This window comes from Mycobacterium sp. 852002-51163_SCH5372311 (genome assembly GCF_001667115.1).
Taxonomy (GTDB): Bacteria; Actinomycetota; Actinomycetes; order Mycobacteriales; family Mycobacteriaceae; genus Mycobacterium.
This window is the reverse complement of the sequence record NZ_LZIJ01000011.1, coordinates 1-56535: the sequence shown is the minus strand read 5'-3', so window position 1 is coordinate 56535 and position 56535 is coordinate 1. Positions and strand designations below refer to the sequence as shown.

Sequence of the window (56535 nt, the reverse complement as noted above, 5' to 3'; positions counted from 1 at the left end):
CCGCACACCCGCCGAAGAACTCGACCGGCTACTGTCAGACCCGTCCACGTTTGTTGCGGCCACCGCTTGAATCCGCCCGGCTCGATCCCGCCCTAGCTTCACACCGAAAGCCGTCAGTTCACACCGAAAGCCGTCAGTTCACACCGGAACCCGTCGTCTGCTCGCCAAAACTAATGCCGCCAGCCCTCGGCGGCCTGTTCGTCGAAAGTGCGGTCGATGCGCTCGAACCTGCGGCGGATCGACGCCCTGGACGCCTCGTGCGGAAGGACGTAGAGCCGGTTGGCAAGTATCGCATCGGCGATCAGACGGGCAACGTCGTCGATGCCGAGGGTGTCGTCTTGCTGGGGGAGTGACCCAAGCGATCCGGTGACGTCGGGCGTCGAAGCCAGCCCATAGTCCGCGCCGCGGATTCGTTCCGAGTTGGCCAGCAAGTTGGTTTCGATGACCATCGGGCACAGCACCGACACCCCGATGCCGTTGTCCCTGACCTCACGGGCCAGCGTTTCCGCGAGCGCGACGACACCGTACTTGGCGACGCCGTACGTCCCGAGTCCGGCGTTGGGCACCAGGCCGGCGAAGGACGCCGTAAACGCGATGTGGCCACCGGTGCCCTGCTCGAGCAACCGGGGCAGGAAGGCTTCGACGGTATGAATCGACCCCCACAGGTCGATGTCGATCACCCACCGCCAGTCCTCGTGCGTCATCTCCGCGATGGGCCCCGCCACGCAAATACCGGCATTGCTGAATACCACATCCACCTGGCCGAGCAGCCGGAATGACTCGTCGGCGAGTGCGGTGACCTCGTCGAGATGACGGACGTCGCACATCACTCCGTGCGCGTCGAACCCGTCGCGACGCAGGTGCGTCACCGCCATTTCCAGCCGGGGCTTGTCGATGTCTGCGAGGACAACCTTGGCTCCGCGGCGGGCGAACTCGGTGGCCGCCGCTAACCCGATGCCGCTCGCGCCACCGGTGATGACCGCTCCACGTCCGTCAAACCCGGCAAGTCCATTCACAGACCGGATGCTACTTAAGGCAGCTACCCGCGTCGACAGGCAGGGTGACGCCGGTGATATACCGGGACTCGTCGGAGGCGAAGAACAACACCGCGTTGCTGATGTCTTGCGCCTCGACCCACGGTATCGGCAGCGTGTGGAACATCTGACAGATCGGGGCCATGTCGTCGGGGCCTGGATTCTCCAGATCCGGCCGGAACAACTTCCAGGTTCCCTCGTTCATGATCATCGGGGTGCTGACGTGCGTCGGGTTGACGGTGTTCACGCGAATCATGTGCTGCCCCAATTCCACTGCGAAGGAGCGCATGATTCCGACCACCCCGTGCTTGGCCGCGACGTAGCTGCCGCAGTGCGGGTAGGCCTTCAGGCCGCCGACCGAGCTCGTCAGAATAATCGAGCCGCCGTTGCCACCCGCGATGATATGCGGCACACCGGCTTTCACCGTTTTCCAGACGCTGGACAGGTTCACGTCGATCATTTCCTGCCAGTCGTATTCGCTGGTCTTGTCCAGGGTGTCGCCGCCGTTGCCGATCCCGGCGTTGGCAACGATGATGTCCAGCCGGCCAAGCTGCTCGACGCCGCTGTCCACTGCGGCTTTGAGTGCGTCGTAGTCACGCACATCGACTTCGGCCGTGACGATCCGGCGGTTGAGACCCTTGACGAGATCGGCGGTCTCGGCCAGATCCTCCGGCGTCGACGCCGGAATGGTGGTGTTTTGCACGATCGGCTTGCAGACGTCGACGGCGATGATATCGGCGCCTTCCTCCGCCAGCCGCACCGCGTGGCTGCGGCCCTGACCGCGCGCCGCTCCGGTGATGAAGGCAACTTTTCCGTCAACGCGCCCTGTCATGTCTTACCTCTTTTCCTAACAAGCTCAGCCGAGAACGGCCGGCATGGTCTCCCAGCCCCGCACGGTCGACGTCGGGGACAGCCTGCACTCGCCAAGGTCGACGTCCCATTCGGGAAAGCGCTTCAAGATCTCCTCGAGCGCGATCCGGCCCTCCAGGCGTGCCAGCGCGGAGCCCAGACAGTAGTGGGTGCCGACACTGAAGGTCAGATGCTGGCGGGGCTCGCGCCGGATATCGAAAACGTCTCCGTCCGGGGGAAATTGGCGGTGGTCGCGGTTGGCGGCGCCGATGAGCATCATCATCACGCTGCCTTCGGGCACCCGTCGGCCGTAGTACTCGACATCGCGGGTGACGTAACGCGCCACGTGTGGGGCCGGCGGCTCGAAGCGCAGTAACTCCTCGATGGCCGCGGGAATCAACGACGAATCCTCGACGAGCGCTCGCCGCTGGTCGGGATGCTCGGCCAGCACCTTGCCGGTCCAGCCGATCAGCCGGGTCGTCGTCTCGTTGCCCGCCCCGGACACCACGCTGACGTAGGTAAGCAGCTCATCGCGGGTGAGTCTGCGAACGGTCCCGGTCTCGTCCACGAACTCCGCGTTGAGCAGTTCGGTCATGATGTCGTCGGAGGGATGCTCGGCGCGCCAGTCGATGTACTGGCCGAAGAACTCGGGATTGACCATGCTTTCGGCGGTGGTCGCCATCGGCTTACCGGCCTCGGTTCGCATCTGCGCATTCGCGAAATCGCGTGCGGCTTCTTGGTCTTCCTCCGGAACGCCCAGCAGCATGCCGATCACCCGCATCGGCATCTGCGCGCCCAGGTCGGCCACGAAGTCGAACCGGTCCGTACCGATCAGCGGATCCAAACTGCGAGCGCAGAATTCGCGGATCTTGGGCTCCAGCTCGTTGATCTTGCGCGGCGTGAACATCCGCGACAACAACTTGCGGTGAATGTCGTGGATCGGCGGATCCTCGAAAATTACTGTCCCGGGCGGGATGTCGATATTCGCCTTGATGATCTCCAGGATCGCGCCCCGAGCCGAGCTGAAGGTCTGGTAGTCGACGATGCCGCGGTCGACGTCGGCGAAGCGGCTCAGTGCGTAGAAGTCGTGTTGTTCGTTGTAGTACAGCGGCGATTCTTCACGCAGTCGCCGGAACATGGGGTACGGATCGGCGTTCAGCTCCACGTCATACGGGTCGAAGTAGACGTCGCTGGCCGCGCTGACTGTCACGGATTATCGCCTCTCGCCGGAACTTGCCGCGCGCGGCGCCCCAGAGCGCGCATCGTGTCGCTTGTGAACTCTGACATCACCCACCAACAAGTGTCAACGACGAATCCGTTTTGGCTACTTCTTGTTCTGAATATTAGAGAATCTGATTCTCGCAAGGCAAACCGCGTGCGGTATTTGCTCACCAGTGCCTATCAGCTACGAGCGAATCCCCGTGAGCAGAAGTCCCACACCTCGTCGGCAGTGATGGGGTGGACGGTCGCGTCGTCGGTGCCGCCGCTGTACTGCGCGATCAACATGACCGTCTGCATAGTTATGGCGGCAACCCGCTTGGGGTTGATCCCGGCGCGCAACTCGCCGGCCTCGGCGGCCGCTTCCATGAGCTCGGTCAGCAACGCTATCAACGGGGCATTGGCGACCTTGACCTCGGCGGGATGCGTGACCAGCAACCGCGGTGCAAAGTCGGTGAACAGTGGCCGCTTGGCCGTTGGATCGGGGCGCGACGCCTCATACAAGAGCTCGACGGCGACCTTGAGGCGCTCGATTGGGTCGGAGTGGCTTTCCGTGGCCGCGCGGATCTGGTCGGCTGAGCGACTCAACGCGTCTTCGAACAGCGCAAGCAGCAGCTCATGCTTGCCGTCAAACTGCAGATAGAAACTGCGCAGCGACTGCCTGGACCGGTCCACGACCTCCTGGACGGTAAAGTCCGTGCTGCCCTTTTCGATGATGATGGCTTGCGCTGCGTCCAAGAATCGCTGAACGCGTTGCGCGGCACGAAGTTTGGCGGTCTTGATGGACCGCTCGACCGCGCGCTGCTTCCAGGCAGGCTCCTCGCCTGGATTGGTCACCGACGGCTCGGGTGATTGCCGCGAGGGGAGAACATGATTGGACTGTACCGGAGAACGCCGTGACATCGGTGCGCTCGACCCCCTCACGGACGACGTGTCGGAGATTGTAACTTTCTCACGACGAGAATACTATTCTCTCACACGTGCGTATGGAAGCGTAAACCGAAAGAACCGACCGCGTTGTGGGTGGAAACCTTCATCCGCTAAGGGTCGCCAACCGCAGGAAGCTCCGGAGAGTGCTGTGCAGCTGACTTTTGACGCGGAGGTCGAGGAGGTTCGAGCCGAGTTCGTGGCGTTCCTCGACACGCAGCTGCCCCGCCTCGCCGAAACCGGCGCCGCGTTCGAACGGTCGCGGTCGAGTTCACACATCCCGGAGTGGGCGCGGCAATGGCAACGGCTGCTATTCGACAACGGCTGGCTGCTACCGGGCAATCCGCCGGAGTTCGGCGGTCGCAACGCCACGCTGTTACAGCGCTACGTGCACGCCCAGGAGTTGTCGCGACGACGGATCTATCCGAGTTTCAACCCGCAAGGCATCGGCATCATCGCGGCGTCTCTGTTGTCGTTTGGAACGGAGGAACAAAAGCAGCGATGGGCGGTGCCGATTCTGCGCGCAGAGATCACCGCGTCGCTGGGCATGAGCGAACCCGGGGCGGGCTCGGATCTGGCGTCGCTGAAAACACGTGCGGTACTTGACGGCGACCATTTCGTGGTCAACGGCCAGAAGGTCTGGACGTCGGGTGCCCATGACGCCGATGTGTTGTTGACGTTCGTGCGCACCGATCCGAATGCGCCGAAACACAAGGGAATCAGCGTGTTGTTGATCCCTACCGATACCCCAGGTGTAGTGTGCCGTCCATTCGCGTCCGTGTGCGATATTGACGAAGTCGACTTCAATGAGGTGTTTTTCACCGACGTACGGGTGCCGGCCGGCAACTTGGTGGGTGAGCTGGACGGGGGCTGGCGAGTGGCAACCGGCTCGCTGGGTCACGAACGCGCAATGCTGTGGATGGATTACGTCAACCTGTTGCATGCGATGGCACTCGATTTCGAGCCGTCGGGCACGCTGCAACGCGATCACTACGCCACCCTGGTGATGGATGCCCAGGCGCTGCAGTTGCTCGGCTCGGCGGCGATAGCGAAGGCGGCTCGCGGCGAAGAGGATGTACCGGCGCAGTCAGTGCTCAAACTGCTTGGCTCGGAAGCCCTGCAGCGCGCAACCGAGGACGCGTTGAACGCCACCGGATCCGATGGTCTTCTGCTGCATGGGATTACCGCGCCCTTTGCCCCGCTCGACCTCGACAGTCACTATCGCAGCCGGTTCGACAGGTACGTGCGTACCTTCGCCGCCACCATTGCCGGCGGCACCTCGGAAATTCAGCGGAACATCATCGCCGAGCGGATACTGGGCCTCCCGCGCAATTAGCCAGTGCGGCTGCACATCTCATAATCAGGATCAGCAGCGCCGGTAAGTGTCGAAATCCTTGCAGTGGTGCTCGACGGGCTGAGCATGTAGCCAGAGGTAGCAGACCACGGCTACCAATGCGACCACGATCGACACCACACCTAACGCGATGCCGATCGTCGCTGCCCGCGAGCCCGGCGCCGCGCTGCGGTTGGCCCGCGACCGCCCCATCCAGCCGGTCACGATCGCCGCGACACCGAACAACATCCCGATCAGTACCCAGGACGTGATCAGCGCGACCACACCGAGGATTACCGAGACCACAGCCAATTTGTCTTGAGGTGGGCCGGGCTGACTCATGGGCACCGATTCTAGGCGACTTCGAGGCGGCCCCCCTTCACGAGGCTATAGCTGAGCAAGCCGCGGCGCGGACCCCTTGGCCCGCAGTATTGTTCCGGCCTCCCGGGTCAATTCGCGTGTGCTGCCCAGCAATCCGTCCAGGACCAACGACCGCTTGACATGACGGTGCAGGTGGTGTTCGGCAGTGAAACCTATTCCGCCGAGCACTTGTTGGCAATGACGTGCGGCGGTCAGCGCAGCCTGGCCGGCCGCGGCTTTGGCCAGCAAGCAGGCCAAAGCGTGTGAACCGTCGTGGTCTTCCGGTATGTCACCGGCGGCTAGCAGGGTCGCCGCTGCGCCGTCGATCGCCACCAGCGTCTCGGCCAGCCGGTGCCGGATCGCCTGGAAGGAACTGATATGCCGGCCGAACTGGACGCGGTCCACGGCATGCTGGCGCGCCAGGTTCAGCATCGCCCTGCAGGTGCCGACCAACCACCAGCCAAGTGCCAGGCGCCCGGCGGCCAGTGCTGTCGTCGATGCTGAATCGCTTTGGGCTACACGATGAATCGGCAGCTCATCGTCCAGCGCTGAACTGGCGCCGTCGGTGCGGTCCCAGACTACCCAGGAACCGCCGGCGTACGGCAGTGGCACAGTGCCGCCGGGCTCCCGCCCGATCGCATGCAGTACTACGTCATTCAGCACCGCCGCGTGTGCACCAGTTTCGCCGAGCAGCCGAAACACCAGAGGTATTGCAATATACGGGATTTCGTCGAGCATATCGAACCAGCCGAGGTCGGCCAAAGCCGCGTCAAGCTTTGCGCCCGAGGCGGCGGTCATCGCGTTCTGCAGCGAATCGGTCAGCAGCTGCAATGACTCGGGATCCGTCGACGGTTCCACCATCAATCCTTCCCGAGGTCAAGCAGCCGGCGGGCGATGATATTGCGCTGGATCTCGGCGGTACCGCCGTAGATGGTCGCGGCCCGCGAGTAGAGGTATTCCGGCCGCCACGGGGTGTCGTCGAGTTCCAGGACCCCGGGCATCAAGTCGCGCACGGTGTCGTAGAGCCGTTGCTCGGCGCCGGCCAGCAGCACCTTGTCAACGGAGGTATCCGGCCCCAGCCGGGCTCCGTCGCGCAGCCGGTGCTGGGTCACACGGGACCGGCAGCGCAGCGTATGCAGAGCGAGATACGCTGCGCCCAAGGCGGACTCGTCCGCTGCCGGCGAGGTCTCCGCTATCAGCGCGTCGAACCGCGAATACAGGTAGGCGATGCGCTGCCAGAAGCAGGTGGAGCGCTCGTAGGGGAGGAGATCCATCGCCAGCCGCCAGCCGTCTCCAGGCCGGCCCAGCATACGGCTGGACGGGATTACCACGTCGTCGTAGTACACCTCGCAGAATTCGTCGACCCCATGCATGGTGCGCAACGGCCGAATGGTGATGCCCGGCGTGTCCAGATCGACGAAGAACGCGGTGATCCCGTCATGACCCGGCGCGGTGCGGGTGAGCAGGACGCACCGGGTGGAGAACTGCGCAAAGCTGGTCCAGACCTTCTGCCCGTTGACAATCCAGTTGTCCCCTTGCTGGACGGCGCGGGTGGACAGCGACGCCAAGTCGCTGCCGGATCCCGGCTCCGAAAAGCCTTGACACCATTGTTCCTCGCCGCTGAGCAGACGCGGCACCATGTCGGCCGCGAGTTCGGCAGGCGCGTAATCGATCATGGTGGGGGCGAGCACCTCGACCATCGAGTAGGGGCCGGGCTCGGCGAGGCGGCGGCCGACGACCTCTTCGCCGACGATCGCCCGCAGCAGCGCCGGCCCACCCAGTCCTCCGACTTCGACCGGCCAGCCGTAGCGCATCCAATCGGCGTCGTACAACGCGCGGTGGACTCGAGCCAGTTGCCGCATCTGGCCTTGCAGCGAGTGGTCGGGGCCGGGCGTCAGGTCGTGGGCATCGAGCCAAGCGCGCAGATCCGCCCGGAATTGCCCGACATTCACGGGGCGGGACGCCCGACCGCATGCGGGCGTCCGGAGTCGTGCACACCGCTACGGCGGATGAAGGTCATGGCCCGCGTTCTCAGCCGCCATCCCTCAGGCGTGCGGGCGTAGGTGTCACGGTAGTAGCCGATCCGCATGTCGTGAGTGGCATGTTCGATGAAGCACAACGGCTGTGTGCCGCTTGCCGTGTCGCCGTCGACATCCACCAATGCGGTCCCGGTGAGAAACAGGCCCTTCGGTGCGGCTTCGACCAACTCCGGGAATCTGTCCAAGCGGTAGGTGTCGCCGAAAGCGCTGTAGGTTCCGTCCGGCGTGAAAACGCCGATCAGCCCGTCGATGTCTCCCTGGGTGATGGTGACCGCGTACCGGGCGAGCAGCTGCTGGATCTCGACGAGGTCGTCAGTCCTGCTTGGCATATACCTTGCCGCCTTTCATGACGAAGCTGACGTTGCGGGTAACGGTGATGTCCTCCAACGGGTTTCCCGGTACCGCGATGATATCGGCGAGCTGGCCGGCGGCCAGCCGCCCGCGGTCGTCTGCGTTGATGAGCTCGGCGGCGGTCACGGTGGCCGCCCGCAGCACCGCCAGCGACGGCAGGCCCCAATCGACAAGGGTGACAAGCTCGTCGGCGTTCTTGCCGTGCGGTATCGCCGGCGCATCGGTGCCGACCGCGATCTTCACTCCGGCTTCGTGCGCGGCCAGTATCGAGGTCCGCGACTTGGGGAACATTTCGGCGGCCTTGGCCTGCAGCTCGGGCGGCGCGTGCGAGACGTCCATCCCCTCGGCCAGGCGCCGCGTGCTCACCAGGAACGTGCCGTGCTCGACCATCATCTCGATCGCCTCGTCGTCGATCAGGAAGCCGTGCTCGATGCAGTCGATCCCGGCTTCGACGGCATGCTTCACCGCCTCAGCGCCGTGCGTGTGTGCGGCCACCCGCAGTCCGCGCCGGTGCGCTTCGTCGACGATCGCCCGCAGCTCTTCGTCCGAATAGTGCTGCGCGCCAGGAGGACCCGTCAACGACATCACGCCGCCCGAGCAACAGACCTTGATCAGTTCGGCGCCGTGCTTGATCTGGTAACGCACCGCCTTGCGGATTTCGTCGATTCCGTTGGCGATGCCTTCCTCGACCGTCAGGTCCAGCACGTGCGGTGCGAACGCTGCGAACATGGTCGGATCCAGATGCCCACCGGTGGGCGTAATCGCATGCCCCGCAGGCACAATCCGGGGCCCGTCGATCCAGCCGGCGTCGATGGCCTTGCCCAGCGCGACATCCAGTAGGTAGCCGCCGGTCTTCACGAACAGGCCCAGGTTGCGCACCGTGGTGAACCCGGCGCGCAGGGTACGGCGGGCATTGCCGACGGCGCGCAGCACCCGGGTCGGCGGGTCGTCCTGCACCTGGGACAGGCCGGGCTTTTCGCCTCGTCCACCCATCAGCAGGTTGACCTCCATGTCCATCAACCCGGGTAACAGGATGTGGTCGCCCAGATCGAGCAGGTCGCCCTCGGGATCGCCACCGACACCGGCGATCCGGTCGCCATCGATCCGCAGGATGCCGGGCCGGACGATCTCGCCGGCATCGATGTCAAGTAGCCCTGCCGCCTTGAGCGTGAGCACCGTTCAGACCACCGGCTCCCGGATCAGCTCCACCCAGGCAGCACCGCTGTCGGGGACGCGCGGCTGCTTCCACGCCTCGATCGGAAACGACACCATGACCAACGATTGCATGATGTGCATGAGAGTCTTAGCGTCCTCGGGTAGGTCGTCCAGCGGGAACTTGTCGCAGTAGGCGATGGCGTCCTCGAGACGGGGGAACGCGGCGTCGTAGAACGTCTGCATCTCGGCCATCGTGGATGCGAGCCGCTTGGCGTACCGCTCCGGTTCGGTGGCCAGGTCCCACTCCAAAAACGGTTCCAGGTCGGCGAATTCAGCGGGCAGCGCCATTGTTGGCCAACTCCTTTTTCCAGCCGGTCACATAGTCGCCGGTCACCTTGTGCAAGTGACGGAGCAGGATCTCCTGGTCGCACAGCGGGAAGTCCCTGACCACCTTGGTGCCGATCATGGTCTGGGTCGCTTCCAGGGTATTGGCATCCTGAAGCGCGTACTCCTTGAACGTCACCGCGGCCAATTCCTGGGCCAAGCGTTCCCGCGCATTCCTGGGCGGGACGAAATACAGTGTGCACTCGAAGATGTGCTTGTCGACCGCGGTCGGCCAGTAATGGTAGGTCAGGTACCAGCCCGGCTCCCAGATCAGCAGCATGAAGTTCGGGTAGAAGTGCCATGAGTCGATGCCCCACTGCGGGACCTTCTTCGGGTTGACACCTGGAGGGAGCTGATCGAGCTTCTCGATGACTTCTGGCTTGTCCCAAGGGCCGAACAGTCCGCTGCGCAGCACGCGGTCCATCGGCTTGACCATGGACAGGTCCGCGGGCGGTGCCTGACCTCCCCAGGTGGAGATCATCCCGTGCGGACTGGCCAGCTCGTAGTACAGCGCTTCGAAGCCGTATTTGATGATCTTGGCGGCTTCTTCCTTGGTGTACTGGCCCTGGTGCAACACCGGCGCGTGGTAGAACTCGGCGAACGCGTCGATGAACAGTTTCCAGTTGCTGCCCACCTCCGCTCGGTAGGAGTAGGCCTCCGTCATCTCGTGGAACGGGTAGCCCTCGATGCCTTTGGCCAGCGGCCCGAGGTAGTCGGCGAGCGGTTTTGCGTGCTGGTCCAAGTTGATGAAAATGAACCCTTCCCACAGCTCACAACGCACCGGCACCAACCCGTACTGGCTCTTGTCGACGTCGAAGAACTCGTCCTCCTGCTGGATGAAGGTCAAGTCACCGTCGAGGCTGTACCGCCAGGCGTGGTACTTGCAGGTGAACTGCCGGCAGGTGCCGGACGTCTCCTCATGTGGAAAGTCGTTCCACACCAGCTTGTTTCCGCGATGGCGGCAGACGTTGTGGAATGCCTTGACCGACCCGTCCTTGGTTTTGACGACGATCACCGACATGCCCCGCCCGGCCGACGGCAACTCCTTGGTGAAATAGCTGCCGGTGCGCGGCAGCCGCTCCACCCGGCCGACGTTGAGCCACGTCCGCTTGAAGATCGCGTCGCGCTCGGCTTCAAAGAATGCCGGATCGATGGAGTCGGTGTAATCGACTGGTGCGGTTCCCAATTCGGGATAATTTTCTGTCCAGCTTCCGGCAGCTGGCTTCGGGAAGTGGGCCAACGTACTTACCTTTCTGTTTGGTCTAGTGGGTCCCGTTCGACCTCGACGCCAAAGGTGTTGAAAGCCATGGCCAGCGTGGTGTAGCAGCCGACGGTGAAGACGTAGTCCATGCGCTGGCGGTCGTCCAGACGCTCACCGAGCGTGGCCCAGGTCTCGTCGGACAAACGGGACTTCTCCTGGAGCTCGTCGACGCCGGCGAGCACGGCGCGCTCGAATTCGTCTGATGCCTCGTTCTGGCGGACCGCGGCGATCTCGTCGTCGGTAAGTCCTTCTCGTTTGGCGATAGCTGCGTGATGAGTCCACTCGTAGCCGCAGTCGCTACGATGCGCCACTCGCAGGATCGCAAGTTCGCGAACGCGTGGCGGCAGGGTGGAACTGAAGAGGTGAACATTGAACCGGAGAAACGCTTTGGTTAGCGCGGGATGGTGAGCAAGCGTCGACAACGCGTTCCCGGCGCCCCGTGGGTTGCGGCGCTCGGGGGGCAGCATGACGGCCAACGACTGCTGGACAGCCTCGTCCCACCGGTCGGCAGGCAGCGGCGGCAAGCGCATCGGGCGGCGTTCCTCTCAATGAAAGAGAATCATATTCTCATTTGTAACCAACAGACTTGCACGATTCGGCCTCTCGGTCAATCCTGACGCCTATGAATCTGCCGCTGCCTGACGCTGTGGGCTGAACCGCTCGGGGTCGGCGTGCGCCAGGCGGTGCCGACACGACGACGTAGCTGAGCTTGACCTGCTCAGAACCGTCTTTTCGGGTGCTGGATTCAATCCTCGGTACTGCGGGATTCGCCCCGCGGTGTGGGGCGCGGAACCGCGGCGCCAGCCGTCTGCGGGTACGTTGGATGTTGATTCTCACTTCGCGAGAAGATAGTTTTCAAACACTAGAGAGCTTGGAGGCAGGTGGCGGCTTGCCTGCGACCGACCGGGCCCGCTCGGTGGCCGCTGAGATCTGTCGCTCGAAAGTTTCAGGGAAGGGTACGAAGCCGTGAACAAAGAAGACATGATCCTGATCAGCGTCGACGACCACACCGTCGAGCCGCCGAACATGTTCCAGAACCACCTGTCGAAGAAGTATCTCGATGACGCGCCGAGGCTGGTACACAACCCTGACGGCTCGGACATGTGGAAGTTCCGCGACACCGTCATCCCGAATGTCGCGCTCAACGCGGTGGCCGGGCGGCCCAAGGAGGAGTACGGGATCGAGCCCACGGGGCTCGACGAGATTCGGCCGGGCTGCTACAACGTCGACGAGCGGGTCAAGGACATGAACGCCGGGGGCATCCTCGCCTCGATCTGCTTCCCGTCCTTCCCCGGTTTCGCAGCGCGGCTGTTCGCCACCGATGATCCCGACTTTTCGGTCGCATTGGTACAGGCCTACAACGACTGGCACATCGAAGAATGGTGTGGGGCGTACCCGGCTCGGTTCATTCCGATGGCGATACCGGTGATCTGGGACGCCGAGGCGTGTGCCGCCGAGGTGCGCCGCGTCGCGAAGAAGGGCGTGCACGCGCTGACCTTCACCGAGAACCCGGCCGCGATGGGCTACCCCAGCTTCCACAACGAGTACTGGAACCCGCTGTGGAAAGCGTTGTGCGACACCAACACCGTGATGAACATTCACATCGGCTCCTCGGGCCGGCTGGCGATCACCGCGCCCGACGCGCCCATGGACGTGATGATCACGCTGCAGCCGATGAACATCGTGCAGGCTGCCGCGGATCTGCTCTGGTCGCGTCCGATCAAGGAGTATCCCGACCTCAAGATCGCGCTGTCGGAGGGCGGCACGGGCTGGATTCCGTACTTCCTCGAGCGCGCCGACCGCACCTACGAGATGCACTCGACCTGGACACACCAGAACTTCGGCGACAAGCTGCCGTCGGACGTGTTCCGCGACCACTTCCTGACCTGCTTCATCAGCGACAAGGTGGGCGTCGCGCTGCGCAACATGATCGGCATCGACAACATCTGCTGGGAGGCCGACTACCCGCACAGCGACTCGATGTGGCCGGGTGCGCCGGAGGAGCTGTGGGACGTGCTGTCGGTCAACAACGTTCCGGATGACGAGATCAAAAAGATGACCTACCAGAACGCCATGAGCTGGTACTCGTTCGACCCGTTCACCCACATCACCCCGGAGCAGGCGACTGTCGGGGCGCTGCGTAAAGCAGCCGAGGGTCACGACGTGTCGGTCCGGGCACTCAGCCACCACAAAGACGCCAGGTCGGGATCGTCGTTCGCGGAGTTTGCAGCAAGCGCGAAAGAGCTGTCCGGCAACCAGGACTGAGCGCCGACGTCCGGTGAGCAGACGCAGAATCGCATTGTTCGGGCGGTAAACGTGCGATTCTGCGTCTGCTCGCGCTGAAGGGGCTCGCGCTGAAGAGGGGTGCTTGACATGGAATTCGAGCTGACCGAGGACCAGGAACTGATTCGCCGGTCGGTCGCCGAGTTGGCCCGGAAGTTCGACGACCACTACTGGATGGAAAAAGACCAGGCCCACGAGTTTCCGACCGAGTTCTACCGGGCCATCGCCGACGGCGGCTGGTTGGGCATGACGATCCCGACCGAATACGGCGGCCACGGCCTCGGCATCACCGAAGCCACGCTGCTGCTCGAGGAGGTCGCCAAGTCCGGCGGCGGTATGAACGCCGCCAGTTCGATCCACCTGTCGATCTTCGGTATGCAGCCGGTGGTGGTGCACGGGTCGGAGGAACTCAAACGCCGCACCCTGCCGCCCGTCGCGACCGGCGATGTACATGTCTGCTTCGGGGTGACCGAACCTGGTGCGGGGCTTGATACTTCGCGGATAACGACTTTTGCCAAACGCGACGGAGACCGCTACGTCATCAACGGCCGCAAGGTGTGGATCTCCAAAGCGATGGAGTCCGACAAGATCCTGCTGCTGACGCGAACCCAGTCATATGACGAGGTCTCGAAGAAGACCGACGGCATGACGCTGTTCCTCACCGATCTCGACCGCAGCCGGGTCGACGTGCGCCCGATCCGCAAGATGGGCCGCAATGCCGTCAGCTCCAACGAATTGTTCATCGACAACCTGGAAGTGCCCGTCGAAGACCGAATTGGCGAAGAGGGCAAGGGGTTTCAATACATCCTGGACGGCCTGAACCCGGAGCGGATGCTGATCGCCGCCGAGGCGCTCGGCATCGGCCGGGTAGCGCTGGAGAAGGCCGTGCGATACGCCAACGAACGGCACGTGTTCGACCGGCCGATCGGCATGAACCAGGGCATCCAATTCCCGTTGGCCGATTCACTGGCTCGGCTGGACGCCGCCGAGCTGATGCTGCGCAAGGCGACCTGGCTCTACGACAACGGCAAACCCTGTGGGCGCGAAGCCAATACCGCCAAGTACCTGTGTGCCGATGCCGGTTTCACCGCCGCCGACCGGGCGTTGCAGACCCACGGCGGCATGGGTTATTCGGAGGAGTACCACGTCGCGCGGTACTTCCGGGAGGCGCGGCTGATGAAGATCGCGCCGATCAGCCAGGAGATGATCCTGAACTTCCTCGGGTCGCATGTGCTGAAATTGCCCAGAAGTTATTGATGTTTTAGTCGTCGAACGTGCACCGACGGCGAGTTTTCTGCGATTTTTTCGCCGTGAGAACACGTTCGGCGGAGCGGTATAGCGATCGGAGCGGACATGCGCGAGACAGTCATCGTCGAAGCCGTGCGCACGGCGGTAGGGAAGCGCAACGGCGGATTGTCCGGTATGCATGCCGCCGACCTGTCCGCGGTCGTCCTCAACGAACTGCTGGAACGCGCGGGAGTTGGTCCGGAGCTGGTCGACGACGTGATCTGGGGCTGCGTATCGCAGGTCGGTGACCAATCCAGCAACATCGGCCGCTACGCGGTCCTGGCGGCAGGCTGGCCCGAGACCATTCCCGGAACCACAGTGAACCGGGCCTGCGGCTCCAGCCAGCAGGCCCTCGACTTCGCCGTGCAGGCGGTGATGTCGGGTCAGCAAGACGTGGTGGTGGCCGGAGGAGTCGAGGTCATGAGCCGTGTCCCGCTCGGTGCGGCCAGAGCAACCGGGATGCCGTATGGCCCGAAAGTCCTTGCCCGCTATGATGACTTCTCGTTCAATCAAGGCCTGTCGGCGGAGATGATCGCCAAAAAGTGGGGCTTCTCCCGCAGCCGGCTTGACGAGTACTCCGCACAGTCCCACGAGCGGGCCGCGGCGGCGCAGGACGCCGGAGCCTTCACCAATCAGATCGTCCCGGTGTTTCCCGGCGACGCCGCGGTCGTCGTCGATGACGAGGGTGTGCGGCGCGGGACCACGGTCGAAAAGCTGGCCGGGCTCAAGCCCGCGTTCGTCGAAGACGGGGTGATCCACGCGGGCAATTCCTCGCAAATCTCCGACGGCGCGGCCGCGCTCTTGGTGACCACGTCCGAGATGGCGCTCGGACTGGGATTGACGCCCATCGTGCGTTACCGCGCGGGCGCAGTCACCGGCGCCGATCCGGTGCTCATGCTCACCGGCCCGATCCCGGCTACCGAAAAGCTGCTCAAGAAGGCGGGCGTCACGCTCGCGGAGGTCGGTGTTTTCGAGGTGAACGAAGCCTTCGCGCCGGTGCCCCTGGCCTGGCTGGCCGAAACCGGCGCCGATCCGGAGCGGATGAACCCGCTGGGGGGCGCGATCGCTCTCGGTCACCCGTTGGGTGCTTCCGGCGCCGTGCTGATGACACGCATGGTGCATCACATGCGCGACAACGGAATTCGCTACGGCCTGCAGACCATGTGCGAGGGCGGCGGCACCGCCAATGCCACCTTGGTTGAGCTCGTGAACTAACCACGCGTCGAACCTGACCCTTGCCAGCTCGGCAAAACCTACCTACTGTGTGTTCAGTTGGTTGGTTTTCGACCGAGGGAGTCCGTTGCCCCGTCCGTACGACACATTGCTCGCCAAGGGTGAGGACCGAAAGCAGCGCATCCTCGACGTCGCTCAGCGGCTCCTGACGCGCAACGGCTGGCGCAACACCACCCTGGCGCAGATCGCCGGGGAAGCCGGGGTGAGCCCCGCTGGGCTGCTGCACCACTTCGAATCCAAGGAACAGCTGCTGCATGCGGTGCTGGACGCGCGCGACCGCGACGACGACGCCCACGCGGACCGTAAAGGCGATCTGATCGCCGAGATCGCTCAGGTCGCCGATCGGTTCGACCGGGCGCCCGAGCTCGTGGGCACCTTCACGGTGCTCCTGGTGGAGAACATCCTTCCGGAAGCCCCGCTACATGATCGCCTGCTGGCCAGGCAGCGGGACGCGCTCGGCATCGTTGCCGACGGTATCCGCCGTGGTCAGGCCGCCGGCCGATATCGCACCGACATAGACCCTGCAGTCAAGGCAGTCGAAATTCTCGCCTTCATCAACGGAATGGAAACCACATGGTTGCTCGATCCATCGATACCGCTGGCCGAGGTGTTCAAGGAGTACGCCGAGGCGCTGGCCCGGGACTTCGCGCCAGCGAGGAAGACGTTGCGCCGAACATGAGGTACCGGCTCGACGTCGTCGCCTCCAGCGTCGTGGACGTCGTGAGGTTCGCCGGGGGCTGGCTTTTCGATCGCGCGGTGGCCGGATGGGATGTCACCGTGCTGATCGCCGATCACCCGGACGATCGGCCTCTGCAGATCCTCGGAGCCCGCACGCTCGACCTTGAAGATGCGCTGGCGTCGGCCGCAACCCGTCCTCGTCCGCAGTCCCTGGCGGCGGCCGCGGACCTCGTCGGATGCGATTCCCGGGTGCGCCAAGGCGTGCTGCTGGCGCTCGACCACGGCGTCACCGAGGTCACGCTGTGGGGGGAGACCTGGCCCGCCGAGCTCGCTGACAACGTCGGCCTGGTGCAACATCGCCTCAGCAGGGCCGCCCACACCTTCAAGGCACAGGCGCTGGCGGCCGCAGCCGCGCCGGAAATCTCGGTCGACGACGCCGAGATCTTCCGCAGCGGGCTGATGGCGTTCCCGTCGGTCGCCGCCGATCTGGTTCCTGCCAGCTGAAACCCCGGGCTCTCGTTGACGGCGGACTGGGCCGTGTGGAAATCTAATACTCATCTCTGAGAGGATGATTCTCTCTAGACGAGATTCGAACGGAGCAAGCGATGGTGAACGATTTCACCGAGATGGATTTCTTCCGCGACAAACAGCTCGTCAAGAATCCGTATCCGTATTACGAGGCGCTGCGGCAGCAATGCCCCGTCACGCGGGAGAGCCACCACAACGTCACCATGGTCACCGGTTGGGACGAGGCGTGCGCGGTGCTCAACGACGCTGAGACGTGGTCCTCGTGCATCTCAGTGACCGGACCGTTCCCCGGCTTTCCGGTCCCGCTCGAAGGTCTCACTGACATCACCGAGCTGATCGAGAAACATCGGGACGAGCTGCCCTTCAGCGACCAGCTACCGACCCTCGACCCGCCGACCCACACCAACCACCGTTCCCTGCTGATGCGGCTGATCACCCCGAAGCGCCTCAAGGAGAATGAGGACGCCATGTGGGCGCTTGCCGACCAAGCACTCGACGAATTTTTGGCGCCCGGCCACGGCGAATGGATCAAGGGCTTCGCCGGCCCGTTCACGCTGCTGGTGATCGCCGACCTACTTGGCGTGCCCATGGAAGATCGCGACAAGTTTGTCAAAGGCATCCGCGAGCATTCGGGCGGCGGGATCGGCGGCACCGGCAAGGAATCGCTGGCCCACAGTCCGCTGGCATTCCTCTACGGTCTTTTCTCCGACTACGTTCGGGACCGCCGGCGTGAACCCCGCGACGATGTGCTGACCGGGCTGGCCACCGCGACCTACCCGGACGGCTCCATTCCCGAGGTCGAAGACGTGGCACGGGTGGCGAGCAACGTGTTCTCGGCCGGCCAGGAAACCACCGTGCGGCTGCTGGGTGCGGCCTTGCAGACCATCGGAGAGCGACCCGACATTCAGGCGCAGCTGCGCAAGGACCGCAGCCTGATCCCGAACTTCATCGAAGAGGCGTTGCGCATCGAGAGCCCGGTCAAGGGTGACTTCCGCCTGAACCGGGTGCCCGTCACCGTCGGTGGGGTCGACCTTCCCGCAGGCACCACGGTGATGATTGTGCAGGCGGCCGCCAACCGTGATCCGCGCCGGTTCGACGACCCCACCACCTTCGACCTGGCCCGCAAGAACGCCCGGCAGCACATCTCGTTCGGGCGAGGCATCCACAGCTGCCCGGGTGCTCCGCTGGCAAGGGCCGAGACCCGGGTAGCGATCGAGCGGCTGCTGGACCGGACCTCTGACATCCGGATCAACGAGCGTGTCCACGGACCGGCGAATGACCGTCGCTACCAATATGTTCCGACCTACATCCTGCGTGGCCTGACCGAGCTGCATCTGGAGTTCACGCCGGCATGAAGGTCTGGGTCGACGATCAGTGCTGTCGCGGTCACGGCATGTGCCTGACGCTGTGTCCCGAGGTGTTCAGCCTGACCGACGACGGCTACTCGGTGGCGATAACCTCTGATGTCCCAGCGGAATTGGAGGCGGCCACCCGTGAGGCCATCGAATGCTGCCCCGAGCAGGCAATCCAGGAACGTTGACGCGTTCACTGCCGCCCATGGCGAGCGCACTCCCGCCCATGGCGAGCGTGCGTGTTTGTACGTGACACGCCGATCAGCGGCGTACAACTATGCACGCTCGCGGTACTGCGTAGACCGCTCACACTTCGCTGGTTTGGCTCTGCGGATCGATGAGGATCTTGGCGTGGGTTTCGGGGTTTCCGAGTGCTCCGAACGCCGCGTCAACCCCCGCCAGTCCTACGCTTCCGGTCACCAGTGCGGTGGCGTCGAGCTTGCCCTCGGCAAGTTGGAACAGGGTGTCGCGGAACTCCAACGGCGTGTAACCGAACACGAAGCGTAAGTCGATCTCCTTACCGATCGCCACCGTGGGCCTGAAGTGGTCTGTGCCCATGCATACGCCGGCCACCACGACACGCGAATTGAACGGCGCCGCAACGAGAATCGAGTCGATCATCCCCGGTGTGCCCACGCATTCGAAGATCACAGGTCGTTTTGGTGCTGCCGCGCCGAGCTTGTCCGCGACGCGGTAGACGTGATTCCAGCCGGGCAATTTGCGTAGCTTCTCCATCGCGCTGATGCCAAGTTCGGACAGATCGGTCACCGAGGTGACCACGCCCTTACGCGCGCACGCGGCTTCGTACGGCGAGCCCTCGGCGGGGTCGACCACGACGCTGGCGCCGCAACGTTGGGCCAGCGCACGTCGTCCCGGTGAGAAGTCGCTGGCGACAATCGTTTCCACACCTTTGGCCTTGAGGTGGCAGATGACGGCAAGGCCGACCGGACCGCACCCGACCACGACAGCCACGTCGCGCCTGCCGATATCGCTGCGCTGCACGGCGTGCAACGCGACTGCCATCGGCTCGGTCAATGCGGCGATGTTGGGATCCAGACCGTTGGGCACGACGAAGCTCATCGCGGCCTCGGCGAGCACCTGTTCGGCGTAGGCCCCGGGGGCCAGCGGAGAGAGCCCCGTGAGGTGGACACCTTGCTGGGCGCGCAGCAACGGGAAAGACACCACGGTGGCGCCCGCTTTGAATTGCTTGGCCACGCCGCGTCCCCGCTCGGCAATCTGACCGCAGAACTCGTGGCCGAACACGACCGGCGTGTCGCTGGTGAGGGAATGTTCGTAGCCCACGGCGTTCATCGCGTCGGCCAACTCGTCGCCATGGTCCTTGGCGTGCAGGTCGGAACCGCAGATACCGCACCGAAGCACGTCGAGTACCAGTTGTCCGGAGGCCGGTTGCGGCGAAGGCAGGTCGACGACCGACAACTTACCGTGTAGACAGCTCACCGCTTTCATCTGTGCTTCCTCTCTTGACTGATTAACGTGCCCAGCATCCACATCATCCACGCTTGGAAATGTTCTCGTATTACGGCACCACAATTTCGTCCTCAGAGCCGAGATCACCGAGCATGGCCGTCGTCATCGGATGCCCGACCCCGGGGGCAACGGCGATGTTGATGCATGCGGCAATCCTGAGGCAAACGCCCTGCCAGAGGGCTCGGGTGGAGGTCGGCGCATCGCGCGTCCCGCCCACCACTCGAGTTTCTGGACAGGGACGAAAGCGTTACTGCGCGTTGAGTGTGAACTGATGGCTTTCACTGTGAACTGACGGCTTTCGCTGTGAACCAACGGCTTTCAGTGTGAATGTAGGGCGGGAATCGACGCGGATTTCCGCCCAGGCTGCACACCGAAAGCCCAGGATTCGCGCCCAAAGCCGAGGATTCACACTGAAGCCCAAGACATTACGACTGTCGCCCTGGGCACATTGACACGAGTACTTTCGTCCGGCCACCACGGACAAATCGCTTGGCGCGCAACAGTTGTCGCTCTGAGGCGAACAAAATGCCACGCTTTGGCGCGCTGTGAATGGTGAGAACTAAGGTGAATGCTGGGCTCAGTCCGCCGTAATGCCAAGCACTCGTGGCCCTACTACTCCCTAATCGAGATGGCCTGCCGGGGACACTGACGCACCGCATCGCGGATCAGCGCTTCGTTCTCCGGCGTGACCTCTGGCTGCAGGACGTGCAGCATGTCGTCGTCGTCCAGATGGAAAACCTCCGGAATGATGCCCATGCATACCCCGTTGCTCTCGCACAGACCGAAATCGACTTCGACTCTCATCGCAGGACTTTCACCGGTACGTTCTGCCAGCCGGCGACGTTCTGCATGTGCACGCGTTTGCAGCCGTCCCAATCCACTTCGTAGCGAGGCATGAAGTCGAGCAGCTTTTCCAGTGCGATCGCGGTCTCCATGCGCGCGAGCGCTGCGCCGAGGCAGCTGTGAATCCCGTAGCCGAATCCCATGTTCTGGGCTTCGGACCGGTCGCGGTCGATGTCGAATTTGTCGGGATCAGTCCAGGCCGCGGGGTCGCGGTTGGCCGCGCCGTTAATCAAGAACACCGGCTTGCCGGCCGGGATTGTGACGCCGTGCAGGTGGACGTCTTTCATTGAGCGACGGACCTGATACTGCGACGGCGCCTCGTAGCGCAACAGCTCTTCGACAGCGGCCGGAATCTTGGTGCGATCGTCGAGCAGCTTTTGCCACTCGCCGGGGAAGCGGGCGAACACCACGGGTGCATTACCGACCAGCTTGGTGACGGTCTCGGCGCCCGCGCCGCCCAATAACGTTGCGAAACCAGTGATTTCGAGATCGTCGAGCTTGGTCTTCTGCCCGTCTTCGCGCTCGATCTCGGCCTCGATCAGCTTGGTGAACAGGTCGTCGCGCGGATCCTCGCGGCGCTGCTTCACCAGGTCGTAGTACAACATCGCGGTATTGACGTTGGCCTGCATGCCCACTTCGTCGACTTCGACCTGGCCGGGCTTGCGCGTCAGCGACACGTCGATCCAGTGACGTATTTGCTGCGCATGCTCTTCCGGCACCCCGAGCATCGTTGTGATCACCTCGACGGGGAACGGACCGGAGAGGTCGCGCACCACGTCGAAGGAGTCGGGATCGGCCGCGCTGAGATATTTGTCGATCTTCTCGATGACCATCTGGCGCTGCGATTGGATGGCGCGCGGCGTGAAGACCTTGTTCAGCAAGCTGCGCATGTGGCGGTGGTCGGGAGGGTCCATGAAGATGATGGACTGCGGCGGTTTTTGCCCGGACCGCACCATCGACAGATCGATGCCGTACGACGACGAGTACGTCTCGAAGTCCTTGAGGCCCGCGGCCACATCCTCGTGGCGGGTCAGCGCGTAGAAGTCGTACTCCTCGTTGTAGTAGACCGGCGCTTCTTCTTGCATCCGCCGGTAGGTATCCCAGGCGCCGTTGAAAAACTCCTCGGAGAACGGATCGAAGACGACTTTCGATTTGGTCATTGCACACTCCTTGCGGACGGGTTGCCGGCCATTACAGCGGAATGCCTGACTGTAACGGTAACGGTAGTGCTTTCGTGGCGGAACGCAAAGGGCGCATACGACGCGCCATCGGCTCGCCCTGGCTGCCCAGCCCGATGAAACCGACCCGCATCATCCCGCCTCTTCGTTCACCGAGGGCGCTGCGGCCACGCATTGGTCCACGAACGCGAAGACCCGGCGGTGATAGTCGGCGGCACTGTGACCGAGGCTGATGTTGTGTCCCGCCTTGGGCTGCCTATTAACGGTGAACCGCGGCGATCCGGAGAACAGCGCGGTGATTTCGGTTAACGCTGAATCGTCTGTCTGCCATACCTTTTCATGCTCGGCAATGCTAAATTCCACCGGCACGCGCACGGCGGGGGCAAGCGCCGGAAAGGTTTGCCGGGCCCAGTCGGAGACCATCTGGTCCTCATACGCAGGGGCGCTCGGCGAGATGGTGGCCCCATTGAGGACCTCGGGTGGATACAGCCGCTCGGGATGCCACAGCAGGTCGTACAGGCCCGCCGGCTTGCGTTCTCTTGTTGCCGTCTTCAAGATTTCGCGGGCCGCGGGATGATAGTGCCGGCCGGTGCCGGCCAATTCGATGCCGAGCAGATCGGCGCCGCGTTCGTCGGCGGCCATCCGCATCGTCAGTTCGCATCCGCCGGAATGGCCCATGACGAACACTCCGGCGCCGCGTGGTCGCTGTCCGAGGATGCGATCCACCGCGCCGTACGCGAGGTTGACCCGCTGCTCCGGAGCGGCCATCGCATCCGGATAGGCCGCGGAGCTGCCATAACCGGGCCGGTCCAGGGCTATTACCGTGAAGCCGGCGGCAGCGCCGGTCCGCAGCAACGAAAGCGATGGATGGCCGGGGCAATCGAAATAGATTGCGGTAGTACCGCCGCCGTGGATGGCGACGATCACGGCCTTCGGGTCGGGGGCTTCGGCGACCATCGCCGACATCGGCACGCCGTCGACGATCACGACCCTCGGGCGGACGCTCATGCGTCCGCCCGCAGCAGAAGCACCCCGCTGGGAGTGAGCCCGCCGCTGCTGACCACGCCAACCCGGGCGTCGGCAACCTGACGTTCGCCCGCCTCGCCGCGCAATTGGCTGACCGCCTCGTGCAGCAGGCCCATGCCGTGGGTCCGGCCGTGCGACAGTTGGCCGCCATGAGTGTTGAGTGGCAGCACGCCGTCGCGGGCGATGTTCTTTCCGCCGTCCAGGAATTCGCGGGCCTCGCCGATACCGCAGAAGCCCAGCGCCTCGATCCACGACAGGCAGTTCATGGTGAACCCGTCGTAGAGTTCGGCGACGTCGACATCGGCCGGCCGTAGCGAGGTCCTTGTCCAGACGTGCGCGGCCTGGCCCAGCACCTGCGGCTCATGGGTCAAAGTGCTTTGGTCCCAATCGATCCGCTCGATGATCTGTGTCCCGACCGCCTCCACCAGGACGGGCGGCTTGGCCAGGTCGCGGGCGGCGTCGACGGCGGAGACGACGACAGCGATGGCTCCGTCGCACGGCACATCGCAGTCGTAGAGACCGAAGGGCGTGGTGATGGGACGGGCGTTCAGATAGTCGTCCATGGTCATCGGCGACCGGTAGACGGCGGTCGGGTTGAGTTCGGCGTTGGCGCGCTGGTTCAACGCGATCCAGCCCAGCGTCTCCTTGGTGGTGCCGTACCGATGGAAGTGCCGCTGCGCGTTGAGGGCGAGCGTGTGTGCCGCCGACGTGGCGCCGAACGGCCACTGCCAACTGTCGGTGCGGCCCATCGAGGGGATGATCTTGCCCTGCTTCATCAGCTCGTTGAAGGTGGCTTCCCATAACGTGCGGAAGCACAGCACGTGACGGGCGAGGCCGCCGGCGACCGCGAGCATCGCGGCGATCACCGAGCCGCCCGGGCCGAACGTCTCGATGCCGCCGTTGTGCCACGTCGGCCGAATGCCAAGGGCGGCTTCCAGTGAGGTCACCCCGCCCTCGCCGAACCCACCGAGATTGCCGCCGCCGGGATAGGTCGACAGGCCGTCGATGTCAGCGATCGTCAGCCCGGCGTCGGCGATGGCCGCCTCGCAGGCGTCGATAGTCAGCGACAGCGGCGGCACCATCAGCCGGCGACCGATTTGTGACATGCCGATCCCGGTGAGGGCGACCTTGTCCTCGAACTTCTCCGTGGTCAGCATGGGCCGGACGTACTCGCCGAAGCGCTCCGGCGCAATCTCGTCGTCAGGCAGGGCCGACGGCTCGGTAGCTGCGGCGGGCTTGAACAGCGGCAGCCACACATCCTCGATCTGCTCGAAGACGACTTCGACCTGCTGACCGAGCTCGAGCTGGTCGGGGTCGCAATCGACGATGTTGGTGGTCAGCCGGACCCGGGGATCCTCAGCGATCGCCACCTGCGCAATGACGTAGGGCGCCGGCATCCCGGGCACGCTGAATCGGTGGTTCACGGTGAAGCCGGCCAGGGTCGCCTTTCCGGAGACGTCCCGCACGCCGATGTCGCGTGACCGGCAGTAGCGGCATACCGGCGCGGGCGGATGGATCAGCGCTTGGCACGCCTGGCATTCCTGAAATCGCAGCGTGCCGTCGGCGCCCGCCTTCCAGAAGAACTCGTTTTGGCCGGTCAGTAGGGGCAGCGGGCGTCCCGGTGCTGCTGACACGTCACCTCCGGAAGCGGACTGTGGTGGTAGGAGCATTATGCAATTCGGAGAATTAGGTTATCACTCGCGAGCAGGTGCTATCCACGCCATATCGCTCGTACGTGAGCGACCGTACGGCGGCCTCAAGCTGTGATTCAGTGCTACACTGGATCACTGTGACGACCAAGAACATCACGCTCTCGATGCCGGAGGAGTTGGTACGACGCGCGAAGGTGCTGGCGGCCCAGCGTGATATGTCGGTGTCGAGTCTGGTTGCCCGATTGCTCGAGCAACTCGTCGGCGATGTGCGCGACTACGACGAGGCATGGGAGCTCGAGCGTCAGAAGATGAGCGCGGGCCTCCTGGAGGTCGGACCGATCACCTGGACCCGCGACGAGATTCACGAACGCTGACCGTGGACTTCGTGGACGCGAACATCTTGCTCTATGCATATGATGTGGCGGCCGGTGAAAAGCACGAAGTGGCCAGCGCGCTTGTCGATCGCCTATGGCGTGAACGCCGTGGAGCATTCAGCGTGCAGGTTCTGCAGGAGTTCTACGTCAGTGCGACGCGCAAGATCGCAAAGACGATGGGTCCCGACGTCGCGGTCGACACGCTCAAGAACCTGGTGCGATGGCGCGTCCACTCGCCGTTGCCCGATGACGTCATCGCCGCAGCGACTTTGTCGAGTCGTCACCGGCTTTCGTTCTGGGACGCCATGATTGTCCGCAGTGCCGCCGAATTACGTTGTGACACTTTATGGACGGAGGAGCTCAACGACGGTCAGGTTATCGAGGGGGTACGTGTAGCGAATCCGTTCGCGCACACATGAATCGAACCCGCAGAGAGAGGCCTCGCTGACTCGACAGCCGAGCTGCCATGTTCGACGCGATGTTGACGGTCAGTGCGGCTGAGACATGAGGCCCAGTTCCTCGAACCGGGCCAATGCCAGCTCGCGCTGGTCTGCGTCGAAGGCCTCGAAACGCGTCACGCGTTCGCTGTCGAAGGCTGTGAGCGTGATAAGCGGAATCTCGATCGCGGCGCCATCGGTCGAGGTGCCCCGCAAGACCACGTAGTTCACAGCTCCCATCGCCGAGTGCGTGAGAACCTCGGCGAGTTCGACCCAATAGTCGGGCACGAGCGACGCCATCATTTGAAACGACGTCATGTTATCGGCGATCGTCTGGACACCTGGCGTGGACAACTGCCGGTGGTTGATGAAAGTGGCGCCGTCGCTCAGTTTGGCGAAAGCATCCCAGTCATGGCGGTTTAGGGTCTCGGTCAGCTTTTGCACCGACACAATGATCTCGGGATGCGCGACCTCTCCGGAGGCGATCCAGCGATCGGTAAGTTCAGCCATTGCGCCGTTGATGTCGTCGGGATCGAAACTCGTGATGACCTGCATGAGGCCTTCGTGGCTGACGCCCGTGACTTGCAAGGACTCGACGATGATCGGTCCATCGGGAAAATCGGTGTCGCGGTAGCAGAATCGGGTCAGCGAAAGTCGAGATCCCCTGATGGCAAGCGGCTCCACCGTCGCCTGCACGCTGGTGGGTGGAGTCTCGAACATCGCCTGCGCAGCCTTCGCGATTGCGGGTCCTTCGACTAGATCCCGCAAGCCTTTCCGCCGGTCCTCATACCGGAAATCCGCAGTGGTGAGGGCAAGGCAACCGTCCACGTCGCGGCGATTGAACGCATCGGTTAGGCGCGCCCAGGTTCGGGTTGCGGCGTTGTCAAGCGGTGGTGCCCGCCGATCGAGCTCGTCGAACCTTGCGAGCGCGGCGGCAATGTCTGCCTCGTCAAAAATCTCGCAGCGGCTGATCAGTTCGCCTTCGACCGTAAAGATGTCCGTCATACGCCACTCGGCGTCGAAACCCTCTTGCGAGGTCCCTGTCGCTACATAGGTGACGACTGCCCCTAGGTCACTCAGCCGATGTACAGCCTCAACGTAGGTCCTAATGCTCACCGTGAGGTCAAAGCTCGCGCGGATGTATGCCTTCAGGTCACCAGACCCGATCGCAGCTACTTGTCGATGGTCGATGTCGGCGAATTCTGCGGTTGTCGCGGGGATTTCGCGTCTGTTGAGGGTGGCGCAAGCCCGCGCGATGACCGACCACGTCTGCGAGTGGACGGCCGCTTCTCCGGCAAGGTATCGCGCATCGAGTTCTTCGAAGGCGGCGTCGATGTCGTCGAGGTCAATCATGACGATCGCGGTGATCTGCTCGTCGGCGTTGAGCTCGATGATGCTGAGGTACTCGGTGATAAATCCGTCGGGCACTTGACCGCGGTGCGAGAAGCGACCACGCAGGAGGACAAGGCGCTCGCCGCGGGTCGCGATGACGGTGGACGTGACGTTCGCGAGCCACAGGTCAGCTGTCGCGCGCATGTTCACGATCCAGCCGTCTCGACCATGTCCGATACCGGCACCCACCACTCGACGGCGATCGTCTCTGAAAAAGTCGTCGGCAAGCATCTCTGCCATGGCGTCCCAGTCGCCTGTCGCGAAGTGCGCCAAGAGGCGCGCGCTCACTTGGCTTGCCGCGTTTTCGAGCTGCCGCACCTGCGGTTGCAACTCGTCGAACCGGGCGAGCGCAGCGTCGAGGTCTTCCTCGTCGAAGATTTCGCAGCGGTTGAGCAGATCACCATCGACCGTGAAAACGTTGACCATCCGCCACTCGGCGTCGAAGCCGTCTGGTGAGGTGCCTTGACCTACGTGCGTGACAACGGCTCCGATTTCGCTCAACTGATGCACGGCCTCAATGTGGACGTGGAGGTCGGGAGCGACGTCCCACACGCTACTAGCACCTACGGTCAGATCAACCGCCTCGTTTATTACCAGCCGCCGATGATCGATGCTCACCGAATCCGTTGTCATTGGCGGTAATTCGTGACGATTGAACCCGGCGTATGCTCCCGCGATCACCGACCACGTGGGCGCGTGGGCGGCCGCCTCGCCGGCCAGGTAGCGGGCTTCGAGTTCCGCCAACGCAGCGTCGATGTCCTCGGGGTCGAACACGACCTGCGCCGCGGCACGGTTGTCCGTGTCGATCTCGATGATGGTGAGTGTTTCGGTGTAAAAGGCTTCGGGCCGCTGGTCTCTGCCCGACATGCGGGCCCGACAGAGGGCGAGGCGCTCACCGCGGGTCGCAATGGTTTTCAGGGCAATGTTTGCGACCCCGAGGTCGGCGATGGCACGCATGTTCGCGATGTCGGCGTCTCGGCCGTGTAGGTTTCCGGCGTTCACCGTCCGACGGCGATCGTCGATGGAGCATTCTTCGGCCAGTAGTTCCGCCCTGGCGGCCCAGTCGCGCGCCGCAAAGTTTGCCCGAAGGCGTTCGGCCACTTGGGTTGCCGCGTTTTCCGGCCGTGGTGCCTCCGACTGGAGTTTCTCGAATCGGGCGAGCGCGGCATCGAGGTCTGCGTCCTCGAATACTTCGCAGCGGTTGATACGGTCACCTTCGACCGTCACGAGTAGGGCTATTCGCCACTCGCCGTCGAAGCCTTCTAACGAGGTCCCATTCGCCTGATAGGTGGCGACCGCTCCGAAATCGCTGAGCCGATGCACCGCCTCGATGTGGATGCCGAAGTCTGGTGTGACGTCCCAAACCCGCAGAGCTGCTTGCGAAAAAGCCTCAATTATGGGCAGCGGCCTGTGGTCGACGGTGATGTAATCCACCGCGGTGAGTTCGTGTCGATTGAACGCGGCGCGTTCCCGCACGATGACCGACCATGTGTGCGCGTGGGCGGCCGCCTCTCCCGCGAGGTACCGGGCATCCAGCTCTTCGTAGGCGGCGTCGATGTCATCAAGGTCGAATACGACGGCCGCGATGATCCGGTGGTCGGCATCGATCTCGGCGATGCCGAGCATCTCAGCACCCAGCTCGCCGGGCAGGAGTCCCCGGTTGACGGAACGGATATGAGCGAGGGCGAGGCGCTCCCCGCGGGTTGCAACGATGCTCGAAAATATGGTCTCTGCGCCGACCTCGACGGCGGCTCGATTGTCTGCGATGTACAGATCTCGGCCCTGTCGAATACCCGCGTTCACAACGCGACGGCGATCGTCCACGACAATGTCGTCTGCCAGCAGCTTCGCCATGGCAGACCAGTCCCGGGCCGAGAAGCACGCGAAGTATCGCTCAACCATTTGGCTTGCCGCGTTTTCGAGTCGTGGCGCCTGCGGCTGCAGCTCCTCAAATCGTGCGAGGGCTGTGTCGACGTCTGCCTCGTCGAATACTTCGCAGCGGCTGATGAGGTCACCTTCGACTTTGAAAACGTCGATCGTTCGCCACTCGGCATCAAAGCCCTCTTGCGATGTCCCTTTCAGGACCTGGGTCACGACGGCTCCGAATTCGCTCAGCTGGTGTACAGCCTCGATGTAGAAGCTGATTTCCGGAGCAAGGTCCCACATCGCACGAAGAGATGCGGCGGCATCAACGGCCTCGATCCGTACGACTGGCCGATGATCGATGTAAACCGAATCTGTTGCCGTGGGGGGAAGTTCGCGCCGGTTGCCCGCTGCCTGGGCCCGCGCGATGACCGACCACGTGCGTGAGTGTGCGGCCGCTTCGCCGGCGAGGTATCGGGCGTCGAGTTCCGCGAAGGCGGCGTCGAGGTCGTCGGTGTCGAATGTGACCATCGCGGCCATCCGTTCGTCAGCGTCGATCTCGCAAATACCAAGCGCCTCGGCGCCGACCTCGCCGGTCATGCCGCGGTTGAAGATACGCACATGAGCGAGGGCAAGCTGCTCCCCGCGGGTCGCGATGACGCTCGAATAGAAGGTCGGGGCGCTGACTTCGACGGTGGCTTGCATGTCCGCGATGTGCAGATCGCGGCCACGTCGAACCCCTGCGTTGACGACATGTCGCCGGTCGTCTGCGACGACGTCGTCGGCCAGCAGCTGTGCGAAGGCGGCCCAATTGCGAGTCGTAAAGCACGCTTGATACCGCTCGATTACTTGGCTTGCCGCATTGTTCAGTCGTGGCGCCTGGTGCTGCAGTTCCTCAAATCGGGCGAGGGCGGCGTCGAGGTTTGACTCGTCGAAGACCTCGCAGCGGTTGATCCGGTCGCCTTCGACAGTCGCAAGTTCAATCATTCGCCACTCGGCGTCGAAGCCTTCTAGCGAGGTCCCATTCGCCTGATAGGTGGCGACCGCTCCGAAATCGCTGAGCCGATGCACCGCCTCGATGTGGACGCCGAAGTCTGGCGTGACGTCCCAAACCCGCACAGCTGCTTGCGAAAGAGCCTCAATTATGGGCAGCGGCCTGTGGTCGACGGTGATGTAATCCACCGCCGTGAGTTCGTGCCGATTGAACGCGGCGCACTCCCGTGCGATGACCGACCACGTGCGTTCGTGCGCGGCAGCTTCGCCGGCAAGGTAGCGGGTGTCTAGTTCCTCGAAGGCGGCATCAATGTCGTCAAGGTCGAATGCAACAATCGCGACGATCCGCTTGCCGACGTCGATTTCGGCGACGGCGAGCCACTCGGCGCCGACCTCGCCAGGCGAAAAGCCACGGTTGAAGGCGCGGGCATGAGTGAGGGCGAGGCGCTCGCCGCGGGTCGCAATGACGCGCGAAGATAGTATCTCTGCGCCGGCCTCGACGGCGGCTCGATTGTCTGCGATGTACAGATCTCGGCCCTGTCGAATACCCGCGTTCACGACCCGGCGGCGATCGTCCAAAATCATGTCGTCGGCCAGCAACTCCGCGAGGGCGGACCAGTCCTGGGCCGAGAAGCACGCGCAGCATCGCTCGGTTATCCGGCTTGCCGCGTTTTCCAATCGCGTTGCCTGCGCATGCAATTCATCGAAGCGAGCGAGCGCGGCGCCGACGTCTTCTTCGTCGAAGAGCTCGCAGCGGCAGACCTGGTCACCTTCGATGGTCAGCACCTGGATCATCCGCCACTCCGCGGCGAAGCCATCTGGCGAGGTGCCATCGGCCGTATGGGTGACCACCGCTCCAAAATCGCTGAGCCGATGCACCGCCTCGATGCGGATGCTGAGGTCTGGTGTTTGGTCCCAGAAGGCGTGGACAGAGGCTGGCAAGTTGCTGGATGCGAACAGTGCACCTGGCCGATGGTCGATGACTACCCAGTCCGGCCGGGAGAGCTCATGTTGGTTGAACGCGGCATACGTGCTTGTAATGACCGACCATGTGTGCGCGTGGGTGGCCGCTTCTCCTGCGAGATACCGGGCGTCGAGCTCTTCGAAGGCGGCATCGACGTCGTCGAGGTCGAACACGATGCACGCTGCGAACCGCTCATCCGCATCGATCTCAACGACCTGATGAACCTCGAGTCGAATCGCCTCGGGGTCGCGGCCCGAGGCTTGCCAGCGGGTGAGAATGAGGTGTTCGCCGCGGGTAGCGATGATGTCCAACGTGACATTGGTGAACCCGACGTCTTGAGCGGCCCGCAGATCTTCGATCGCCGCGTCTCGTCCCTCTCGGAGCCCGGAATTCACGGCCCGGCGGCGATCATCTTGGTAGTAATCCTCGGCGAAATCCTGCGCCATGGCCGCCCAGTCCCGGTTCGCAAAGTGCGCCAAAAAGCGCTGCGACACGGCATTTGTCAACCGCTGAGGCGCCTGCGAATGCAGCTCTTCGAAGCGGGCGAGCGCGGCGTCGAGGTGTGCCTCGTCGAAGAATTCGCTTCGGTTGAGCTGATCGCCTTCGACAGTCAGAACTTCGATCATCCGCCATTCAGCGGCGAAGCCTTCTGTCGAGATCCCATGCGCCGTATAGGTGACGACAGCGCCGAAACCGCTGAGCCGATGTACCGCCTCGATGCGGGCGGTGAGGTCTGGCGTGAGGTCCCAAATGGCGCGTATGGCTGCTTGCAGATCACTTGTGTCCATCGGAGCGACCGGCCGATGGTCGATGGTTACCCAGTCCGCCGGGGGAAGTTCGTGCCGGTTGAATGCGGCGCATTCCCGCACGATGACCGACCATGTCTGCGAGTGTTTGGCCGCTTCGCCGGCGAGGTAGCGCGCCTCCAGCTCGGCGAAGGCGGCATCGAAGTCGTCGGGGTCGAACGCGACGTGCGCGATAAGTCTTCCGTCGTCGTCGATCTCCGCGATGCCGAGCGCTTCGGTATGGAATGCGTCCGGGCGTTGGTCTCGGCCCGACAGCCGGACACGGCTGAGCGCAAGGCGCATGCCGCGGGTCGCGATGACGGTCAGCATTGCGTTCGTCACTCCGATGTCTGCGACGGCCCGCATATTGCCGATGTCGAAGTGCCGACCGTGATGGGTACCGGCGCTCACCACGCGGCGGCGATCCTCAGTGGAAAGGTCATCGGCGAGTAGTTCCGTCATGCCGTCCCAGTCGCGGGCTACGAAGGAACTCCAGAAGCGTTGGGCGACTTGTGTTGCCGCGTTCTGCAGCCGCGGTATCGGCGGCTGCAGTTCTTCGAACCGGGTGATCGCGGTGTCCAGGTCTGTCTCGTCGAATAGCTCGGAGCGGCTGACTAGGTCGCCATCCAGAATCTTCATGCTGATCTCGCGCCACTCGGCGTCGAAGCCGTCTGGCGACGTCCCCTGCGACGCTTGCGTGACCAGCGCTCCGAAGTTGCTCAGCCTGTGCACGGCCTCGATATAGATCCTGGCTTGCGGCACGAGTTCCCATGTGGCGCGGAGGAATGCGGGCAGATCACCGGCCTCGAACGATCGCCCTCGCCGGTGGTCGGTATTGACCCAGTCCGGTGTCGTCGGCGGTATCTCGTGCCGGTTGAGCGCGGCGTACCACCGCGTGATGACCGACCATGTGTGCGCGTGCTCGGCTGCTTCGCCTGCCAGGTATCGGTCATCGAGTTCTTCGAAGGCGGCGTCGATTTGGTTGAGGTCGAATGTCACGACTGCTGCGAACCGCTCGTCGGCGTCGAGCTCCACTATCTGCAGGACATCAGTGAACTGGAACGCCTCGGGTAGCTCGTCGTTGCCCACATGTTCCCGCCTGAGGACGAGGCGCTCCCCCCGGGTGGCGATGACGGTCGACGAGAGTCTCTGGGTTCCGATATCGGCGATAGCTTGCATATTCGCGATTTCGGCATCCCGACCGTGTCGCACACCGGCGTTGACTACCCGCCGACGATCGTCGTCCAATACGTCCTCGGCCATCATTTCGGCCATCGTGTCCCAGTCGCGGGCGGTGAAGCACATCTGGAACCGCTCGATTGCTCGGCTCGCCGCATTTTCCAACCGCGGTGCCGGTCGACTTAGCTGATCGAATTTCGCAATCGCTGCGTCCAGTTCTGTCTCGTCGAATAGCTCGCTGCGATTGACCAAGTCGCCGTCGACCATCGAAAGGCTGACGCCCCGCCACTCGGCGTCAAAGCCCTCGCGCGAACCGCCATGGGCCGCAAAGGTGCAAACCGCGCCGAGACCGCTTAACCGGTGCACAACTTCGACGTAGGTGCGGACGGTCTGGTCGAGTTCGCACCCGGCACGGATGTACGCGTTCAGCTCGCCTGGCGCGAACGCCGTCACCCGACGGTGGTCGATAGTCGTGCAGTAAGGCGTGTGCGCGGGGAGTTCGTTTCGGCTGACCGAGGCGAAGGTCCCACTGACCACCGCCCACGTGCGCGCGTGGTCGGCTGCTTCGCCGGCAAGATACCGCGCATCAAGCTCCGCGAGGGCGGCCTCGAAGTCGTCAGGATCGAAGACGAGGTGCGCAGCGATCCGGTTGTCGGCGTTGCTCTCCAGGACGATGAGTACATCCGTGTGGAATGCCCCCGGCTCTTGATCAGGGCCCGAAAAACGCGCACGCGCCAGGACAAGACGGTTGCCGCGGATCGCAATAACGGACGATGTCAGGTTCGTCATCCCGACGTCGACGATCTCACGCGTGGTAGCAATTACCGCGTCTCGCCCGTGTCCGACTGCGATGCCTACCACTCGACGGCGATCCTCCGTCGAAATGTCATCGGCGAATGTCGCCGCTAGGGCGTCCCAGTCGTGGGCGGCGAAGTACGCGTTACAGCGTTCGTACACTTGGCTTGCGGCGTTCTCCAGCCGTGGTGTCGGCCGACTAAGTTGATCGAACCGCGCGATCGCAGCGTCGAGGTCTGTCTCGTCGAATAGCTCGCAACGGCTGAGCAGGTCGCCGTCGAACGTGAAGAGCCCGACCTCCCGCCATTCGGCCTGGAATCCGTTTTGCGAAGTGCCGTGCGCTCTTTGGGTGACAACCACTCCGAGGTTGCTGATGCGATGGACAGCCTCGATGTAGACGTTGATGTCCGGCGAGTCTCCAAATAAATCGTGGACGAATGCGGTCATGTCGCCGGGCGCGAACGCCGCTCCGCGTCGGTGGTCGATATTCGCCCAGTCCGGCGCCAGCTCGGGGAGTTCGTGTCTGTTGATAGCGGCGAAGGCGCCCGTGGCGAGCGACCACGCGCGCGCGTACGATGCCGCTTCGCCGGCGATGTAGCGGGCGTCGAGTTCTGCCAGGGCAGCCTGCAAGTCGTCGGCGTCGAACACGACGATCGCCGCGATCTGATTGTGGGAGTTGATTTCGACGACGCCCACTACATCATTTAGGAACTCCTCGGACCCGCCATTGCCTCCGGAGGTGCGCGTGAGGATGAGGCGCTCCCCACGGGCTGCGATGACGACGGACGTCATGTATGTAATACCAACGTCGGCGGCCGCTCGCAGGTTTGCAATCTCGGCGTCCCGACCGCTTCGGATCCCCGTGTTCACGACCCGCCGCCGATCGTCGGTAGACATGTCGTCGGCAAGTACCTTCGCGAGCGAATCCCAGTCGCGGGCTGCGAAGTGCGCCATATAGCGCTCAACGGCTTGGCTTGCGGCGTTTTCCAGCCGCAGCGCCTGCGGGCGCAACTCCTCGAAGCGGGCGAGTGCGGCGTCTACGTCATCCTCTTCGTAGACGTCCAACCGTGTCTCGTCCCTGCCTACATACAGGAGAAGCACACGAGGCCACTGCAATTCGTTTCCGTGGACATCGGTGCCTTCGATGACGAATTTGGCGACCATGCCGTGGGTGTCGAGCGCGTACACCGCAGGCGTCCGGTAGCGCGCGTCGGGGATGAGCGCCCACAGCTCCTCGACCGCGCGACCGAAGTCCCCCGGCGCGAACGGAACGTGTCGGTGATCGGTATACACAAGTTCGGCAATCATTCGTCCGGGCTCATGACGGTTGAGTTCGCCGAGCGTTTCCATTCCGATCTGCCAGACACGCGCGTAGGGCGCTGCCTCACCGGCTAGGTACCGCGCCTCCAGCTCTTCGTAAGCGGCCTCTAGGTCGTCCAGATCGAACGCGATCATGGCCACTATCAAGCCGTCGGTGTCGATTTCGGCGATGCGGAGTAGCTCGTTGCGGAAGGCCTCGGGCCGGTCGTCTCGGCCCGAGAACACGGTACGGGTAAGGGCGAGCCGCTCCCCACGGATAGCGAGAACGTGCGACGCCATGGTCTTGACGCCGATGTCCGCGATCGCACGCATATTGGCGAGCTCTGTAGCTCGATCGCCGCCTTGACGACGGAGCCCCCGGCGCCGGTCATCTATCTGGAGGTCGTCGGCGAACAGCTTGTCGAGTTCGTCCCAGCGGTGATCAGTGAAGAGCTCGTTGGCCCGATCATCGGTCCGACTCGCGGCATTCTCGAGCGCCCGCGCCTCTGGCGGCGTTTCTTCGAATCGGGCATGCGCGGCAGCGAGTTCGGCGACAGCGGCGTCGATGTCGTCGATGTCGAAGACCACCTGCAGCGAGATTCGGCCCTCGTTGTCGATGCCGTATAGCTGGAGCGCCTCGTCGTGCGGCGCGCCAGGGCTCTCGTCTTCAGTGAAGAGCTCCAATCGAGTGAGAGCCAAGCGCTCGCCCCGGGTGGCGATAACCCCAATGCGGGCCCGCCGGGGGCCGCTATCGCGAAGACGTCTTGCGTGATCTGCCCATGCGCCAGGCGGAAGATCGTCCCGCGTGAAGCCGATTACCTTGCGCCGACTTTCGAAGAAGACGTCGGGCGCATATATCCTCTCCACCTCTTCCCAGGCATCGCGGTTGGCGGCCGCCTCAGACTCGCGGATTACCCTGACGCACGCGTTGTCCAGTTCGGCGCTCGGATCTTCTTGTGGCGCTCGCGCAATCTGGCGGGCGTGCGCGGCGTCGAGCTCGGCGACGGCGGCGTCCATGTCTTCGACGTCGAACCACAGCAACAGCTCGATGCGGCCATCTTCATCAAGGCCGATGAGGCGAAGCAGCTCGTCCTGCGGCGCGCCCGGGCTGACGTCAGCAGTGCCGACCTCAACTCGAGTGAGAGCCAGTCGATCTCCCCGCACCGCGACCACCGCGTGACGTTGACGCACCATGCCTAGCTGGCGAGCGCGCTGTACCTCGCGTATCCAGCCTCTCGGCGAGAGATCGACGCGCGGGTACCCGACAACCTTTCGGCGACTTTCGACGTGAACGTCGGTAGCGAATTGCTGCTCGACCTCGTCCCACGCCTCGCGGTCGACAGCATCGTCTAAGCGGCCGACCGCTCGCACGCATGCGTTGTCTGGCTCGGCCTGCCGCGGTGGTTCGGGCGGAGCAGGGACGGACGGCCGGCCGGCACCGAGGATCTCGCGCGCCATCTCGGCAAGCGCCGCAGCGCCTTTCCGCTCGTACAGACCGACCGCGCGCTCCGCAGCGGCTCGCGCACCCGCATCATTGCCGGCAGCACCCAAAACCGTTGCCAGCGAGGCACATGCGTCGCCGTGATCGACCAACAAGTCGGTGCGCTCAGCAAGGGCGACGGCAGCTTCGGCCGCCCGCTGGGCCCCGTCGTGGTCATTGCCACGCGACAGCAGATGCGCCCGAAGGCTCCGCCAGGCGATCGATGGCTTCAGCGCGTGGCCGGCGAGACGCTCACTCTCCCTGCACAATTCGTCGGCCTCGTCTGCGCGGTCGAGCGCCAGACAAGTACGGCCCAGCAGCGCAGCGGTCTCAGCGGTGTCGGCGTCCAGGCCCATGCGACGAAAACCATTGTAGGCCTGGCGCAGATGCGCTTCGGCCGCGGCGGGATCGGCGGCGACCAGCTCGACAATGCCGGCGAACTGCTCAACCTCCAATAGTGCATGGCGCAGGCCGAGCTCGGTGACCGTGCGTCGCGCCGAGTCGATCATCCGTCGCGCGGCCTCAGCGCGTCCGCGGAACGCCTCCAACACAGCCTGACACCGCGTCGACGTCGCTTCGACCGCGGGGGAGTCGGTCGTGATTCGCAGTAGCCGCACCACGTCCAGACACCGTCCGCCCGCACGCGGAACCGGGTTGGGCCCCCACAGCGCCGCAAGTGGCGCGTTCGCCAAAACCGCATTCACGCGGCGGTGTTCGCGCGCGCGTCGCGCAGCGGTGAGGGCGTCGTCCAAAGCGATTTCGCAGTCGCCGATTCGACCGAGGCGAGCGAGGCACCCGGCACGGACGGTGTGCGCCATGGCTTCTCCGGCCGCGTCGTCCAGGGCGGACAGCGTGCCGGCGGCCGCGCCCACCGCGGCTTCCACCTCGTCGAGGCGTTCAGGATGGATCAACATCGAGAGTTGTCCGTCGAAGCACGTTGCCCAAGCCGCGAGCCGGGCCGAGTCGCGCGTCGCTTCTTGTAGTTGCGCCACCGCGCTTGCCGCCGAGATGACGTCACCGGCCGCCAACAGTGCCTCGCAGCGGGAGATTGTCAGCGCGGCAACCTGATCGTCACGATCGGGCAGCTCGTCGTCGATCTCCTCAAGCGCGTGCAGCGCCCGGTCGTACAGGTCGGCGGCACCTTCGTAGGCCAGTCGCGCCATCGCCTGGTCCGCCGCGCGCCGGCAGTACTCGACGGCCTTGGCGGCGTTCCCGGCCCACGCACATTCGAAGTAGTGGTAAGCCAGTTCGGCGAGCAGCTCGTCATCGGCGCCGGCCTCGGTCTCCAGCGTCGTGGCGATGCGCTGATGCAACCGCAGGCGGCGCACCGACGGCAGTTCGGCGAGCAGCGACTGTCGGACCAGGGCGTGGTTGAACCGATAGTGACCGCTGGATTCTTCGATGACGATGCCGGCCTTGCAGGCCTCGTCGAACGCGTCGACGAGATCGTCCCCGACCACGCGCTCGACCAGTTCCAATCCGAATCGGCTGCCGACGACCGCGGCTGCCGCGAGCGCCTTGTTCGTCTCCGCCGGAAGCCGGGTAAGTCGGCGGCTCACAGCCTCACGAACCCCTTGCGGCAAGGTGCTGGGATCCCAATGGCCACCACTTTCGTCGACGTGGCGCAGTGCCTCGATGAGGAAGAACGGGTTGCCACCGGTGACCGATGCCAGCGCCCGGGCCAGCTCTTCGTCGTCGAAGCCCGCCTCGGCCACATACTCGGTCACGTCATCCTCGTTCAAACCACCGAGTGCAATGCGGTTGGCTGTTCCCGAATCGACGCTGCGGTGAAGGTCGGCGAGCATTGCCGCGAGGGGGTGTGAGCGATCCAAGTCGGTGCTGCGATACGTGCCGACGATCTGGACGCGGTCACGCTCACCGAAGCGCAGTAGGTGGCGCAGCAACAGCAGCGTGGGTTTGGCCGCCCAGTGCAGGTCATCGAGAATCAGCACGACGGGCGCCCTGGCGGAGGCGATTCCCAGCAGCGCAACAACCGCGTCGAAAAGTGCGTAGCGTTCGGTGTCCGGGTCCGCGCGGGTAGGCGCGGCTAAATCAGGTAGGACATCGGTCAGCCCGGGTACCAGCGCAAGCAGTGCCTCCACACCGCGCAGCCCGCGCAGCCCATTGGCGCCAAGGCAGGGGACCAGCGAGCGCAGGGCTTCGGCGAACGGCTGGTACGGCGCACCGAGGTCCTCGTCGCAACGGCCGTAAATCACAAGAGCGCCTTGGTCATACGCCTGCCTGGACCACTCACCGGCCAGGCGCGTCTTGCCGACACCCGGTTCGCCCGCAATCAGCACCGCATTCGTGCCACCGGCGAGCGCGCGCTGCCACGCGGAAAAAAGTCCCTCAAGCTCGGGCCCGCGCCCGACGAAAGGCCCGGGGCCGCCTAGCACCGCGGGCAGGTCGGGACGGTCGATGGGCGCATCGTTTGCCGGTACCGGCGGACTGAGTTCGGCGGTAGCCAGTCGGAGTTCGAAAACATGCTCGGGTCGTGCGAGATTTTTCAGCTGGCGCATCCCGAGGTCGGCGAGCTCGACATCGTCGGCAAGTGAGTCGATGACTAGCTCGGCGGTCGCACCCGAGCACAGGATTTGGCCACCCTCAGCCAATGAGCGTAGGCGCGCGGCGCGGTTGACCGCCCGACCGAAGTAGTCGCCGTCGCGAAGCTCGGCCTCCCCGGTGTGCAGCGCGACGCGGATACGCATGGGCTCGCGCAGCGCCCATGGCTCGTGGACGATCGCTTCTTGCAGTTCGATAGCCGCGGCGGCAGCCGTCGACGGCCGCTCGAAGACCGAGAACGTGGCATCGCCTTCGCCGCGCGTCTTGATCAGCCGTCCGCCACGTGACGTGACGACCTGTTCGACGAGCTCGTCGTGTCGTGCGAGCGCCGCGGCCATGGCGCCGGCGTCTGCCTCCCAGGCGGCCGTAGAGCCCTCGATGTCGGTCAGCAGGAAGGTCACGGCCCGAGTCACCGTCGAAGGCTGTTGTGCAGCAGGTATTTCCAGCGCGGTGTCTTGCGCGACGATCGCGGCCTCGAGCCGGCGAAGGTCGGGTCCCGGGTCGACGCCCAGCTCGTCGGCGAGTAGCGTCCGGGCTCTTTGGTAAGCGCCGAGTGCTTCGCCTTGTCTGCCGGCGCGGTAGAGGGCGAGCATCAGCTGGCCCCAACGCCTTTCGCGCAGGGGCGCGTCGGCCACGGCGGCTTCCAGCTCGCCAATGATTTCCGCGGCGCGGCCGGTCAAGAGCAGCGCGTCGGCTCGATCCTCCACGAGCGCGGCATGGCCCTCGATCCACTGCGTCTTTTCGGAGGCACCACGCCGGCTGTCGGGCAGTTCGGGGATTCCGCGCCAAAGGGCGAGCGCCTCCTCGAAGCGGGCCACGGCTTGGCCGGTGTCGCCAGCGGCAGCGGCAGCGCGTCCGAGTCGGGCGGCCGCTTTGTAACGCGAGGCGTCAACCTCGCTATCGGCGAGGGTCCAACCCGCACCCTCCGTCAAGACAAAGCCGTCGCCCAGGGTCCGGCGCAGTGTCGAGATGTGGGTCGGCAGGGCTTTGGCCGCGGTGCGCGGCGGATCCTCGCCCCAGAGCAACTCGACGAGGGAGTCGGCCGCTACAACCGAACCGTCGTGCAATGCGAGCATCGTGAGAATGGCACGAGGTTTGGCGCCCGGGATAGTGACGGGCCTTCCGTCTTGCCGGACCTGGAGAGGTCCCAAAACCCCCAGTTCCACCCATGGAAGCGTACTCACATTGACCATCGTCGGTGGGGCGATTAAATGCTTGGTCAAGATCGGGTAAAGGCGCCGCGCGCCGCTAGCGGGCTAATAATGCGCGCGCCGACTCGCAAATCTCCGCGTTTGCGCTGATGTTCGCGGGGTGGCGACGGCTCACGCTGGCTACTATGAGCCAACACGCGGAGATGCCGCCGTTGAACTGGAGCGATCTGGGCGTGAGCGAGTTGCTGCCGACCGGGACGGTGACGTTGCTGCTTGCCGACGTCGAAGGGTCCACGCGGCTGTGGGAATCGCAACCCGAAGACATGACCGCTGCCGTCGCACGGCTGGACCGCGCGCTGGCCGAGGTGGTGGCCGCACATGGTGGCGTTCGGCCGTTGGAGCAGGGCGAGGGCGACAGCTTCGTCATCGCGTTCGGACGGGCCAGCGACGCCATCGCGTGTGCCCTCGACCTGCAGCGGGCGCCGCTCGCGCCGATCCGGCTGCGCATCGGGGTGCACACCGGCGAAGTACAGCTACGCGACGACGCCAATTACATCGGCCCGGCCATCAACCGCACCGCGCGGTTGCGAGAGCTCGCGCACGGAGGACAAACGGTGCTGTCAAGCACGACGAGTGACTTGGTGATCGAGCGGCTCCCCGGCGATGCTTGGCTGACCGATCTAGGCACTCATCAGTTACGTGATCTGCCGCGGCCGGAACGGGTGGTCCAGCTATGCCATCCCGACTTAGCCAACGACTTCCCACCCCTGCGTACCGCGAAAGCCGCTGCGGTTCACAACTTTCCACCGCAGCTGACGGCGTTCGTCGGGCGCAGGGAAGAAATTGATCAGCTGACTGCGACGCTCACTGACGACCGGCTGGTCACATTGACCGGTGCCGGCGGCGTCGGCAAGACGCGCCTGGCAATACACCTTGCAAAGCAGATGGCATCTCAATTCGACGATGGCGCATGGTTCGTCGATCTGGCACCCATCACGGATCCTTCCTTGGTGCCCGTAGCCGCGGCCCGCGCTCTGGGCTTGCGTGACGAGCCGGGCCAAGCCACCGTCGATACGCTGTCGCGGTTCATCGGCAACCGCCATCTGCTCATGGTGCTGGACAACTGCGAGCATGTCTTGGATGCCAGCGCCGAATTGATCAGCGCGCTCTTGGCTGTCTGTCCGCGATTGGCTCTGTTGGCCACCAGCCGAGAACCCATCGCAATGGCCGGCGAGGTGAGTTGGCGAGTCCCATCGTTGTCATTGGGCGACGAGGCGATCGAACTATTCGTTGAGCGTGCTCGCCGGGTGCGGCCGGACTTGCAAGTCGATGACGAAAAAGCGGGCGTGGTTGCCGAAATCTGTCATCGCCTCGACGGTGTCCCGCTGGCAATCGAGTTGGCCGCCGCCCGCGTCCGTTCATTGTCACTGGACGAAATCCTGAATGGTCTGCACGACCGATTCCGCTTGTTGACGGGCGGCGCACGCGCCGCTGTTCGGCGCCAGCAGACACTGCGCGCGTCGGTGGACTGGTCGCACGCGTTGCTCACCGGGCCCGAACGCCTGCTCTTTCGGCGGCTGGCTGTATTCATGGGCGGGTTTGACCTCGGAGCCGCCGAAGCCGTGGCAAGTGGAGGCGAGGTAGAACGCCACCAGGTGCTGGACCTACTGACCTTGCTTGTCGACAAGTCTCTTGTCGTCGCCGAATATGGCGCTGGCCCAACGCGATACCGTCTGCTGGAGACAGTTCGCCAATACGCCCTGGAAAAGCTGGGCGAGTCCGGCGAGGCTCACGAAGTCCGCAGCCGTCATCGTGACCACTACACAGCACTTGCGGCGCTGGTGGACGCGGCCGCGACCGAGCTGGATCGACGCGTTGCGTGGGCCGAAACGGAGATCGACAATCTGCGAGGCGCGTTCACATGGAGTCGCGAATCCTCGGACGTTGAGGCCGCACTTGCGCTGTGCTCGGCCCTGCATCCGCTCTGGATTATCGGCGGCCGGATTCAGGAAGGGATGAGCTGGTTCGACGACGCGCTCTCCGACACAAACCACGAACTGGCACCGGCGATGCGGGCACGCGCGATCGCGGACCGGTCGGCACTCGACACCTATGCCGGGTTGGAGAGACCGGACAGCCTTGAGCTAGCCGAACAGGCATTGGCGATCGCTCGGGACATTGGCGACCCCACGCTGACTGTTCGGGCTTTGACCGCATGCGGAGGTGCGGCGATCTTTTTAACTGAAATTGCCAATCAGTATCTAGATGAAGGCATTGCCCTAGCACGGGAACTGGGCGACGGGTGGAGGTTGAGTCAGCTGCTCGGCTGGCGTGCGTTCGGTGGGAACGCGTCCGGCGAACTGCAACGCCCGCTCATGGCGGCCGAGGAAGGCTGCCTGCACGCAAAAGCGATCGGCGATCACTTCCACGGGCGGATTTTCCGGATGTGGCGCGGCTTGGCACAGGTATGCCTGGGGCAGGTGGTCGACGGCTGCACGGAGATGCGTGGAGTGCTCGCCGAGGCCGAGGCAGCTCACGAGTCGGTGATCGTGGCGCTGTGCTCAATCTGCTACGCCTACGGACTCGCGTATAAAGGTGAGCTTGGCGCGGCGCGAGCCACTGCGGAGCAGGGTGTCGAAGTTGGAGAGATGCTCGGGGGGTTCTATTTGGACCTCGCATATGCAGTGCTGGGAGTGGGCCGGACTTGCCGCGGGTGACGCATCGGCCGCCCGAGACGCCAGTGAAAAGGCCTGGCAGAACAGAATGCCGGTGCCACAGCGAGAACCCCTTGTCATCAGCGTCGCGCCACTTGCCGAGGCCGCGGCGGCATGCGGTGACCTCACCGAGGCCCGCCGCTGGTCCGACGCCGCGGTGTCGAAGACGCGTTACTGGCACTTGATTAATTCCCTCGCGGAACGCGTCCGCGTGGCGATGGCAGAGGGCGAGCCACTGCAGGCTGAGCGTCACGCCTTTGACGCGTTGGCAATGGCCGTCGATATGCACGCGCACCTCCTGACGCCGGACTTGCTGGAGTCCTTGGGGATATTGGCCACCCAAGCCGATAGTCACCGCGAAGCCGCCCGCTTACTCGGTGCCGCCGACGCCATGCGGCGGCGCAACGGCATCGTCCGATTCAAGATCCATGAGCCTGGCTACGAGGCCTGCCTTGTTGAATTGCGTAATGCCATGGCGGAGGGCGATTTTGACGCTGCCTGGGCCGAAGGAGCCAGCTTGTCGACCGAGGAAGCGGTCGCGTACGCGCTACGCGGTCGCGGCGAGCGCAAACGACCTACCAGTGGCTGGGAATCGCTCACCCCGACCGAGCGTGATGTGGTGCGACTGGCCAGTGAAGGGTTGGGCAACAAAGACATCGCCACGCGGCTGTTCATCTCGCACCGGACTGTCCAATCGCACCTGACTCACGTCTACACCAAGCTGGGCCTGTCGTCGCGCGTACAACTCGTGCAGGAGGCTGCCCGCCACGATTGAGGAGGCGAGCAGGCCGCCAAGGTGCTCGGGACAACGTGTGGGGACTGAGAACTGTTCCTAATCGTGTGCGCTCCATAATATTTCGGCCTGCAGAAAAGGCGGCCTTGCGGACCGCCAGAGCAAAAGTCAGGTTCGCTAGCCGCCTCAGCTGGTTCGGCGTTTCAGGCTCGCGCCGCATTCCTCACACGGGAACGACGATAGATCCGGCGGCACCGCCTGCACGTGTTGGCACTTGTAACACCTAACCTTGCTCATCGACTCGACTGGCTTCTGCTGGGGCATCGTGGCCGGCTCAGTCAGCTCTGGTTGAGGACCGTCCCAAATCCGGTGACTTGCTTTGCACTGCCAGCACTCGAACTCGGGTTGTGCCTCCGCGATGTTTTGGACTGCGTTGCACCATGAGCACTTGACCACGCGCATACCCGGCGGCGGCTTGGGCAGCCGGGGCCTCTGCATCAGCACGATGAGCAAACCGATGAGGCCCAAAAATGCGCCAATGACAAACCACCCGCCCGTGGAAAGGTTTTTCTTGCGAGCGATAGCGCCTGTGATGGCCCCGAAGATCAGGCTCATGAGAACGATAAGTCCGAGACGCTCCACCTTCCTACCCCTCACATCTGTTGGACGGACCATCGGCCATGCTGCCAGTGGCGGCTTCGCCGCGAGGCTCATTACAAAGAAGTGGTGCGTAAGTCGGGGGCAGATCCGCGGCTCGCTCGCGAGGGTCAACCAGTTATGGCGGCGTCGCCAGCATGGTCGTCAACTGGCTTCTCCAGCGAAATGTTCTTGGTTTCCCGCATGAGCAACAACGCGAGGATGGTCAGAATCGCCACCACGATCAGGTACACGCCGACCCAGACCACTCCGTGTTTGGTGGCCAGCCACGTAGCGATGAACGGCGCAACCGCGGCGCCCAGAATGCCCGACATGTTGTAGGCGATCCCAGAGCCGGTATAACGCACATTGGTCGGGAACAGTTCGGGCAGCACCGCGCTCATCGGGCCAAAAGACAAGCCCATCAACGTCATTCCGATGATCAGGAACAGCGCCGCGGAAACCTTCGTCGCGCTGCCGGGCGTCAGCATAAGACCGAATGATGCACCGTACCCGATGATCGCCGCCGTAACAACCAGCAACGTGCGGCGTCGGCCGAAGCGGTCGGCGAGCGCGCCGGCTATCGGCACCGTCGCCGCGAAGAACAACACTGCGATCAGCTGAATGTGCAAGAAGTCCACATAGCCGAAGCCCAGGCCCCGCCCACGCGGCGGGCGCCTGGAGGTGCCGTAGCTCAGTGCCCACGTGGTGACGGTGTAGAACAGCGTGTACGTCGCGAGCATGACGAATGTGCCGATGATCAGTTCTTGCCAACTGGTGTGAAACACGACGGTCAGCGGGTTCCGGACTCGCTCGCCGCGCGCGAGTGCCCTTGCGAATACCGGCGTCTCGGTCAGTCGCAGCCGTACATAAAGCCCGACGGCCACCAAGACCACACTCAAGAGGAACGGGATCCGCCATCCCCAAGTCAGGAACGGGCCCGCCGCGTCGGGTTCGAGGTTGCTGTGGCCAAGCCGGCTGATCAGGATGAGGAACAGCCCGTTCGCCAGCAGGAAACCGAACGGCGCGCCCAACTGTGGCCACATCGCCGCGCGCGCTCGCTTGTCGGGTTCGGCGTTTTCAGTGACTAGCAGCGCCGCTCCGCTCCACTCCCCGCCCAACGCGAGGCCCTGGCTGAAGCGCATGATCGCCAGCAGCACCGGCGCCACGACGCCGATCTCCTGGTAAGTCGGCAGCAGCCCGATGACGAAAGTGGCGATCCCCATGGTCAACAGCGAGCCGACCAGCGTGGCCTTTCGACCCGCACGATCGCCGAAATACCCGAACAGTATCGATCCCAGCGGACGCGCCACGAAAGCCAAACCGAACGTCGCGAGCGAGGCCAGCAGCGCGGTGGTGTGGTTGCCCTTGGGGTAGAAGAGGTGCGGGAAGACTGAAACCGCGGCCGTCGCATAGATGTAGAAGTCGAAGAACTCGACCGTGGTGCCCACCATCGAAGCGACGGCGATCCGCCGCCGGGGAACGGGCCCGGCCATCATGTCGTCAACGGTGCTCATGGGCTCGCTTCCTGATCGGGGCAGTCCGAACGTCGCGGCCGAATTCAAGCGGCGATGACCGCGACATCGTAGGCAGAAAACTGGTCGTCCGCGGTGATGATCGTCAAGTCGAGCAGTTGCGCCTGAGCGACGAGGACACGGTCGAACGGATCCCGATGGTGATCCGGAAGCTCAGCGGTCCTCAGTGTGTGCGCATGATCGACCGGCAGCGGCGACGTTCCGGAGCGGCGCATGCGGTCGGGCACATACGAGGCCGGCGGTTCGGGCAATGGTAGTTTGCCGAGCCGATACTTGATTGCGATCTCCCAGGCGCTGGCGGCAGAGAAGAAAATGCTGACGCGGACGTCCTGAACCAGTGCTCGTGTTTCGACGGATAGCCGGTCGGGCTGTGACTGCATCCACAGCCAAACGTGGGTGTCTATCAGGTAGCGCTTCACCGATAGAAGCTCTCAAGGACATCGTCCGGCAGCGAGGCATCGAAATCGTCGGGCACGGTATACACGCCATGGTCTATCCCTAACCGGCGGCGCCCCTGGGTGTGAAACGGCACAAGCTTTGCCACGGGTTCGCCCCCGCGGGCAATCTCAACCTCCTGCCCGCTGTCGACGAGCCGCAACAGCTCCGACAGGCGTGTCTTCGCCTCGTGAACGCCGACTCTCAAGGCTGTGGACTTAGTCATGAACTTAGTTTAGTGCTCCCTGGTGGTTTCGACGTGGCGCCAGCCGCTCTCGGCGGCAAGATCTTAGAAATACATCCGGCGCAGGTCCACCGCGGTCAGCGGGTGAATCCCCACTGAGCTTCGTTCGCTTCGGTATTGACGTGAGCCGCGGGATCGTCTTCGTCATGTAGTTCCGGGTGCGGGACGCTGGGCCTCCGCTGACCGATCTCGGTGATGGCATGCACCGGACAGTCCAGCACCGCCCGCATCACCGCGTGGTGGTCTTCGGCCGCCACAGTGCCGTCCCCGATCAGCGACGCGTATCCCCAGTCGTCCAGGGAGAAGTATCCGGGGGCATGCTTGGCGCAGACGCCGAAGCCGTCGCAAACGGTGCGGTCCAACCGGACTTTCATGGTTGCCTCCAAGCCTCCGCCTCGTAGGGACGGTCGGCGCGGAACGGGTGGTTGCGGCAGTCCGGGCAATCACCGTCGAGATGGCCCGTCACCTCGCGGGGGAACTGGTCCAGCAAGCTCGCCGCCACGTTGCAAGCGGCGTCGAGCGTCGCGCAGGCGCCACGGCCCCGCAGCACCACCGACCAGCGGCGCAATCGGTCGACATCCTCGGTGGTGGCGACGCCGTCGCGCAGCGCGCCGCCGACCGCGGCCATGGCCGCCGTTCCGTTGAAACACGATCCGCACTGACTGGCGTTTTCTCGGTCGAAGTAGGCCAGTACCGAGGCCGCGACTGCAACGGGGCAGTCGTCGGTGATGAGCGTGATCGCGCCGCAACCCAGACCGCTGCCGATGCCTCGCATGGTCTCATGGTCCAAAGTGGTGTCCAGCACCGTCCGGTTGAGCAGACCGGCGAAATAACCGCCCATCAGCGCGCCCCGCACCTGATCTGCCGAAACACCGTGCAGCGCAACCAATTCAGCGAACGGCAACCCATGTGGAAGTTCGTAGAGAACGGGTGACCGCCCGGCTCCGGTGATGGTCGCCAGAAACGTGCCCGGCGAGCCCGACGTACCCTGCGAGCGGAACGCTGCCGAGCCGTGCCGTTGCAGGAACGGCAGATTGGCCAGTGTCTCGACATTGCTCACCAGAGTGGGACGCTCCCCGACGCCCTCTTCATAGGGGCGCGGCGGCTTATCCGTCGGCTTGGCGGGGCCCCCGTTGATGGCGCGGACCGCCGCGGTCTCCTCGCCGGCGACGTACCCGGGCGTCACTGTCCAGAGGTCAACCGGGACGCCGCCGAGGATGCCCGGATCGAGTTCGCTCAGCGCGGTTTCGACGCTGTGCGCCGACTCCTGGTCGGACACATAGACGTAGGCGCGGTCGGCGCCCACGATCGCCGCGGCCAGCCGAAGCCCGTCGAGAACCAGATGCGGCCGATTGCGTAACAACCATCGGTCCTTGATCGAAGCCGGTTCTCCCTCTTCGCCATTCGCGACGACGACTGTGCGGCCGGTGCCACCGTCAGGCTGCCCGTTGTCACGGACCGAACGCAATTTGACCGCAAGCGGAAAGGCGGCGCCGCCACGGCCGAGCAGGCCCCCGGCTTCGACTTCGGCGAGTAGTCCGTCTACGTCAGTCAGCGGCTGGTAGCCGCCTTGTTCCCGATACGTCGCGTAGGATTCGACGCCGGGCACCAGCAGGCGGGGCGGACAACCCGGCCAGAGAGCTGTCGCGACCGCTGCTTGAGTGGTTGCTTGTGTCTTCATGATTCAGCCCGCCATCACTCCCGTTAGGCTAGCCCGCATGCGAACTGCGGTGATACGGGTCAATGTCGATCCGGGCGGTGTGCTTACGCCGGAGCAGTTACGCAAGGGCACGGCTGTGCTCCTCGGGCTGGTGGCCGAGTTGGGCGCTGAGGTGGTGGAAAATGATCTCGCGGCCATGCCGAACGGCCGCCGCGAGGTCGAACTGCTGATCGAAAGCAACGACGTCGACCCAACTAAGAAAGCAGCGATCAACTTGTGTACCAGGGCCTTCGGAACCGACCCGGTGGCCGGTGCGGTTACCTTCATCAGCAGGGGAACCGACGACGACGCCCGCGGAGTGCTGTCGGCGTTCGGGCTCACCGGCGACATCGCCCGTCACGCGGGCGATGAAGGCTTCGACATCATCTATGTCACGTTGCGGGAAGAAGACCTCGAACGCATCCCGGAAAGCCGGATCCACACGGCGCTGGAGGCAACGCTCAACTGCGAGGTCCACATCCGTACCCGGTGAACGCATCACGAGCCCAGAAATTCGAGAATCGGGGGTGCCGCCAGCACCCAGGTGTCAAACATGTTGAAGTGCTTCACCCTACCGGCCGCACGGTCCTCGGAGGCACGCTCCCAGGCATCCTCCGGCCACGGCGGATCGATCAGCTTCGACCCCTTGATCAGACAGCTGACTTCCAGCGACGTCCGTTTGGGATGGTCCCAGTCGTTCTCGCCGCCCCGGATGATCAGCGTGGGAACCGTAATGCGGTCGAACATTTCGTCGTCGACACCGGGAATGGTCTGCCCCGGCTTGGAGACGAACGCATTGAGCCAGCGCAGCATCACCTTGAGGAAATCGTCTTTGTCGAAGTCGAGGAACCGCTGTTTGTTGGCGGGATTCTCCTCGATGCGCTCGCGCCACTCCGACACCTTCACCACCCCGTCCATCCCGGTGCCGCGGGCCGCGAGAATGCTTGGCACGATGTAAAAGGAGCCCAGCACGAACGTGCCGTAGATGCCGCCGACAATGTTCCACACCACCAGCTTGGTGACCATCTCGGGGTAGAGCATCGTCGTCAGCATGGAATCCCTTGCGCCGCCGGAACCCCCGGCCAGGATGCAGCGCTCGAAACCCAGGCCCGTCACCAGCTTGTGCAGAGTTTCCGCGCGCATGTGCGACTCGCTTTGCCCGTAGAACTGGACATCGGACGCACCGCAGTTGGGCCGGTCCCACAGCAGCACGCGATAGCCGCCGTCGACCAGCGCCTCGGCCAGCGGGCGCAGACCCGGAATTTCCTTGCTGAACCGGCCACCTGGCGTCAGGGCAATGAGTTCGCCTGAGTCACCGAGGATTTCGTAGACAACGTTGCCGCCGTTCACCTCGAGAGAAGACACCCAATTCTCCTGTCAGGCCATCACCAAAACGTCATTGCCGACAACACGTACCGGATAGGTCCGGATACTCCACTCCGGCTTGACCGCCGTGGTACCGGTGGCCAACTCGAAACCCCATTGGTGCCAAGGGCAGTAGATGTACTCCAGGTCTCGCACCATGACGGCGTCACCGGCGGCGGTCTCGTCCACGATGGTGCGGCCGCGGGGACGTCCCGAGCACAGCGGGCCGCCCTGGTGTGGGCAGTAGTTCGCGATTGCATAGAAGCTGCCGTTGACGTTGTAGACGCCCACACCGTGCCGTCCGATCGGCACCAGTTTGTGAGTGCCAGGCGGGATCTCGTCCACTGTCGCCACTACATGTTCGCGGCCCTGAGCGAGGCGGGGCTGGGGCCGCCTGGTCGCTTCTTCGGTCAATTCAGAGCACCCGGGTCTGACCCTCGAGGACCGGAACGGTCTCCGGGAGGTGATAGGTCGCGATGCCGTTCTTGTACATGATCGCGTCGCGGGCGCCCTTCGGAAGGTGCTTCACCAACCAGCGCGGATCGTCGAAAGTCCAGTGCGGGTAGTCCGACGAGTACAGCAGGATCTTGTCGCACTCCATCCATTCCAGCGCACGGGTCAGCTCGGTCTTGTCTTCCGGGTAGTCGAGCGGCTGGGTGGTGAATTTGATGTGGTCTTTGACGTATTCCGACGGCTTGCGCTTGATGTCCACCCAAGACTTACGCGCTTCGTAGATTCTGTCCATGCGCCACATCAGCGGCAGGATCCAGGTGAAGGCGTGCTCGACGAACACGATGCGCAGTGTCGGGAAGCGGTCGAAGACACCGTCGAAAATCAAGCTCATCACCTGATTGGCGGCCAGCAACGAGTAGGTGACCATGAAGTCGTGGTTGTAGCTGGGGAAGCCAACCGGCGGTGTCGGCAGCTCGTCGTACTGGCTGCGGGACAGGTGGCAGCTGACGGTGATGTCGTGCTTGGTTGCCGCAGCCCAGATCGGGTCGTATTTCGGGTTGCCCCATGACGGCCGCGGCTCGGCCTTGATCAGGATCTGTGCCATGTATGGGTGTCCCGCCCAGCGCTCGATTTCGCGGACGGTCTCTTCCGGCTCCTCGATGGCGGCGCAGATGGAACCACGCCAGCGCTCGTGCCAGTTGTTGTGGCTATCGAGCCAATGGTTGGCCTGCCAGTCGTTCAAAGCGCACGACATCGCATGCTGCGCTTCGGGTAGGCGAGCCGGGTAGGCACCCGGTTCCAGGATCGCGATGTCGGAACCCGCTTCCATGATCAACTGGCGGAAAGCCATGTCCGGGTCGCTACCGGGAAACTCGCCGTCGCGCGGGAAGGTATCCGTGCGCATCGCGAAGCTGTGCGCGTAATCAGGGGCGTCGTAGTAGATCTGCTCACCCACATTGCGAACGAGGAAATACTTGCTGCGCCACGGCTCAGGGATGTACTGGACAATCTCACCGCGCTTGGGCACTGGATGCACATCCGAGTCGACGCATCGAACGGCGATGCGTTCGGCGGCGGGCTTCCGTTCCTGTGTATGGGTCAGGGTCATCGTGATCTCCCTTGCTTTCTGTCCATTCTGCGACCGCCCCCGGGTCAGCTTCTAGCCAAGTCGGCCGAGATGTCGATCCCGTACAGATTCGCCGCATTGCGCCAGCACACCTTCTCGCGCTGCTCGGCGGACAACGCTGTAGGCAGCTTGCTGACATCAGCGCACTGCCAGTGCGGGTAGCTGGATCCGAACATCACCATGTCGTCCTTCCCGGTGAAGCCGAACCACTCGCCGGCGAACTCGGTGTCGCCGGGACCGTCGAGGCTGCCCTGGACGAAATAGATATGGCCGGGCAGGTAATCGCTGGGGATGCGCGGTGCCCACGGCGTCTGTTCGAGGTGCGGCCGGCCGAACGTGTCCATCCGCCAGATGAACGGGGTCACGAAATCCGCCGCGCCGTCGGCCCAGACGAACTTCAAAGTGGGAAAGCGCTCGAACACACCCTCGGCGATCATGTTCATCAGGTGATACACGTAGTTCAGCGCCATGAAGCTGACGTACTGCTCGTATGTGCGGGTGTTTCCCGACGGCGTCGGCGGAAAGGCGATGCCCGAGCCGACCTCGATGTGCACGGCGACCGGAAGGTTCGCGTCGGCAGCAGCCTCCCAAAGTGGCCAGTACTGGGGTTTGCCGTAGAGTTCGCGGGACTGCAGCGGGATGCCGATCTGGACGACGCGTGAGTGCGAACGCCACTTGTCGACCTCACGCAGTGCGCCCGCGATGTCGTCGGGATTTACCCGGATGGTGCCGCGGAAGCGATCACCGAACTCGTCCGACTCCAGCCAGCGCGCCACCATCATCTCGTTGTGTGCGGCGTGCAGCGCGCTGCCCAGATGCCGGTCCGGCATGATGCCGCGCCCCATGGGATGCAGGACCGCCACGTCCACCCCGCGCTTTGAAAACAGCTCGTTGGCAACTAATTCCGGATCCGAACCCGGATACTGGCGGTCGGGTCCTGTGGTGTTCGGCGCGTACTCTCCTCCGGGCGCCCCGTACCAGTCCATCTCGTAGTCGGGGAAACCTCGGCTCTTGAAAGGCTCGCGTAAGAACGAGCGCAGATCCTTGTTGGATGGAAAGAAGATATGCACGCTTGCGTCGATCACCGGCGTGCGTGTTCCGTCAGCGTGCTCGATCACGAAAGCCAACCTCCGGCTTCGGTCGCCAAATCGGCCCCGTCGGGGGCAGATGATAGCCAATCTAACATTCTTGACCGCCGTCGATCAATGGACTTCCGGTAAGCATTTCGGTTAATCATCGGTGCTGCTAGAGCCGTTATCTGAGCCGTATTCGCAAGGGAGATTCTTCAATAGGTATAATACCATTCTCCGAGTTTCCGGCGGCGCCACTTTGGTTGGTGCGACAGTACGAGCGCCTACTTGCCCACCGTGACGCCGGCGGCTTTCTCCAACGGTTTGATCACCGCCGTGAAGTCCGAATCGGTGCCTTGATCGAGCGCCGTGTGCTCCCAGAGCCGGCATATAGTTTCGGCGATCTCGACCGGCACGCCGAGCGCCTTGGCTTCGTCGAGATAGAGTCGCACGTCCTTGACCATCAACCCGGTGGCGAAGCCGTAGTCGAAAGTGCGGGGCAGGATCGCACGGGGAAACTTGTCGCGGCTTGCGCTCGTCGCGCCCGAACCCGCGTTGAGCACCTCGATCATCACGGCAGGATCCAGGCCGGCCTTGACGCCCATGACGACGACCTCTGCCGTCGCGACCAAGACGTTGGCCGCCAGCATGTTGTTGGCGAGCTTCATGGTCTGCGCCGAGCCGGGCTTGTCTCCGATGTAGAACGGCCGGCCGATCGCATCGAGTACGGTTCGTATGACGTCGAATTCGCCGCGCGGGCCGGACACCATCACGGCCAGGGCGCCCTTCTCGGCTCCGCTCACGCCGCCACTGACCGGGCTGTCGAGCGCGACGATGTTCCGTTCGGCCAGCAGGGCGTGGATTCGTGCCGCGGTTTGTCGGCCGACGGTCGACAGGTCGACATACCGCTTGACCCGTGAGCCCTCGATGACTCCTGTTGTGCCGGTTGCCACCTCCAGCGAAGCGGCCGGCGACGGCAAACTGGCCATGACCGTTTCGACGCGGTCTGCGACGTCTCTAGACGAAGACGCGGCCTGTGCCCCGAGGGCGACGATGCGCTGCAGCGCCTTGTCGCTCGTGTCGAAGGCGACGACGTCGTGGTTCTTTTCGATGAGCCGTCGTGCGATGGGAAAGCCCATGTGGCCCAGGCCGATAAACCCGATGTCCATGGCCGGCGCTAGCCCTGGTCCAGCTCGGCGAAAGTCTGTTGCGCAATGCGAAAGCTGTCGACCGCGGCGGGCACGCCGGCGTAAATGGCGACTTGCAAAAATATCTCGCGAATCTCGTCGCGGGTGACGCCATTGGTCAACGCGGCCTTGATGTGCGTTCGCAATTCGTTCGGCCGGTTGAGGATCGGAATCATCGCCAAGTTGAGCATGCTGCGTGTCTTGAGCGGCAGCTCTTGGCGGCCCCAGACCGCTCCCCAGCAGTACTCGGTGATCAGATCCTGCAGCGGTTTGGTGAAGTCGTCCGCATCGGCCAGCGCCTTGTTGACGTAGGCCTCGCCGAGTACGACGGAGCGTATTTCGATTCCCTTGTCGTATGTTTCACGGTCCAACGGTCTGCTCCTTTGAAGTTGCGCTGGCTTCAATAGTGACGCTCCGCGGGGTCGTTAGCGAGGAAATGATGGTACGGGCGGCATAGCCGTCTTCGGCGGATGCCGGGCGTTCGCGGCCGGGAGGAAGCCGATCCGGTGTAGTCGGGTCGGTTCTGCGTTAGATGCATTGGTTGACGGTCAGTGGGGCGCCTCGGTAGGAGACGGCGAAGTATGGCGGTGACCAGAAATGGTTGCCCCACATGTATTTGCGGGCATGAGCAGAACACCGCTGGCACAGCCGACTAGACAATATGCCTTCGATTCCGTTAACCAACACTGGCAGGGTGAGGCTGGCTGCGTAGGCCAGCAGAAGGTGGATGGGCGTCGACAGCGCTGCCCCGTGGCGCACGTCTAGTTCGGGTTTGGTGCTTACCCCGAGGGTAAACGGTAGCGGTCGGCACCGACGACGCGCGTCGTCGCCGAGCGATGTCGGTGCTGACCGTTAGCGTGGCCGGTGTGAAGCAGGTGGTCAAGGTACGGATGCTGCCGACGGCCGAGCAGGCGGGCGGACTTCAGGCCACCTTGTGCGCGTGCAATGAGGCGGCGTCCTGGTTGTCGGAGGCAATGCATGTCCAGCGGGTGCACGGCAAGTACGAGACGCAGAAGCGCTTCTATCTCGAGCTCAAGCATCGGTTCGGACTCTCGGCGCAGCCAGCGATCCGGGTGATCGGCAAAGTCGCCGACGCGTATGCCACCCTCAAAGCCAATCTCGAGGCGGGTAACTACGGCCCACCCGGTCAGCCAAGCGCCAAGCGATCACGGCCACACCGATCAGGTTCCGCGCCGCTGCCGCGCAGCCCTTTGATGCGCGGTGCTTGTCCTGGCAGATCCCCGAGGTGGTGGGTGGCCGCGATGCGGTGGGGTCGATCTGGACGGTGACCGGCCGGATACGCAATATCCGTATCATCGCCGCGGTAAGGGATCTGGCGCTGTTGCGCACCCGCCCGATCGGAGAAACCGACCTGATCTGCCGCGACAACAAATGGTTCCTGTATGCCACCGTGCAGACACCCGAGGCCCCGCAAGCCGAGCCGGCAAAGGGGTTCCTCGGCGTGGATCTGGGCATCGTCAACATTGCCACCAGCAGCGACGGACAGCGCGCCGCCGGTGCCCGATTGAACCGCTACCGAAAACGCCAACTCAATCTACGAAAACGATTGCAGGCCAAGAAAACCAGCTCGGCGAGGCGGTTATTGAAGAAGCGGCGCCGCAAAGAGGCCCGCTACGCCGCCGACATCAATCACCAGGTTTCCAAACGCATCGTGGCCGAGGCCCAACGCACCGGGCGCGGAATCGCCGTCGAACGACTGACAGGGATCCGCTCACGGGTACGGCTCCGCAAGCCCCAACGGGCCACGCTGCATTCATGGGCGTTCGCCCAACTCGGCGCATTCTTGGCCTACAAGGCCCAAGTTGCTGGCGTAGCGTTCATCCAGGTCGACCCCGCCTATACGTCGCAGACGTGCAGCGCATGCGGTTGGGTAGACAAACGCAACCGCCGCTCCCAGGCAGAGTTTGAGTGTGGCCGGTGTGGCTTCGTTGGGCACGCCGACCACAACGCAGCAATCGTCATCGCGCAACGTGGTGTTGAGGGCTGGGGCGAAGTCACGCGCCCACACGCAGCGCCCACCCTAACAGCCAGCTAGGGCGGCAGCAGCAAGCCTAACGGCAGATCCGAAACCGCAAGGGAGGCAACACAAGCCCGCCCCTTCAGGGACGGATCCATGACGTCAGTCCTGTTCGCGCAGAAGCACTTTCCGACGGCGTCCGAACTGCTGCTGGGCGGATCGATCTTTCCGGCGATGCAGAACTTCCTGCTGGCGGCCCGCGCCCAAGGTCTGGGTGCGTGTCTTACCAGCTGGGCTTCCTACGGCGGTGAGCAGTTGCTGCGGGACGCCGTCGGCGTCCCCGCGGATTGGATAATTGTCGGCCACGTAGTGGTCGGGTGGCCTAAAGGCCGACACGGGCGCGTTCGTCGGCGCCCACTCGCGGAGGCGCTGAACCTCGACCATTGGGACGAGCCGGCCGACGACTTGCTTGCCGCCTTGCCGCCTATCTCATAGCCGCTTTCCGAGATTATTACTTCCGCAACCGAGAATGTTATTCTCGCGTGAGTGGTGAGGACAGGAGGCGGCCGGCATGCTGTTGGAGTTCGATGCTGACCAGCGACTTTGGCAACAGACCGTGCGTGACGTCCTCGCCAAGCAATGCCCGCCCTCGCTGGTCCGCAGCGTGGCCGAGGACGGTGTCGACCCCGGCCCGCTGTGGAAGGTTTACGTCGACCTCGGCTGGACCGAGCTGAACGATCCGGCCAGCGCGGTGGAGTTGGCGATCGTGTTCGAAGAGCTCGGTCACACAACCGATCCCACCCCGTTTCTGGCGACCATGAGCCAGTTCGCTCCGCTGGCGGCGGATCGGTTCGACCCGCACGAGTCGGGGACCGCCGTCTACAGCGGGGTGTCGGCGCACCGGGACTCCGACGGCTGGGTGTTGTACGGTACCGCGCGCCATGTCCTGGACGGGGACCGCGCCGACCGATTGGCGGTGGTGACCGACGCCGGTGTGTTCGTCGTCGGGGCCGACCAGGTTTCGGCTCGTCGCTCGGCGGTGTTCGACCCGGTGTTGCACGTCGCCGACCTGTCCTTCGGCGACGTGCGGGTGCCCGACAGCGCCCGGGTGACCGTCGATCGTGAGCGCGCGAATCATGTTGCGCTGACGGCGATGGCGATCACGATGGTCGGCGCCTGCCAACGCATTCTCGATCTGGTCCTCGAACACGTCCGCAGCCGTCACCAATTCGGCGTGCCGATCGGATCCTTCCAGGCGGTGCAGCACAAGGCCGCCGATATGCACGTCGCGGTGGAGCGCGCTCGGGCTTTGGCCTACTTCGCTGCGCTGACCATCGCGGCCGACGATCCACGCCGCCGGCTGGCCGCCGCAATGGCGAAAGCGGCCGCGGGGGAGTGCCAGTCGCTGGTGTTTCGGCACGGCCTACAGCTGCACGGTGCAATGGGTTTCACGTGGGAGAACGATTTGCAGTTCGCCCTCAAGCGAGCCAAGGCCGGGGAATTGATGCTCGGCGGCGCCGCGGAGCATCGGGCCCGGATCGCGGAGGAATACCGTGCAGCTGACTTTTGATCCCGACGTCGAAGCGTTTCGGACGGAGTTCTCGGCCTTCCTCGACGAAAACCTGCC

The 56535-nt window shown here is 64.0% G+C and carries 45 protein-coding genes and 3 pseudogenes; 16 read left to right on the top strand and 32 right to left on the bottom strand.

Annotated features, from left to right (window positions below):
• Window positions 1-170: 170 nt before the first annotated feature.
• The 4 genes from A5791_RS01090 to A5791_RS01075 form a co-directional block, all read right to left on the bottom strand.
• The gene (locus tag A5791_RS01090; RefSeq protein ID WP_067229593.1) at window positions 171-1016 is read right to left on the bottom strand and encodes an SDR family NAD(P)-dependent oxidoreductase; all 846 of its coding nucleotides are present in this window, start codon (window positions 1014-1016) and stop codon (window positions 171-173) included.
• A gap of 10 nt (window positions 1017-1026) precedes the next feature.
• The gene (locus tag A5791_RS01085; RefSeq protein WP_067229589.1) at window positions 1027-1866 is read right to left on the bottom strand and encodes a mycofactocin-coupled SDR family oxidoreductase; all 840 of its coding nucleotides are present in this window, start codon (window positions 1864-1866) and stop codon (window positions 1027-1029) included.
• 24 nt (window positions 1867-1890) lie between these two features.
• Window positions 1891-3093, bottom strand: coding sequence for a cytochrome P450 (locus tag A5791_RS01080; RefSeq protein ID WP_067229585.1), 1203 nt, complete (start codon window positions 3091-3093; stop codon window positions 1891-1893).
• A gap of 191 nt (window positions 3094-3284) precedes the next feature.
• Window positions 3285-3938, bottom strand: a complete 654-nt coding sequence (locus tag A5791_RS01075) for a TetR/AcrR family transcriptional regulator (RefSeq protein WP_067229582.1) — start codon at window positions 3936-3938, stop codon at window positions 3285-3287.
• Between the two features lie 241 nt (window positions 3939-4179).
• On the opposite strand from A5791_RS01075, the gene A5791_RS01070 reads away from it, so the two are divergent.
• Window positions 4180-5364: an acyl-CoA dehydrogenase family protein gene (locus A5791_RS01070; protein WP_067229580.1), complete on the top strand. Its 1185-nt coding sequence runs from the start codon at window positions 4180-4182 to the stop codon at window positions 5362-5364.
• Between the two features lie 30 nt (window positions 5365-5394).
• Here A5791_RS01070 and A5791_RS01065 read toward each other — a convergent pair whose 3' ends face one another.
• The 8 genes from A5791_RS01065 to A5791_RS01030 are packed head-to-tail and all read right to left on the bottom strand — an operon-like array spanning window position 5395 to window position 11441.
• Entirely contained in the window at window positions 5395-5703 is a 309-nt protein-coding gene (locus tag A5791_RS01065; RefSeq protein WP_067229576.1) for a DUF4190 domain-containing protein, read from the bottom strand.
• Between the two features lie 45 nt (window positions 5704-5748).
• Entirely contained in the window at window positions 5749-6579 is an 831-nt protein-coding gene (locus tag A5791_RS01060) for an acyl-CoA dehydrogenase family protein (RefSeq protein ID WP_197504571.1), read from the bottom strand.
• 2 nt (window positions 6580-6581) lie between these two features.
• Entirely contained in the window at window positions 6582-7673 is a 1092-nt protein-coding gene (locus A5791_RS01055) for an acyl-CoA dehydrogenase family protein (protein ID WP_067229570.1), read from the bottom strand.
• Window positions 7670-8089, bottom strand: coding sequence for a nuclear transport factor 2 family protein (locus A5791_RS01050; RefSeq protein ID WP_067229567.1), 420 nt, complete (start codon window positions 8087-8089; stop codon window positions 7670-7672). Before A5791_RS01050 ends, A5791_RS01055 begins: the two co-directional genes overlap by 4 nt.
• Window positions 8073-9287: an amidohydrolase family protein gene (locus tag A5791_RS01045; protein ID WP_067229564.1), complete on the bottom strand. Its 1215-nt coding sequence runs from the start codon at window positions 9285-9287 to the stop codon at window positions 8073-8075. The genes A5791_RS01050 and A5791_RS01045 overlap by 17 nt, the downstream gene beginning before the upstream one ends.
• A gap of 3 nt (window positions 9288-9290) precedes the next feature.
• On the bottom strand, window positions 9291-9614 hold the full coding sequence (locus tag A5791_RS01040; RefSeq protein ID WP_067229560.1) for a hypothetical protein: 324 nt from the start codon (window positions 9612-9614) through the stop codon (window positions 9291-9293).
• Window positions 9598-10890: an aromatic ring-hydroxylating dioxygenase subunit alpha gene (locus A5791_RS01035; RefSeq protein ID WP_067229556.1), complete on the bottom strand. Its 1293-nt coding sequence runs from the start codon at window positions 10888-10890 to the stop codon at window positions 9598-9600. Before A5791_RS01035 ends, A5791_RS01040 begins: the two co-directional genes overlap by 17 nt.
• 5 nt (window positions 10891-10895) lie before the next feature.
• Complete coding sequence (locus A5791_RS01030) at window positions 10896-11441, bottom strand: carboxymuconolactone decarboxylase family protein (protein ID WP_067229553.1); 546 nt, start codon at window positions 11439-11441, stop codon at window positions 10896-10898.
• Window positions 11442-11877: 436 nt separating this feature from the next.
• Between A5791_RS01030 and A5791_RS01025 the strand changes: the two genes are divergently transcribed.
• From A5791_RS01025 to A5791_RS00995, 7 genes are all read left to right on the top strand, one after another.
• Window positions 11878-13176 carry an amidohydrolase family protein gene (locus tag A5791_RS01025; protein WP_067229549.1) on the top strand — a complete coding sequence of 433 codons (1299 nt, stop codon included), beginning with the start codon at window positions 11878-11880 and terminating at the stop codon, window positions 13174-13176.
• A gap of 108 nt (window positions 13177-13284) precedes the next feature.
• Complete coding sequence (locus A5791_RS01020) at window positions 13285-14451, top strand: acyl-CoA dehydrogenase family protein (protein WP_067229545.1); 1167 nt, start codon at window positions 13285-13287, stop codon at window positions 14449-14451.
• A gap of 96 nt (window positions 14452-14547) precedes the next feature.
• Window positions 14548-15696, top strand: a complete 1149-nt coding sequence (locus A5791_RS01015; RefSeq protein WP_067229542.1) for a thiolase family protein — start codon at window positions 14548-14550, stop codon at window positions 15694-15696.
• A gap of 85 nt (window positions 15697-15781) precedes the next feature.
• The gene (locus A5791_RS01010) at window positions 15782-16393 is read left to right on the top strand and encodes a TetR/AcrR family transcriptional regulator (protein ID WP_067229613.1); all 612 of its coding nucleotides are present in this window, start codon (window positions 15782-15784) and stop codon (window positions 16391-16393) included.
• The gene (locus A5791_RS01005; RefSeq protein ID WP_067229539.1) at window positions 16390-16896 is read left to right on the top strand and encodes a hypothetical protein; all 507 of its coding nucleotides are present in this window, start codon (window positions 16390-16392) and stop codon (window positions 16894-16896) included. Before A5791_RS01010 ends, A5791_RS01005 begins: the two co-directional genes overlap by 4 nt.
• Window positions 16897-16997: 101 nt before the next feature.
• On the top strand, window positions 16998-18275 hold the full coding sequence (locus A5791_RS01000) for a cytochrome P450 (RefSeq protein ID WP_067229535.1): 1278 nt from the start codon (window positions 16998-17000) through the stop codon (window positions 18273-18275).
• The gene (locus tag A5791_RS00995) at window positions 18272-18460 is read left to right on the top strand and encodes a ferredoxin (protein ID WP_067229531.1); all 189 of its coding nucleotides are present in this window, start codon (window positions 18272-18274) and stop codon (window positions 18458-18460) included. Before A5791_RS01000 ends, A5791_RS00995 begins: the two co-directional genes overlap by 4 nt.
• A gap of 118 nt (window positions 18461-18578) precedes the next feature.
• Here A5791_RS00995 and A5791_RS00990 read toward each other — a convergent pair whose 3' ends face one another.
• The 6 genes from A5791_RS00990 to A5791_RS00970 form a co-directional block, all read right to left on the bottom strand.
• Window positions 18579-19739 (bottom strand): zinc-binding dehydrogenase, encoded by a 1161-nt coding sequence (locus A5791_RS00990; RefSeq protein WP_067229527.1) that lies wholly within the window; start codon window positions 19737-19739, stop codon window positions 18579-18581.
• 70 nt (window positions 19740-19809) lie between these two features.
• The gene (locus A5791_RS26295; RefSeq protein WP_156660932.1) at window positions 19810-19977 is read right to left on the bottom strand and encodes a hypothetical protein; all 168 of its coding nucleotides are present in this window, start codon (window positions 19975-19977) and stop codon (window positions 19810-19812) included.
• Between the two features lie 395 nt (window positions 19978-20372).
• Window positions 20373-20564, bottom strand: coding sequence for a ferredoxin (locus tag A5791_RS00985; RefSeq protein ID WP_067229525.1), 192 nt, complete (start codon window positions 20562-20564; stop codon window positions 20373-20375).
• Window positions 20561-21763 (bottom strand): cytochrome P450, encoded by a 1203-nt coding sequence (locus A5791_RS00980; RefSeq protein ID WP_067229522.1) that lies wholly within the window; start codon window positions 21761-21763, stop codon window positions 20561-20563. Before A5791_RS00980 ends, A5791_RS00985 begins: the two co-directional genes overlap by 4 nt.
• A gap of 150 nt (window positions 21764-21913) precedes the next feature.
• The gene (locus tag A5791_RS00975; protein ID WP_067229519.1) at window positions 21914-22789 is read right to left on the bottom strand and encodes an alpha/beta hydrolase; all 876 of its coding nucleotides are present in this window, start codon (window positions 22787-22789) and stop codon (window positions 21914-21916) included.
• Complete coding sequence (locus A5791_RS00970) at window positions 22786-24477, bottom strand: OB-fold domain-containing protein (RefSeq protein ID WP_197504570.1); 1692 nt, start codon at window positions 24475-24477, stop codon at window positions 22786-22788. The genes A5791_RS00975 and A5791_RS00970 overlap by 4 nt, the downstream gene beginning before the upstream one ends.
• Before the next feature lie 119 nt (window positions 24478-24596).
• Here A5791_RS00970 and A5791_RS00965 point away from each other — a divergent pair, with 119 nt between their 5' ends.
• Window positions 24597-24833, top strand: a complete 237-nt coding sequence (locus A5791_RS00965) for a DUF6364 family protein (protein WP_082966671.1) — start codon at window positions 24597-24599, stop codon at window positions 24831-24833.
• Between the two features lie 11 nt (window positions 24834-24844).
• Window positions 24845-25252 carry a PIN domain-containing protein gene (locus tag A5791_RS00960; RefSeq protein ID WP_231995761.1) on the top strand — a complete coding sequence of 136 codons (408 nt, stop codon included), beginning with the start codon at window positions 24845-24847 and terminating at the stop codon, window positions 25250-25252.
• Window positions 25253-25321: 69 nt separating this feature from the next.
• Here the strand turns inward: A5791_RS00960 and A5791_RS00955 are convergent, their stop codons facing one another.
• Window positions 25322-39658 carry a nuclear transport factor 2 family protein gene (locus A5791_RS00955; protein WP_067229514.1) on the bottom strand — a complete coding sequence of 4779 codons (14337 nt, stop codon included), beginning with the start codon at window positions 39656-39658 and terminating at the stop codon, window positions 25322-25324.
• A gap of 308 nt (window positions 39659-39966) precedes the next feature.
• Here A5791_RS00955 and A5791_RS00950 point away from each other — a divergent pair.
• Window positions 39967-43222 (top strand): annotated as a pseudogene (locus tag A5791_RS00950) (LuxR C-terminal-related transcriptional regulator).
• A 144-nt stretch (window positions 43223-43366) separates the two neighbouring features.
• Here the strand turns inward: A5791_RS00950 and A5791_RS26970 are convergent.
• The 6 genes and pseudogenes from A5791_RS26970 to A5791_RS00920 all read right to left on the bottom strand — a co-directional run bounded on the left by A5791_RS26970 (window position 43367) and on the right by A5791_RS00920 (window position 47711).
• Window positions 43367-43795 carry a hypothetical protein gene (locus A5791_RS26970; RefSeq protein WP_156660931.1) on the bottom strand — a complete coding sequence of 143 codons (429 nt, stop codon included), beginning with the start codon at window positions 43793-43795 and terminating at the stop codon, window positions 43367-43369.
• 152 nt (window positions 43796-43947) lie between these two features.
• On the bottom strand, window positions 43948-45333 hold the full coding sequence (locus A5791_RS00940; RefSeq protein WP_067229506.1) for an MFS transporter: 1386 nt from the start codon (window positions 45331-45333) through the stop codon (window positions 43948-43950).
• 44 nt (window positions 45334-45377) lie between these two features.
• Window positions 45378-45770: a type II toxin-antitoxin system VapC family toxin gene (locus tag A5791_RS00935; protein ID WP_082966667.1), complete on the bottom strand. Its 393-nt coding sequence runs from the start codon at window positions 45768-45770 to the stop codon at window positions 45378-45380.
• A 127-nt stretch (window positions 45771-45897) separates the two neighbouring features.
• A pseudogene (locus A5791_RS00930) lies at window positions 45898-45997 on the bottom strand (antitoxin); the annotation flags it as partial.
• 110 nt (window positions 45998-46107) lie between these two features.
• Window positions 46108-46404, bottom strand: a complete 297-nt coding sequence (locus A5791_RS00925) for a ferredoxin (protein ID WP_067229497.1) — start codon at window positions 46402-46404, stop codon at window positions 46108-46110.
• On the bottom strand, window positions 46401-47711 hold the full coding sequence (locus tag A5791_RS00920) for an NADH-ubiquinone oxidoreductase-F iron-sulfur binding region domain-containing protein (protein WP_067229492.1): 1311 nt from the start codon (window positions 47709-47711) through the stop codon (window positions 46401-46403). The genes A5791_RS00925 and A5791_RS00920 overlap by 4 nt, the downstream gene beginning before the upstream one ends.
• Before the next feature lie 37 nt (window positions 47712-47748).
• Here A5791_RS00920 and A5791_RS00915 point away from each other — a divergent pair, with 37 nt between their 5' ends.
• Window positions 47749-48222 (top strand): hypothetical protein, encoded by a 474-nt coding sequence (locus tag A5791_RS00915; RefSeq protein ID WP_067229490.1) that lies wholly within the window; start codon window positions 47749-47751, stop codon window positions 48220-48222.
• A 5-nt stretch (window positions 48223-48227) separates the two neighbouring features.
• On the opposite strand, the gene A5791_RS00910 is transcribed toward A5791_RS00915, so the two are convergent.
• From A5791_RS00910 to A5791_RS27590, 7 genes are all read right to left on the bottom strand, one after another.
• Window positions 48228-49094 (bottom strand): alpha/beta fold hydrolase, encoded by an 867-nt coding sequence (locus tag A5791_RS00910; RefSeq protein ID WP_067229486.1) that lies wholly within the window; start codon window positions 49092-49094, stop codon window positions 48228-48230.
• Window positions 49095-49106: 12 nt separating this feature from the next.
• Complete coding sequence (locus tag A5791_RS00905) at window positions 49107-49508, bottom strand: Rieske 2Fe-2S domain-containing protein (RefSeq protein WP_067229483.1); 402 nt, start codon at window positions 49506-49508, stop codon at window positions 49107-49109.
• Between the two features lies 1 nt (window position 49509).
• Complete coding sequence (locus A5791_RS00900) at window positions 49510-50655, bottom strand: amidohydrolase family protein (protein WP_067229479.1); 1146 nt, start codon at window positions 50653-50655, stop codon at window positions 49510-49512.
• 44 nt (window positions 50656-50699) lie between these two features.
• A complete protein-coding gene (locus A5791_RS00895) occupies window positions 50700-51791 on the bottom strand; it encodes an amidohydrolase family protein (protein WP_067229476.1) in 1092 nt (363 codons plus the stop codon).
• Between the two features lie 236 nt (window positions 51792-52027).
• Window positions 52028-52912: an NAD(P)-dependent oxidoreductase gene (locus A5791_RS00890; RefSeq protein ID WP_067229473.1), complete on the bottom strand. Its 885-nt coding sequence runs from the start codon at window positions 52910-52912 to the stop codon at window positions 52028-52030.
• Window positions 52913-52920: 8 nt separating this feature from the next.
• Window positions 52921-53301, bottom strand: coding sequence for a carboxymuconolactone decarboxylase family protein (locus A5791_RS00885; protein ID WP_067229470.1), 381 nt, complete (start codon window positions 53299-53301; stop codon window positions 52921-52923).
• Window positions 53302-53458: 157 nt separating this feature from the next.
• Window positions 53459-53689 carry a transposase gene (locus A5791_RS27590; RefSeq protein ID WP_082966666.1) on the bottom strand — a complete coding sequence of 77 codons (231 nt, stop codon included), beginning with the start codon at window positions 53687-53689 and terminating at the stop codon, window positions 53459-53461.
• Between the two features lie 107 nt (window positions 53690-53796).
• On the opposite strand from A5791_RS27590, the gene A5791_RS26965 reads away from it, so the two are divergent.
• From A5791_RS26965 to A5791_RS00870, 4 genes and pseudogenes are all read left to right on the top strand, one after another.
• Window positions 53797-54219, top strand: coding sequence for a hypothetical protein (locus A5791_RS26965; RefSeq protein ID WP_231995760.1), 423 nt, complete (start codon window positions 53797-53799; stop codon window positions 54217-54219).
• Window positions 54156-54986 carry a transposase gene (locus tag A5791_RS00880; protein WP_231995759.1) on the top strand — a complete coding sequence of 277 codons (831 nt, stop codon included), beginning with the start codon at window positions 54156-54158 and terminating at the stop codon, window positions 54984-54986. Before A5791_RS26965 ends, A5791_RS00880 begins: the two co-directional genes overlap by 64 nt.
• A 72-nt stretch (window positions 54987-55058) precedes the next feature.
• A pseudogene (locus tag A5791_RS00875) lies at window positions 55059-55403 on the top strand (nitroreductase family protein); the annotation flags it as partial.
• 76 nt (window positions 55404-55479) lie between these two features.
• A complete protein-coding gene (locus A5791_RS00870; protein ID WP_067229466.1) occupies window positions 55480-56478 on the top strand; it encodes an acyl-CoA dehydrogenase family protein in 999 nt (332 codons plus the stop codon).
• The last annotated feature ends 57 nt before the right edge of the window (window positions 56479-56535 follow it).

Coding starts and splice junctions, on each gene's coding strand:
- A5791_RS00970 (WP_197504570.1), bottom strand. CDS start 24,477: ATGCTCCTACCACCACAGTCCGCTTCCGGAGGTGACGTGTCAGCAGCA.
- A5791_RS01000 (WP_067229535.1), top strand. CDS start 16,998: ATGGTGAACGATTTCACCGAGATGGATTTCTTCCGCGACAAACAGCTC.
- A5791_RS00980 (WP_067229522.1), bottom strand. CDS start 21,763: ATGACCAAATCGAAAGTCGTCTTCGATCCGTTCTCCGAGGAGTTTTTC.
- A5791_RS00925 (WP_067229497.1), bottom strand. CDS start 46,404: ATGAAAGTCCGGTTGGACCGCACCGTTTGCGACGGCTTCGGCGTCTGC.
- A5791_RS01015 (WP_067229542.1), top strand. CDS start 14,548: ATGCGCGAGACAGTCATCGTCGAAGCCGTGCGCACGGCGGTAGGGAAG.
- A5791_RS00990 (WP_067229527.1), bottom strand. CDS start 19,739: ATGAAAGCGGTGAGCTGTCTACACGGTAAGTTGTCGGTCGTCGACCTG.
- A5791_RS00920 (WP_067229492.1), bottom strand. CDS start 47,711: ATGAAGACACAAGCAACCACTCAAGCAGCGGTCGCGACAGCTCTCTGG.
- A5791_RS01085 (WP_067229589.1), bottom strand. CDS start 1,866: ATGACAGGGCGCGTTGACGGAAAAGTTGCCTTCATCACCGGAGCGGCG.
- A5791_RS00890 (WP_067229473.1), bottom strand. CDS start 52,912: ATGGACATCGGGTTTATCGGCCTGGGCCACATGGGCTTTCCCATCGCA.
- A5791_RS00955 (WP_067229514.1), bottom strand. CDS start 39,658: ATGCTCGCATTGCACGACGGTTCGGTTGTAGCGGCCGACTCCCTCGTC.
- A5791_RS26970 (WP_156660931.1), bottom strand. CDS start 43,795: ATGAGCCTGATCTTCGGGGCCATCACAGGCGCTATCGCTCGCAAGAAA.
- A5791_RS00985 (WP_067229525.1), bottom strand. CDS start 20,564: ATGAGAGTCGAAGTCGATTTCGGTCTGTGCGAGAGCAACGGGGTATGC.
- A5791_RS01030 (WP_067229553.1), bottom strand. CDS start 11,441: ATGCGCTTGCCGCCGCTGCCTGCCGACCGGTGGGACGAGGCTGTCCAG.
- A5791_RS00915 (WP_067229490.1), top strand. CDS start 47,749: ATGCGAACTGCGGTGATACGGGTCAATGTCGATCCGGGCGGTGTGCTT.
- A5791_RS00870 (WP_067229466.1), top strand. CDS start 55,480: ATGCTGTTGGAGTTCGATGCTGACCAGCGACTTTGGCAACAGACCGTG.
- A5791_RS01040 (WP_067229560.1), bottom strand. CDS start 9,614: ATGGCGCTGCCCGCTGAATTCGCCGACCTGGAACCGTTTTTGGAGTGG.
- A5791_RS01050 (WP_067229567.1), bottom strand. CDS start 8,089: ATGCCAAGCAGGACTGACGACCTCGTCGAGATCCAGCAGCTGCTCGCC.
- A5791_RS01065 (WP_067229576.1), bottom strand. CDS start 5,703: ATGAGTCAGCCCGGCCCACCTCAAGACAAATTGGCTGTGGTCTCGGTA.
- A5791_RS00975 (WP_067229519.1), bottom strand. CDS start 22,789: ATGAGCGTCCGCCCGAGGGTCGTGATCGTCGACGGCGTGCCGATGTCG.
- A5791_RS00900 (WP_067229479.1), bottom strand. CDS start 50,655: ATGACCCTGACCCATACACAGGAACGGAAGCCCGCCGCCGAACGCATC.
- A5791_RS01020 (WP_067229545.1), top strand. CDS start 13,285: ATGGAATTCGAGCTGACCGAGGACCAGGAACTGATTCGCCGGTCGGTC.
- A5791_RS00995 (WP_067229531.1), top strand. CDS start 18,272: ATGAAGGTCTGGGTCGACGATCAGTGCTGTCGCGGTCACGGCATGTGC.
- A5791_RS01005 (WP_067229539.1), top strand. CDS start 16,390: ATGAGGTACCGGCTCGACGTCGTCGCCTCCAGCGTCGTGGACGTCGTG.
- A5791_RS00940 (WP_067229506.1), bottom strand. CDS start 45,333: ATGAGCACCGTTGACGACATGATGGCCGGGCCCGTTCCCCGGCGGCGG.